Source organism: Bradyrhizobium sp. Ses1 (assembly GCF_059512365.1).
Map to the genome: position 1 here is coordinate 112971 of NZ_JCAMOQ010000009.1, position 57128 is coordinate 170098.

Below are 57128 nucleotides of genomic sequence, written 5' to 3' on the forward strand. Positions count from 1 at the left end.
GACCTTCTTGCCGCTGGCTGGATCCCAAGCCTGCAACTCGCCCATGTGAGTGGCGCCGGGGCGCACGGTCAGACCGATATCCTCCGGCTTGGTGCCGAGCCAGAGCTGGCCGGGAACCAGCGGCGTTTTCTCGCCGGAGAAGCCGCCGCAGAAGTTCTCGTTGGCGGGAACGTAGACGAGCTTGGTCTTCTGGCTATAGGCCGCCGACGGCCAATCCTTGCCGCCCCACAGCGACGGACAGAATTCGACCCGCTTGCCAAGCACCGGCTTGTGCTCGGGATCGACGATCGGCCTGCCGGTCTCCTTCTCGATGCCCTTCCAGACATTGGTGTACACGAACGGCCAGCCGGTCACATAGTTGATGCGATCGGGCTTTGCTTCGAGAACCCAGAAGATCGCATCGCGCCCGGGGTGAATGAGCGCCTTGAACGGACGGCCTTCCCGTTCCACGTTGACCAGGATCGGCGCTTCAACCTCGTCCCAATCCCAGGAATCGTTCTGGTGATACTGGAAGTGGGTCTTGATCTTGCCGGTGTCCGGATCGAGCGCGAGCACTGAGCTGGTGTAGAGGTTGTCGCCAGCATGCGCCGAGCCGGGCCATGGTGCGGCGTTGCCGACGCCCCAATAGATCGTCTTCGTGTCCTTGTCGTAATTGCCGGTCATCCAGGCCGATCCGCCGCCGGTCTTCCAGTCGTCGCCGCTCCACGTCTCGCTGCCGGGCTCGCCGGGGGCGGGAATAGTGAAGGTCCGCCACAGCTCCTTGCCGCTATTGGCGTCATATGCGACGACATAACCACGGACTCCGAATTCGCCGCCGGAGCCGCCGACGATGACCTTGCCGTCGACGATCAGCGGCATCAGGGTCATATACTGGCCCTTCTTGTAATCCTGCACCTTCGTATCCCAGACCACCTTGCCGGTCTTGGCATCGAGCGCAACCACATGGTCATCCGTCGTGGCGAGATAGAGCTTGTCCTGCCACAGGCCGACGCCGCGGCTGGTCGGATGCAGCTGGAACAGATCTTCCGGAAGCTGCCGCTTGTAGCGCCAATATTCGTCGCCGGTCTTGGCGTTGAGCGCGATCACCTGCCCCATCGGGGTTGCAACGAACATCACGCCGTTGTTGACGATCGGCGGCGCCTCGTGGCCTTCGATCACGCCGGTGGAGAAGGTCCATACCGGCGTCAGGCTCTTGACGTTCGAGGTGTTGATCTGCTCGAGCGGGCTATAGCCCTGCCCGTCATAGGTCCGCCGATACAGCATCCAGTTGCCCGGCTCGGGATTTTCGAGACGCGCCGAGGTCACCGGGCTGTAATTCTCGATCGGGCCAGCCACCGCGGCGGTTGAGACAAGGCACGCGAACGCCGCTGCACTCGTAAGAAGCCATTGTTTCCTGCTCATTAGATGCTACCTCCCTGCTCTGTTTTTCATTTACGACCTTTCGCAACTTTTAGTTGCATAACTCCAATTCGTTCGCGTTGCCTGATCCTTATCCTTTGCCTCAAACACCTACCTTTCCTACGAACGCCGCAGACACTGTGAGCGAACCGTCGGTAAGAGCCAACGGAAGCGCCGCCAGACGACGGGTTGCCGGCCCGAACACGACGTCCGCGTTGTGCCGCGGGTCATATTCGGAATTGTGGCAAAAACACTTGAGGACCTTCTGGTCGCTTTCGGCCGCCTTCACCCAACCGGTGATCGGACATCCGGCATGCGCGCAGATCACTGAATAGGCGACGATGCCGTCGGCCGAACGCGCGCGCGTGTCATCATCGAGTTCATCGGGATTTAGCCTGATGACGAGCACTTCATTCAAACGCGAACCTTTGCGGACCACCGACGTGGCGGGATCCTTCGGCCAGGCGCGTACCGGCGGGCCGCCTAGTTTGAGGTCGTCGGACTTGATGACTTGGCCGGCGCGGTCGCCTTCGGAGATAACGAGGAGATCGCCCTTCTTCGGCCGATCGTTGCTGCCGGGCTGATCCTCTTGCGCCGCAACAGGCGAGGCGGCCGCAACGCAGGCGCCGGTGGCAAGAACCTTCAGAAGCGAACGACGTGTCTGGTCTGGATGGTGCATCTCGAGTTCCATCTTGAGTTGAGGTGTAACACCGAGCTTGAATTCAGACCCGGTGCAAATGAGCGCCGGAACTCTGCCGAAAACAAGGCAATCAATGACTCCGTTGCAGCGGGTGGTTTTTTCTCTTGCCGTTCGTTGTCGACAGCAGCCGCGATGCTCAAGCCCTCATCACATCACGCGCGAGCAGCAATGCAATGATGATTTTTCGGATCAGGTTGGACGCTTCTGAATTTGTGCGGCGCGCCAAGGAACGTGTGCGATGCGGATGCAGGTGAGAGCGTCGAACGTATTAGCCCGCTAACACATCCGCGCTCACGCTTGCGAGAGACGCACGATCGTAGGGTGGGCAAAGCGCAGCGTGCCCACCATCAGCACTCCGCTCGCAATGGTAGGCATGCTGCGCTTAGCCCACCCTACGACGCTGCATTCACATCGTCATATGTGGACGGCCCCCATTGGCAAGCACTTTTTGAAGTATCGAACGAGCTGCTCTGCTTCGGTCATATGTCCGGCCTGTTGGTGCGGGCTTATGACCGCTGGCCCTGATGAAATCCGATTGCCGTGGCCCCTATCATTGCGACGAGCTTGGCGGCTCGTGACGTTGTCGGGGTGTCCATGGCTTTCGGTGGTGACCGTATCGCTCATCACTTCTTTCGTGCTTACCAAACGTAACCCGGCATACTCCGTTGGAGTGCTGTTTGCGATGGTGAGATGTAATTCTCGCCGCGCACGGTGACCCAGGCCTCGCGGCCATCGGGCGTAAAGAACGCTTCATGCGGCGATCGGCCGATATAGGTCACGTGCTTGGCGGCATTGGTCGCGGTGTCGATGAAGGTTACCGAGTTCGATCCGATCGAGACCCGCCAGGGTGCGATGATCGGGCGAATAGCCCATTCCGTGGACCAGAACCTGCCCCTTGTAGAGCGGGCTGAAGTTAACGGGTTGCGGATCGCCCAACCTGATCACGCCGAGGAGCTTGTTATCGACAGGGTCCGTCACCGAGACCGTATTCGAGAATTGCTCCGCTGCGTAAACGCGGTCGTGATGGCTGATCGGCACATCGGGCGCGGACAGCGCGCCGGGCGCTTGTCCTGCCCACGCGGCGGAACAGGTCGCAAGCATCGTGCCTGCAAGGAGAAGGCTTTTCCAGATCGTCATGGTTTGCTCCTACTTCTTCGTTCCCGATGACATGTCCATCGGCACGCCTGAGTGGTGATGTTCGACCGGTGTCGAAGCCGGTTGCTGTTGCGTGGGAGCAGGCGCGGCATCCGTCACCGGCTGGCCGATCGCAAGCTTCATAGCCGCGATTTCCTGCAGCTGATCGACGATGATCTCCTGCGCGATGCGCCGTAACTGTTCGTTCTTGCCGTAGCGCAATTCGCTGATCGCCATGTCGATCGCGCCTTGATGATGAGGGGACATCATCGCCACAAAATCGCGATCGACATCGCCGGTCGGCTTGATCTCCATGTCGTTCATCATCCTGGTCATCGCAGCCTCGTTCTCTTTCCAAAACGGAGCCTCGTCGGCGGCAACTGCCGGCTGCGCAGGCTGGTGGGCTTCGTGCGCAAGCACATGCGACGGAAGAGAAAGCGCGATGAGAAGGCGCGCGCCAAGAACCGCAGTGCCTAGACCTGGTCTCGGAAGCATGCCTGACAGTGCCGTCACGGCGCCGTGAAACGATGGCCTACGCATTCTGGCCTTCATATTGATTGGGTTGTGGGGGTATGACGCGTGCAGGCGCGTCTTATTCCGAAGGGCTGCCAAACGGGCCGATCACATAAACGTTGGCGCTCAGAACCGAATGGCAGTAGATGAACCAATATGGAGCGTCTTTTCCTCAACAGTGATGTGCCAGCCACGTCCAGCGGCAGATGGACCTATTGGCGCCCAATGGCGGAGCACGTTGTAGAGCTGGGCACCCTGCACGGTCGCGAGGTAGGTCTGCCGACGCATTTCCACGACGAGAACCAGATCACGTTCGTTCTTTCCGGCAGGCGAAGATTTGTCGTTGAAGGCAACGTCATCGATCTTGCTGCTGGCCAGGGCACGCTGATTCCTGCCGGCATTCCTCATCGTTCCATCGCAGAACCTGCCGGAGTGGTCTGCCTTAATGCCTATGTCCCCGCGGGGAGATATGCGGTCGGCCCGATGTTGAAGGAAATCGAACGCCAGTGGCGCAAATCCGATCAAGTGCGATGGAACGACCTCATTGCAGTGATCCGCGAACACCGCCAGGATGAGATGCTGGCCAGCCCTGCCGCGCCCGTTCGCATCATCTGCGATAAACCCGTCGGAGAGATCGCGGCGCGAATGGGAATGAGCCGTGAAGGCTTTTCCCGCATGTTCACCCGGCGCGCGGGTATGCCTCCTCACGCCTTCAGGCTCGCGAGCAGGCTCAATCAAGCGCGCAAATTGCTCCGTGCCGGTGAGACCATTGCCGCGGTCGCGGCGGAAACCGGATTTGCCGACCAGAGCCATCTCGGTCGATGGTTCCGGCGGGTCTATGGCGTTACGCCGGGCCAATACCGCTTGGGCTAAGCCTGTCACAAACATTCCAGACGCGCCCATCCGGCTCCCTTAATGGAGGCGCGATAGAGCGCGGGGAGCCAGTCACTCGACTGCGGCGATAGCCACTCATGGCACCGGCTCATATCCATTTGATGAGGTGGTGCGATGCCGGGAGGCTATGTCAACGTGTTGTTCTGTTTCGTGGTGGTGGGCGCGGGAGTCAGCGTCGCATTCCAGCAAGTTCTCAACACGAACCTCCGGACAGAGCTGGACTCCCCCTGGTGGGCAGGGTTCATCAGCTATCTCGTCGGCACGATAGTCATGCTGGCGGCTGCTACAACCTCCGATCAACCATGGCTGTCGGCGGCCATGGTCGCGCGCACCTCCTTCATTTCATGGGCTGGCGGCATCTTCGGTGCGATCTTCATCGGAACCGCAATTCTCATGGTGCCTCGCCTCGGTGCCGCGACAGTGCTTGCCTTGATTGTCGTCGGTCAAATGATCGGATCACTGGCTTTCGATCATTTCGGCGTTTTTGGTATTCCGCAACATTCAGCAAACCCGGTCCGGCTCGCCGGTGCAGCCCTTCTCGTTCTCGGCGTTACTTTGGTCCGTTTCTGATTGACGGAGCGAATGCTGACTTCGGCTGGGTTCGGAACAACGAGGCGCGGCTACACGAAATCGATGTGCTTGTTCAGCGGCAACTCGCGGACGCGCTTGCCGGTGGCGGCGAAGATGGCGTTGGCGAGTGCTGGCGCGGCGGGAGGAACCGGGGGCTCGCCGATGCCGCGGATCGGGCTGCCATTGTCGACGGCGCGCACTTCGATCGCCGGCGCCTGATTGAGGCGCAAGCCTTGGTAGGTGTCGAAGTTCGTCTGTTCGGCGACGCCGTCCTTGAAGGTCAGTTCGCAATTGACGGCGTGGCCCAATCCCCAGATCACGGCGCCCTGAACCTGGTTCTCGAAATTGGTCGGGTCCAGCACCTTGCCGACATCGGCGGCGACGAACACCTTGTCGATCCGGATGCCGCGCGGCGTGTTCGAGACTTCCACGACCTCGGCCACCGGCACGCCGAATGACAGCGTGAACGCGATGCCGCGGCCGCGATCCTTGCCTGTAGCGCTGCCCCATTTCGACATCTCGCCCACGGTGGCAAGCACTCTGCGCGACGGCTCGTGCCAGCATAGCCGGATCAGTTCCTGCAGCGGATCGGCGCCCGCCGCGTGGATCAACTCATCGAGGAAGCTGTTGTGCAGGAAACCGTTTGCCGACGCACCGACCGAACGCCAGGAGCTCACCGGCACCAGCTCCGGCACGCGATAGCCGGTGACGCGATAATGCGGAATCCGGAACGGTTGGTCCCACGCGCCCGCGACGATCGCGATATCAGGCCCGAAGGTCGGCATGTGCAGTCGGCCGATCTGAGAGGCTGTCACCGACGGACAGGCAACCTTGAGGTCATAGGCTTCGACCTTACCATCCCTGACCGCGCCGCGCATGCGCGCCATGCCGAGCGGACGCGGGAAGTCGTGGGTCATGTCCTCTTCGCGCCTCCAGGTCATCTTGATCGGCGACCCGGGATGCGCCTTTGCGAGCTCAACCGCCTGGCGGACATAGTCGTCCTCGAGGCGCCGGCCAAAGCTGCCGCCCGACATCAGCGAATGAAGGTGGACGTTCTCCGCCTTAAGCCCGCTGACTTCGGCCGCCGCCGCCACCAAGAACAACGGCATCTGCGTGGCCGTCCAGATATCGAGCCGACCGTCCTTGAGCTGGACCACGGCATTCATCGGCTCGAGCGGCGCATGCGCGAGATATGGCACCTTGTATTCGGCCTCGATCACGCCGCCGCCCTGCAGCGCCGCGTCGATATCGCCCTCATCCTTGAGCCGGCTATCCTGCCGCTCGCCGGTGAAGGACGCCGCGACCGTCTCGAACATCGCTGCGCTGGATGGAGGATAGGGCGGCGGGCCCCAATCGCATTTGATCAATTCCGCCGCCTGGAAGGCACGCCAGGTGTTGTCGGCGATCACGCCGACGCCGCCGCTGATCGGCACGACCGCAATGACACCCCTCGCCTTCTCCGCCGCGCTCGCGTCATATCCCTTGATGCCGCCGCCGATGGAAGGATTGGCGCGAACCGTCGCATAGACCATGCCGGGCATGCTGATATCGATGCCGAACGTGGCTGTGCCGGTCGACTTCGCGACGATGTCGATGCGCTGCATCGGCTTGCCGAGATAGCGCCACTCCGACTCCGGCTTCAGCCGGACCTTGCGCGGCGGTTCGATCTTAGCGGCTTCCGCTGCCAGCGACGCGTAGCTCAGCGCCTCGCCGCGCGGCGTGATCACGCTGCCGTCCCTGGTCTTCAACTGGTGCTTTGGAATTCCGGTCTGCATCGCTGCCGCCTGCAACAGGACTTCGCGAGCGGCCGCGCCGGCAATGCGCATCTTCTCATAGGCATCGGCAACCGACGACGATCCGCCGGTGATCTGCAGCCCCAGGAACTTGCTCACGGCATCGCCCACCACGCGCGCCGAACGCGCCTTGATGCTGTCGTCGGTTGCCGGAACGGGAAGGCCCTCGGCGGCGGCGATGCCGTTATAGTACGCGCTGCTTGGCGGTCCGAAATCGATCCTGATGTCGTTCCAGGCGATATCGAGCTCCTCGGCGACCAAAGCCGCAAGCACTGACGCGACACCCTGTCCGAGATCGGCGCGCGGCGTGATGATGGTGACGCCGGCCTGGTCGATGCGCACGTAAGGCGTCAGCGCCGCTTGTCCGTCGCCAAGCTCCTTCAGCAGCGGATTGATCGGCTCGCGCTTATAGGCATAGACGCCGAACGCGACGCCGCCTGCGATCACAGCAGTACCGATCAGGAAGGTGCGCCGCGCGATGGTGCCGGCCCTGCTCATGTCGGGCGGCCTTTGAGTTCACGCGCTGCGGTCTTGATCGCGGCGCGGATGCGCGGATAAGTACCGCAGCGGCACAGATTGCCGGACATCGCCTCATCGATATCGTCGTCGCTCGGATTGCCGTTCGCGCTGAGCAGCGCGGCGGCCGACATGATCTGGCCGGATTGGCAGTAGCCGCATTGCGCGACCTGATGCTCGACCCACGCCTTTTGGACCGCATGCAGCGCCGCCGGTGTGCCCAATCCTTCGATCGTGATGACGTCGGCTTTGACGTCGCCGACCGGCAGTGAGCAGGAACGCACCGGCTCACCACCGACATGCACTGTGCAGGCCCCGCACATCGCAATGCCGCAGCCATATTTGGGACCGGTGACGCCAAGCACGTCGCGCAAGACCCACAGCAGGGGCATCTCGTCTTCGACGTCAACCTCATGCGTCCTGCCGTTGACGATGAGCTGCATGCGACCTCCGGAACCCGTGCGATGACGATCCTCGATCGCATGCGCATTTTCTCTGCCGCTCTGGTCAGAGCAACAGCAGCCTATGCCAAAGCCCTGGCTCTGTCATAGCGGTTCGGGGGCAGTTCACACACGCGTGTGCGCGTTGCGCGGCATCAAGCCGCATGCAATCGTAGCCCGGGTGGAGCGAACGCGTAACCCGGGGACCGCCGGCAAACGAGGATACAGTCGTCCCGGGTTGCGCTTCGCTTCACCCGGGCTACGAAAGTATCAGGCTACGGAAGCGTCAGGCGCGGCGGCGCTGCGGCGTGGTGCCGTTGGCGTCCCAGTGGCTCCAGCTCACGCTGGCGAGGCTTCGCCCGTCGGTGGCCAGCGGCCGCTTGGTTCGCCGCTCGTAATCGCCGATGCAGCGCTCCGCTTCCATGATCTTCCGCTTCAGCTCGCTGATCGCTTGCTCGGTTTTTCGGTTGAAGGTCGGGATAGCGGCCCCCCCGAACCGGGCGATTTCCAATTCCTTGAGCGCAGCGCGGTGCTTCCTGACCTGCGCCCGTTGCCAGGCAATATGGCTATCGCTGTCCGCCGTCATGTTGCAGCCACCAGCTTGGATCGTTGCGCGGCATTGGGCACTTCGATGTCAACCTCGAGCATCGAGACAAATTTGCCCCGATCCAGCTTGACCACGACCTTCTCCGGATCGAGATCCACATGCTTGGAAACCACGGCGAGGATTTCGGAGCGCAGCAGCTCCAACAGTTCGGGCGCGCCGCTGCCACCCACCCCGCGTTCATGCGCAAGCAGGATCTGCAGCCGTTCCCGCGCGACTGGCGCGGAGCCGGAGCGGCCGCTCATAAGCCGCAGGAGATTCATCATGCCGCCCTCCGTCGTAATAGCCTGTTCATCAGTCCCTTGCGTTCAACCGGCACCGTCATGGGCACCGTCTCGCCCATCAGGCGGCGTACAGCGTCCATATAGGCGCGGGACGGCGCGCTGTTCGTGCTGTTCAGCGTGACCGGGCAACCGACATTGGATGCGCGCAGCACGTCCTGGCTTTCGGGGATGATGCCGAGCAGCGGCGTCGCAAGGATCTCCAGGATATCGTCGATCGAGAGCATCTCGCCGCGCGAGGCGCGCGAGGCGTCGTACCGGGTGACCAGGAGGTGCTTCTCGACCCGCTCGCCCCGCTCCGCTTTGGCGGTTTTCGAATCCAGCATGCCGATGATGCGGTCGGAGTCGCGCACCGAGGAGACTTCGGGATTGGTGACGATGACCGCCTCGTCCGCATAGCGCATCGCCAGCGTCGCGCCGCGCTCGATGCCGGCCGGGCTGTCGCACAGGATCCAGTCGAACTTGGTCCTGAGCTCGTTGATGACCCGCCGCACGCCCTCATCCGTGAGCGCGTCCTTGTCGCGGGTTTGCGACGCCGGAATCAGCCACAGATTCTCCAGGCGCTTGTCGCGGATCAGCGCCTGCGAGAGCTTGGCGACGCCCTGCACCACGTTGATGAGGTCGAACACGACCCGCCGTTCCGCGCCCATCACCAGGTCGAGGTTGCGCAAGCCGACATCGAAGTCGATCACGACAACGCTTTGTCCGGCTTGCGCAAGAGCCGCACCGAGCGCAGCCGTGGACGTCGTCTTGCCGACGCCTCCCTTCCCAGACGTCACGACCAAAACCTTGGCCATTTTCTCTCCTCCTTTGGTCGATCAATTCAGCGCTGTGATTTTGAGGGAATCGTCTTCGAGCCATGCCTGGGCCGGCCGGCTGCGCAGGCTTTCGCCGATGTCCTCTGCGGTCTGGTAGTAGCCATCGATGGCCAGTAGTTCGGCTTCGATCCTCTGGCAGAAGATCCGTGCCGATGAATTGCCGTTGATGCCGGCCATCGCCCGGCCGCGCAGCGTTCCATAGACATGAATGGAACCGCCGGCGACGATTTCGGCGCCCGAGCCGACCGAGCCCAGCACGGTGACATCGCCATCCGTGAACACGATCGACTGGCCGGAACGCACCGGCTGGTCGAGCAGCAGCGATGTCTGTTTCGGCTTCGCCGGCTTGGCTTGCGGCTTTGGCGGCTCAGACTGCGGGAGCCCGCAGGGCCGGCCGCCCGTGAGCAGCGGCGGCAGGCTGTTGGTGAGATGGTCGGGGCTGACGCCCTCGATGCCGAGCACGCGGATGTTGCGCTGCTCGAGGTTGGCGACGAGATGCTGGATCGCGCTCTGGCTGAGGTCCAGCGCCGAGAGGTCGAGCACCACCGGCTTGCCGACGAAGAATCCGGGTGAACGGGCGAGCGTCGCGTCGATTTCCCCGAGCCAGTTCATGATCGGGACCACGGGGGTAAACACGAACGCAACGTAGGATCGGCCCCGCATGCGGACCAGTTGACGGTTTGACTGCACAGGTGCGTCCATCGCGGCCGACTCAGCTCCTTTTCGAATGGTTAATGATCGGTAGCCATGGTTAATCATCCGTTAACGGCCCTGTCATTCCACGGAATAAAGGCATAAAAGGCCTGTCCCGACGGACCGGAGGGCAACAGCATGACGAGGCGGCCGGCGAATCAGTGCCCTAGCCCGCCTATAGAGATCTCAGGAGATCATGGCGATCCGGCGATGATGCCGAAGCGCAGGCCCTTTTCCTTGAGCCAGCGGCGATAGGCGACGGAGGAGCCGTCGGCCCGGGTCGGGATTTCCGCGCGCGGCTCGAGCGGCAGCCGCAGGGGACGCTGGTTCTCGACGATGATGCGGTCCTGCGAAAAGATCACCTGCTCGAACTTCAGCATGTCGTTGTAGGCCGACTGCGCATCGACCAGGAACATCACCGGCTGGGCGCGGCACAGTTCCTCCTCGATCGGCTGGATGAACAGCGCGATCGCATCGAGCCGCGAGGGGGCCGAGGGGCATACCCGGTAGAGCATCACCGTGAACGGCGACGGCACGCGGTAGGTGAGCTGCACGAAGTCGCCTGATGATTCCGTCACTGCGATTCGCGGCTGGAAGAAGCGGCAATTGCTCGCCCAGACCTCGTCGACGTCGCGGCGGATTTCGCTCTCATAGCTCGGCACCTCCGTGTGCGGCACGGCGCCGAGGATGTCGTGATGGACGTAAGGGAAATGCGCCATGTCGAGGAAATTCTCGATCACCCGCGGCGCGGAGGTGCGCAGCTTGACCCAGCCGCAAATCACGAAGCGGCGGTCCTCCTCCGCGGCCTCGGCGATGTCGAAGATCTCGCGCCGCGGCTGGCCGAGCGTGGTCCAGAGGCAGCCATAGCGCTCGCGCGTCGGCAGCGGCGCGGCCGCTGTCCCTGCAACGACCTCCCGCACGCGAGGCGCGCCATCGGCGTCGCGGTCGATGATCAGATCCTGGCCGAGCAGGCGCGTGAGGCGCGGCGTTGCCGTCACCTCGGACAATGTCTCGATCGCGTACCATTCGTTCAGCGCGACGGGATCAGTGGTCTTGGCCATCGCCTCCCCCAGCCGCGCCGGTCCACTGCACCGAGCCATGGACGTGCTCGGCAAGCCAGGCGGCGCGGCGCGCGAACAATCCCGGCGCCACCTCGTGAACGTGATCGATCAGCGCGCGCAGATCGGCCGTCTTCAACCGGCCGTCCTCGACGACGATCCGGCCGTCGACCATTGTCAGCGCGACATCGCCGCCGCGCACGGCGTGCACCAGATTGTGCTGCAGGTTGAAATAGGGTCCCTCGCCGAACAGCGGCGTCATCCGCGGCGTGTCGGTGCGCACCGCGATCAGGTCGGCCTTCTTGCCGATTTCGAGCGAGCCGATCTCGTGGTCGAGGCCGATGGCGCGCGCGCCCAGGATCGTGCCCATCCGCAGCGCGGTCCAGGAATCCAGCGCTGCGGCATTGAGCGACTTCAGCTTGCCGAGCAGCGAGGCCGCCTTCATCTCCTCGAACATGTCGAGATTGTTGTTCTCCTTCTCACCGTCGGTGCCGAGGCCGACGGCGAGGCCAGCCTGCAGCATCGCCTCGACCGGCGCGATGCCGCTGGCGAGCTTCATGTTGCTGACGGGATTGTGCGCGACCGAAACGCCGCGGCGGGCGAGCAGCGCGATCTCGGCATCGTCGAGCCAGACCGCATGCGCGATCATCGCCCGCGGCGTCTCGAACAAGCCGAGATCGTCGAGCACGAACATCGGCCGCTTGCCGTAGCGCTTCTCGAACTCGGCGACCTCGATCGAGGCCTCGCTGCAATGGGTGTGGAAACCAGTGCGTTGGCGTTTCGCCATCTCGACCGCGCGGCGTTGCGCGGCTTCGTCGGCATAGAAGAGATGCTCGAGCCCGACCCAGACGGAGATGCGACCGTCCTCCTTGCCGTGCCAGCTCTCGATCATCCGTTCGTTGTCGTCGAGCGTGTCGAAATAATTGTAGTCCGGATGCTCGCCGACATAGGGCACCGCGACGAGGCGGTTGCCGATGGCGCTGGCCGCGCGTGCGCTGCCATCCATGAAGCGCCACATGTCGACCGTCGTGGTGGTGCCGGAGAGCACGCTCTCGGCGTAGCAGAGATAGGACGCGGCCTCCGCCTCGTGCGGCCGGAGCACGCGATGCATCGGATTGATGTGCAGGCGCAACCAGTCCCACACCGGCAGGTGCTCGGCGGTGCCGCGCAGGAAGCCGGAATGCATGTGGCAGTTCACCAGCCCCGGCATCACCAGGCAGTTCTTGAGGTAAGTGACCTCGGCCGCCGGCTCGGCGGCGCAGAGCGCGTTGCTCTTGCCCACCGCAGCAATGCGGGCGCCGCGCACCAGCACCGCGCCGTCGGAGATAACACGGTTGGCTTCGTCCATGGTGAGAACGAAGTCGGCGGCGATGATCTGGTCCTTTGCGTTCATGCCGCCTGCTCTGCAGGTTTCATGCCGGTGATCAAATCGGCGGCGCGCTCGCCGATCATCACCACGGGCGCATGGGTATTGCAGGACGGGATGATCGGGATCACCGAGGCATCCGCGATGCGGATGCCCTCGACGCCGCGCACCCGCAACTCCGGGTCGACCACGGCGCGCTCGCCTACGCCCATCGCGCAAGTGCCGCAGGTGTGAAAGAAGGTCGAGCAGCTCATGCGGATGAACGCGATCTTCTCGCTGCGCGATAGCAGACGGGTGGGCGCGGCCGGCGCCGCGATGAGATCGGCGAAGGCCTTGGTAGCAGAGAGTTCCATGATGGTGTCGATGCCGGCGATCAGCGCCTCGAGGTCGGCGGGCTCGGCGAGGAAGTTCGGCTGCAGCTCGATCGCCGCACCCGGCTCGGCGCTGTTGAGCCGCATGCGGCCGATGCTGGCGGAGCCCATCACGCCCGGCGACATCGCGAAGATGTCGCCGGAGAGATCGTAAGCCGCGGCAACCTCATCGTTGGCGTGACGGCCCTGCACGACGAAAGCGTGGAGATCGGGCGCGGTGCACGCAGCGGCGCTCTTCCAGTTCATCATGCTGCCGCCGCCATTGTCGCGGACCGGCCCGAGCGGCGCCTTGGCGCGAAAATTCATGCCCATCAACAGCGGATGGTCCTGCAGATTCTCGCCGACGCCTGCGAGGTCGGCAATGACTGATACACCGAGCCGCGCCAGTTCCTCCGCCGGACCGATGCCGCTCATGAGGAGCAGCCGCGGCGTGTCGATCGCGCCGAGCGCCAGGATGATCTCGGAGTCCGCACGCGTCTCAACGACGGCGCCGTCGATGATCGAGCGCACCGCGCGGGCGCGGCGGCCCTCGAACGAAAGACCGATCGCGAGCGCGTTGGTGCGGATGGTGAGATTGTTCCGCTCCGCCATTGGGTGGAGATAACCGCGCGCCGCGCTCCAGCGCTTGCCGTAGCTAGCGTTGAGATTGGGAAGGCTGGCGCCCTCATTGCTCGCGCCGTTCGGATCGTCGATCACGGGGATGCCGAGTTCGGCGGCGCCCGCGAGCATGGCGAGTGCGATCGGATGCGGATCGCGCGGCCGCTCGATGCGCAAAGGACCGCCGGCCCCGCGATAGTCGGAGGCGCCGCCCTCCCAATCCTCGGCTCGCTGGAAGTAAGGCAGCACGGAACGGAAATTCCATCCCACAGCGCCCGCTGCCTCCCAGGCATCATAGTCGGACGGATGGCCGCGGTACCACAGCATCGCGTTGAGGCTCGACGATCCCCCGAGCACGCGGCCGCGCGGAATCGCGATGCTGCGATCGTTCAATTCGCGCTGTGGCGCGTAGCGGTAGCCCCAATCGTAGGGACCACCGAGCAGCGCAGTCCAGTTCGCGGCATCCGCGATCGCGGCGATGCCGATATCCGACGGGCCGGCTTCGAGCAGCAGCACACTCGCATCGCTGCGTTCGGCCAGCCGCCGCGCCACCACCGCGCCGCCGGACCCGCCACCGACCACGATGTAATCATAGGCGGGGAGGAGCGCGGTCATGGCTGTTGCATTCTTGGCTCAATGGGTCCGCTTGCGCGTGTCACCTCTTCCCATCGGGGAGAGGTCGCGCCCAACGGGTCGCGCCGAAGGCGCGCCCGATGACAGGCTCCGGCGCGGGTGAGGGGCCGCCGGTCCGACGAGAGAGCGAAATCCCTCACCCGGATCGCATCTTGCGATGCGATCCGACTTCTCCCACAAGGGGAGAGGTGAAGAGGCGACGCGGAAGCAGATCGAGCCAATAACATCATGCCTTAGTTATGCTCGCTCGGGCCCATGATGACGATGTTCTCGGTGCGCTCGACGTGGCGGACGAAGATGTATTTGTCCTCGCGCCCGTCGCTGTGCTTGCGCTTGATGTCGGACTGCACCGTGCCGGACACTTTTGCCACGACCAGATATGGCTCCTGCGCCGCCAGCCCGTCCGCGCAATGGCCGTCGAATTCCTCGATTGTGCGCGCGGTATAGGCCCGCGTCACGCCCGCGCCGCGCGCGATCGCGGCAATGTCGACGCGGCCACTTGCCGTATGCGTCGGCGGGCCGCCGATCGACTGGTAGCATTCATTGTCCCAGACCACGATGAACAGATTCTTCGGCTGCTCGTTGGCGATGGTGGCGAGGATGCCGAGGTTGAACATCATGCCGCCGTCAGTATCAAGCGAGACGATGCGCCGATGCGGCAGGCCTGCCGCAAGACCAAACGCCTGCGCGCTGACGCAACCGAGCTGCTGCTGGAACAGGCTGGCATCGCGCATATGCGGAGCGGCGTTGTACCATTCGTCCACACTCGCACCGAGCGAGAGGATCACGAGTTCGTCGGAGAGCCGGCGCGCCAGCGCCTTCATGCAGTCGAACCGCTTCATCGCACCACGCTCCCGCCCAGCGCGACCGCCGAGTGATAATAGGCCGAATAGGACCAACTGAACGCATCGGTGATGGCGCGCTCGATCCGCTCCTCTTCCGTCACGATGCGATAGGGAATGCGCAGCGCGTTCAGCACCGGCTCCATGGTGATGCCGTGCGGGATCGCCCACCAATTGTTCTCGCCGAGCTCGCCGCGATAGCTCATCAGCATCACCACCGGGATGCCGGCCCCGAGCCCCATCCGCGCCAGCGGCTCGACCGAGGCGCGCAGGCCCGAATTCTCCATCACCAGCGCCGCGCGCTTGCCCGACAGGAACACGCCACCGCAGATCGCGGCGCCCTCGCCTTCATTGGTGACGCGAATGGTGCGGATATCCGGATCGGCGTCGAGCGCCGGATAGAGCTCTTTGAATAGCGAGTCCGGCAGATAGCAAACGATGCTGACACCTGCTTTCTTCAAGCCGCGGATCACGGCGTCGACGGCGGATGGCTTCATGCAGATTCCCTTTTCGGGCAAAATCTCAGGCGCGAGATGTTCTGAATAGGCCCTGATTTCTCACCAGCCTGATGCACTATGCGCAACATGTCTCAGCCGCCGGACAGGCCCTCGATCGCCCGCGTCAGCATGGTGGCGAGGCTCGAGGCCGCTTCCGACATGCCGGACTTGGCGCGCGACAGCAGCACCAGCTTTCGTGGCCGCAATTTGGGATCGCGCAGCGGCACGAACACCAGCGCCCCGCTCCGGATCTCGCGCTGAACGCCGATCCGCGTCTGCAGCGCGACGCCGTTGCCGCGCATGGCAAGATCGGCCATGACCGTGATCGAGTTGGTCAGCGCGCGGCGCCCGAAATCGATCGATGAGCCGTTCAGCGCTTCCTCGATCGAGGCACCGAGCGAAAGGCTGGCATCCGACAGCACGACGCGCTCGCCGGCGAGATCGAACAGCCTGAGCTCGCTGCGGCCGGCGAGCCGGTGCCCGGGATGCATCAGCGCCCCCATATTCAGCACCGTGCCGGCGAGCCGCTGCGCGTTGCGCGGCGTCTTGATGTCGAAAGCGATGCCGATGTCGCATTCGCCGTCGGCCACCGCGTCGAACGCATGTTCCGATCCCATCACCTTGATGTCGACGGTGATCGCCGGATAGCTCTCCCAGAACGTCGACATCACGTCGAGCAACAACCCGCGCGCGATGCTCTCCACCACCGCCACCGTAACAGTGCCGCGACGAAGACCCTGGAGGTCGGTGATCTCGGTGTAGGCGCGCGTCATCTCGCCCTGGCTGGCGCGCGTGCGGTAGAGCAGGATTTCGCCGGCGCTGGTGAGTTTCAGCCGCTGGCGGATGCGCTCGAACAGCGGCGTCTGCAGTTCATCCTCGAGCTGACCGATCACGCGACTGATCGAGGACGGCGCGACATTGAGCACGCGCGCGGCCTGCCGGATCGAGCCGAGCTGGGCGACGAGCTGGAAATAATGCAGGCGCGTCGAGATCAGGCCGAGCCGGTGTGGATCCATCTGCTACTCGAACAGCGGCGCGAGCCGCATTTCCGGCACCAGCACCAGCCCCTTGTCGGTGATGCGGATTTCGGGGATCACCGACAGCGGGATCAGGTTGAAGCCCATATAGGGAATGGTGCAGCCGGCTTCCTGCCATGCCACCTTCAATTTCTGCACCTCTTCGGCGACCTCGGTCACGCGCTTGTCGGAGAGCAGGCCCGCGATCGGCAGCGGCACCATCGCCTTCACCTTGCCGTCGGCAACGACGCAGACGCCGCCTTGATGATCCCTGATCGCAGCAAGCGCGACCTGCATGTCATCTTCGTTGGTGCCGGCAATGATGATGTTGTGGCTGTCATGCCCTACGCTCGATGCCACCGCGCCGTGCTTGAGACCGAAATCCTTGAGGAGACCGTGGGCAACATTGCCGGCCGATTTGCCGTGGCGTTCCACCACAGTGACGAAACAGAGGCCGTAGCGCTCGAACAGCGGCTGCCAGTCATTGGCGGGCTCGATCGCGATGCGGTCGTGGATCAGGGTGATGCCGGGCAGCGCGGTTCGGATGGCATTGAGGGTGCAGGCCTCGGTCGGCAGCACCGGCGTCAGCTTCACCTCGTCAGGCAATTTCACCGTCGAATAAGCGGCTTGCGGATAGCGGTAGCGCTTCGACAAAGCGGCATCGAGCAGTGGCGTGATCTTGCCGTTCTCGACCACGCATTCGCCGCCATACCAGGTGGCGCGCGGCTTGAGCGAATCATCGAGCAGCACCAGGTCCGCGCGGCGCCCGCCGCCGAGGCCGCCGATCTCGCCCTCGGCACCGAAGCGCGTGGCGCCATGCAGCGACCCCATCGACCACGCCTGTTCCGGCGACATGCCGGCCTTGACAGCTTCGCGGACCACCCAGTCGAGACCGAATTGCAGGAGATCGTCGGCATCGCGGTCGTCGGTGCAGACGGCGACGCGCTTATGCGACGCGCCGAGTTCGGTGATTGTTCGAATCGCCTGCGGCAGCGAGTGCCATGGCGTGGTCGGCGGACCGCCGCGCAGGAAGATCCAGACGCCGGCTTCCAAGAGATCGTCGGCGATATCGCGGTCGATCGCCTCATGCGTGTCGGTGACACCGCTTGCCGCATAGGCCGCAACGAATTCGCGACCATAGACATGGCCCGACACCGGCCGTCCGCGCTTGAGCGCCGCGGCAAGGATCGCGTGGCTGCGCTCGTCGCCGAGCGTCACGGGGACGAAATCCATCTTCTCGCCGAGCGCCACCGCCTCCGGCCAGCGGTCGAACAGGCCGGCGATCTTCTCCGCGGTGAGATCGCCGCCGGCGGTCTCGAGTTCCGGCGAGGTGGCGGGCACCGTGCTCGGCACGGTCAGGAAGATCGAGAGCGGTGCCTCGCGCGCATCCTCCAGCATCGCCTCGACGCCGGCGACATCCATCACATTGCCGATCTCATGGCTGTCGCAGAAGATCGTCGTGGTGCCGTTGAGCAGGGCCGCTTCGGCATAGGCGCAAGCCGTCACCATCGAGGATTCGATATGGATGTGCGGATCGACCAGCCCTGGCGCGATGATGCCGCCAGCAACGTCCTTGATCGCGGCGTCGCCAGCGGCAGCCTTGTGCGCGCCGGCCGGCTTCACCGCGGCGATCCGCCCGCCTGCAATCCAGATCTCCCTGTTGTCGATGATCCGCTCCGAATAAGTCGAGAGCACGCGCGCGCCCGTGATGACGAGATCGGGCGCCGCCCGTCCCGACGCAACGTCGGCGAGACGGCGGGTCATGGTGTGGAGCGGCTGGACGGAGAAGCGGGTGAGCCTTGTCATGGCGGCCTCTTACGTTGCGGGTGCGTGATCGGCCTCAATAATAGTCGGGAATGCCCGGCATGGTCACGAACCCCGGGGTAGTCCGCACGCGGCGCATCCAGCGCCGCAGCGCCGGATAAGCCTCATGTTCGACGCCGAAATCGCGGCTCAGCGCGATTGCCGGGAACAGCGCGAGATCGGCGAGCGATGGATTGTCGCCGACGAACCAGGCGGCGCGATCGAATTCGCGTGCCGTCATGTGATCCTCCATCAGGCGGAAGGCGCTCCGCGCGGCAAAGCCCAAGGCCACCTCGTCACCGGGCTCGTCGAACATCGCCAGCCGTCGTGCGAGAAAGGCGGCATGGAGATCGCGGCTGGCAAATTGCAGCCACATCGCGACCAGGCCGCGCGCCTTCGGTTCGGCGGGCAGCCACGCGTTACCGTTGTCATGGGCGCGGGCGAGATAGGTCATGATCGCTTCCGCTTCGCTCAGCACGAAATCGCTGTTCGTGAGGATCGGCAGGCTGCCGCGCGGATTGAGTGCCATCAGCGCAGGCGCGAGATGTTCACGACCCGGCACCATGTTGACCGGGACCTTGCGGTAGGACAATCCGAGCACGGACAGGAATAGCCGCACCTTGTAGCAATTTTCGTCGAGCTCGAAGTCGTAGAGAGAAATCTCGCTCACGGCGCCACCCCGTGATGCACTTCGCCGGTGGGCCGCGCCGCTCCTTCGATCTCACGTCGCAAGGCTTCACCCCAGGCGGAGACGCGCTTCTGGCTATCGCCGGAATGGACGTCCGGCGGTCCGGCAATGACGATGTGAAGTGCGGCTTCCACATCGGATAGCGGCTGCACCGCGACCAGAATTTCGTCGCCGCCGCGCTTCAGCGAGACCAGCGCATCGGTGCGCGACCGCTGCGTCGCGCCGCCGGCATTCTTGAGCGATGGGCATTCGGCGAGAACGAGCGCGTCGAACACCTTGGCTGCCGAAGCATCGACATAGAGGCTGCGCACCGGTGTCACCGGCGCGCGCTCGGCAAACCCGATGTCCTGCGGCGCACCGCTGTCGAGCTCGTTATAGGCCCAGACAATGCCGAGCCGTTCGATCGACGGATAGGTTGCAACCCGGATCGTGCTGGGGACGGCAAGATCGGGATGCGCCGGAATATAGCGGCATTGCGCCGCCGTATCGTACTGCCAGCCGTGATAGAGGCAGGCAATATGATTGTCCCGCACAAAACCGAAACTCAAGCGCATGCCCCGATGCGGGCAGCGATCTTCCCAGACATGCGAAGCGCCCGCGCTGTCGCGCCAGACCACAAGCTCGCGGCCGAACAGCCGCGCGCCGGTGGACGTGCCACGCTCCAGCCCCTCCGCCAGCGCGACCGGATACCAGCCTGTTTCCATCAGCCCATCTCCATCACCAAGCTCCAAACGGGGTGCAAGACTTACGCCGAGGCATTCTTCCGCCAGACATCCCGCACCAGGCAGTCGATCGGCCCGAGGCTGCACGCCATCTCGAACGCATCGACCAGCGCCGGCTGTCCTGAAACCGCCACCTCGATGCAATCAGGCGTCGCCGTCTCCACCACCGCGTCGAGTTGCAACCGCCGCGCGCGGTGGTTGACGAACTCGACGAAGCTGTCGACGCGAAACTGCCCTGCGAAGACGATAACGGTTGCTCCCTGCATGCGCTCACATCCCTGTGGTTCGATTTATTCGAGCGTGCCGCGATCAGGGCAAGCGGAAAGATTGCCCATGCATATCCTTTGAGCAGAGAAGCAGCGATCTGCTTGTTTTTTAAGGCATCGTTGCCGAACGATGTTGCGCTAGCGCGATCACCGCAATCGAAAAAAAGCGCCTATGCGAAACAGCCAGCGACAGACACGCTGACTATGCGCAAGCGTGCGGGATGGGCCGGTGATGCCGCCGATGCGCGGACTGCGGCATGGACCTTGCTACGGAAATCTTTCGGTAACAGAGCGCCGACACGCTGTGTCGACGATCGGCATTGCCCGGAGTTTCCGGCTGGTTTGGCCACGGCAACGATCCGCAACAGAACACGGGCTCCAACACGAGGCTTAGCTCAACCATGTCAGACCTCCGCCATCTGTCCCGCCGGCGCTTCCTGAACCTCGGCGCCGCCGCCGGCTCCTCGCTCCTGCTGCCGCCGGGCCTGATCCGCTCCGCGCATGCCGCGGCACCGCTGCCGGCGATCGCCGAGAAGGATGCCGTGATCGCCTTCGGCCACACCGGGCCCGTCACCGATGAAGGCTGGACCTGGAGTCACGACCAGGGGATGAAGGCGGTGAAGGCTGCGTTCCCGCAAGTGAAGACCGTGTTCGTGGAGAGCATCCCCTACTCCGCCGATGCGACGCGCACGTACCGGCAGTTCGTCTCCGAGAATGCCTGCATGGTGTTCGCGACTTCGAACTATGGCGACTTCCTCTACGACGTGGCGAAGCGCTCGCCGAAGGTCGCGTTCTACGAATGCGACGGCCGCAACCCGCTCGACAATCTCAGCACCTATTATGTCGGGCACTGGTACCCGACCTATGTCACCGGCGTCGCCGCCGGCCTGATGAGCAAGAGCGGCAAGCTCGGCTATGTCGCATCCTTCCCGGTGCCGTCGGTGTTCTCCGGCACCAACGCGTTTCTGATGGGTGCGCGCTCGGTCAATCCGAACGCGACCATGCAGGTCATCACCATCAATTCCTGGTTCGATCCGCAGGCCGCCACCCAAGCCGGCACGGCGCTGCTCGACAATGGCTGCGACCTCCTGTTCGGCATCATGGACGAGGCCGGCTATCTGCAGGTCGCCGAGAAGCGCGGCGCCAAGGCGGTAATGTGGAACACGGATATCCGCCGCTACGGGCCGAAGGCCTACATCAGCTCGATCGTCATCGACTTCAAGCAATACTATGTCGGCGAGGTGAAGAAGCGGCTCGAAGGCACCTGGACGCCCTCCAGCACCATCCTGCCGATGGGCGCCGGCGTCGACCGCGACGCCTGGGGCGAGAGCGTGCCAGAGGATGTGCGCAAGCAGGCTGACGCCGTGCGCGAAAAGATCCTCGGCGGCTGGTCGCCTTTCGTCGGCGAGATCAAGGACGCCAAGGGCAATGTGAAGATCGCCAGCGGCCAACGCATGAGCGAGACCGAGCTCTACAACTGGGATTGGCCGATCGCCGGCATCTCCGGGCTCTGAAGCTGACCGTGATGGCGATGCCCGGTGTCACCGAACGTCCTCCCGGCACGCCCCCACTGGTGCAGCTCCGGGGCATCGCCAAGTATTTTCCCGGCGTCGTTGCCAATCAGGACGTGGACCTCGAAGTATGGCCCGGCGAGATCCACGCACTGCTGGGTGAGAACGGCGCCGGGAAATCCACCTTGATGAATATCCTGACCGGCATCTACCAGCCCGATGCCGGGGAGATCATCATCGACGGTTACTTGAAAAGCTTTGCCTCGCCGGTGGAAGCGATCGCGGCTGGCATCGGCATGGTGCACCAGCATTTCAAGCTGGTGCGCGCCTTCACCGTCGCCGAGAACATCCATCTCGGCTGGTCGGAAACGCCGCGCGCGATCAGTGCGCAGGAACTGGAAGCGCGCACCGCGCAGCTCTCGGCCTCGCTCAATCTCGCGGTCCGCCCGGGCGCGCGGATCGACGAACTCTCGACCGGCGAGCAGCAGCGGGTCGAGATCTTGCGCGTCCTGGCGCGAAGAGCGCGGGTATTGATCCTGGACGAGCCGACCGCTGTGCTGACGCCGTCGGAAGCGCGCGAATTGTTCAAGGCGCTGAAGGAATTCGTCGCACGCGGCAACGCCGTGATCTTCATCAGCCACAAGCTGGACGAGGTGCTGGAGATTTCCCACCGCGTCACCGTGCTGCGCGGCGGCCGCAAGGTGGCGACCGAACCAACCGGCGCCTGCAGCGAAAAGATGCTGGCGAAATTGATGGTTGGGCACGAGATCGTGCTCGACGATTTACGCGCACGGGGACCGAACGCAGTCGTCAAAGCCAACGAGCCGGTCGTCAGCTTGCGCGAGGTGACGGCGCGGGACAGCACCGGCCATACCGTACTGAACAGGGTCTCGCTCGATATCGCGGGCGGGGAGATCCTCGGCATCGCAGGGGTAGCCGGCAATGGGCAGAAAGAGTTGAGCGAGCTCCTGACCGGAATGCGCGCGGCCAGCTCCGGACAGATCACGCTCGGCGGACGCGATGTCTCCACCGCTGATGCTGCTGACTTCGCCGATTTCGGCGTCGGACATATCCCGGAAGACCGGCTGCGCAGCGGACTGGCACCCGCGCTCAGCGTCACCGACAACGCGGTGATCCGCGAATATGACCGCGCGCCGGTCTCGCTCGGACCGTGGTACCGGCCGCGCGCGGCAGCGGCGCTGGCGCGCAAGATAGCAGAAGCCGCCGCCGTGATGGTGCCGAACTATGCGATGCCGATCCGCAACCTCTCCGGCGGCAACCAGCAGCGCTTCGTGGCGCGGCGCGAGATGCGGATCGCCACGAAACTTCTGGTCGCCGCCTATCCGAGCCGCGGCCTCGACGTCGGCGCGATCAACACCATGATGCGCTATTTCGTCGAGCTGCGCGACGCCGGCGTCGGCATCGTCGTGATCTCCGAAGAGCTCGAGGAACTGCTCAACCTCTCCGACCGCATTGCGGTGATGTTCCACGGCGAGATCATGGGCATTGTCGATAGCACAGGCGCCGATATCGAACAGATCGGCCTGATGATGGGCGGCCAGCGCGCGGCCACACCGGCGCGCGCGGCTGCGATGGTGCATTGACGATGGCGATCCGTCTGCAACGCCTGCCATCGGCCTCGCCTGCCATCGCGCTTGCGGCGCGCGCGATTGCGATCCTGATGGCGCTCGTCATCGCCGGTCTCCTGCTCGCGGCCAGCGGCGCGCAACCGCTCAAGCTGGCGCAGCAGGTGTTGAAGTCGACCTTCGGCTCCGGTTTTGGCCTTGAGGACGTCGGCCTGCTGGTGACGCCGCTGATCCTCACCGGGCTTTCTGTCGCCGTCGCGCTTCGGATCGGCGCCTGGAATATCGGCGCGGAAGGACAGTTCTATGCCGGCGCCTTTGCCGCGACTGGCATGGCGCTGTTCGTCCCCGGTCCCACCGTCGTGATGCTGCCACTGATGTTCGTCGCCGGCGCGCTCGGCGGGCTGCTCTGGATTTTGATCCCGACGCTTGCGCGCGCCTATGCCGATGTCAGCGAGCTCATCACGACGCTGCTGCTCAACTTCGTCGCCACGCTGATGGTCTATTATGTCGCGACCGGCCCCTGGCTCGATCCCGGCGGGCATGCGCTGGGGACCACCGCGCGACTGAAGCACGACATCCCCGAATTCATCGGCATGGTGCATTGGGGCTTTCCGATCGCGATCCTGCTGGCCGTGATCACGGCCGCCACCTTCAGCTTCACGCGCTGGGGCTATGAGGTGCGGATCGCGGGCTCGAACCCGCAGGCCGCCAAATATGCCGGCATGCCGTTCCGCCGCCATTTGATCGTGGTGATGCTGCTGTCGGGCGCGATTGCAGGCATCGCCGGCATGCTCGAGGTCGCCGGCACCGTGCATCGCCTGCAGGGCGGCATATCAAACAATTTCGGCTATCTCGGCATCATGGTCGCGGTGCTGGCGCGCGGCTCCTGCATCGGCGTGATCGCCGGTGCGGCACTGATGGCGGTGATCCTCAATTCCGGCATCATCCTGCAGACCCAGGGCATTAACACCTCAACTGTACTCGCCATCACCGGGCTCATCCTGTTCTTCACCGCTGTCGGCGACGAACTCGCGCATTTCCGCATCGTCAGCAGCAAACCGGCGGAGGCCTGAAGATGGATCTGATCGCGGGCATCCTGCACACCTCTCTGCTCGCCGGCGGCGTGCTGGCGCTGGCCGCGCTCGGCGAGGTGCTGGCCGAGCGTGTCGGCGTGGTCAATCTCGGTGTCGAAGGATTGATGGCGCTCGGCGCGATATCAGGGATTGCCGCCGTCGTCACGACCAGGAGTCCGACCGCCGGTTTCGCGCTGGCGCTCGCGGTGGGGTTTGTGGTCGGCATGGTGTTTGCCGCGATCACGGTCTATCTGCGCGCCAACCAGGTGCTGTGCGGACTCGCATTGACCTTGATGGGCACGGGCTTTGCCGCGACCGTCGGCAAGGCCTATTCCGGAATCCCGGCGCCGGCGACGTTTACGAGCGTCGAGATCCCCTATCTCAGCTCGATCCCGCTGATCGGCCAGGTGCTGTTCACGCAGAATGTGCTGGTCTACCTGATCTACATCATCCTGCCGGTGATGCTGCACGTCCTGATGTTCCGCACTCGCCACGGCCTCAACCTGCGCGCCGTCGGCGAGAACCCGGCCGCGGCGGACGCCGCAGGGATCGCCGTGCAACGGATTCGCTTCTGGTATGTGACCGCGGGCGCGGCGCTTGCCGCCGGTGCCGGTGCCTATCTCACGCTCGCCTTCGTGCCGTCATGGTCGGAAGGCGTCGTCGCCGGCCGCGGCTGGATCGCGGTGGCGCTGGTGATCTTTGCCGGCTACCGACCGCTGAATGCGGTGCTGGCGGCGCTGCTGTTCGGTGTCATCACCTCGCTCGGCTTCGTCGGGCAGGCGCGCAACTGGCCGATCGCCGCGCCCGTTCTCTCGATGCTGCCCTATCTCGGCACCATCGCCTTCATCGTCGTTCCCGTTGTCGCCTGGCACCGCATGCGCCAGGTGATGGCCGCACCTGCCGCGCTCGGCATTCCCTATTATCGTGACCTGCGGTGAGCTTATGTCGACGCTGCTTGTAAAGAACATCGATCACCTCGCGACGTTCGACGACGCCAATCGCGAGATCAAGGGTGGCGCGCTGTTCGTCCGCGACAATGTGATCGAGGCGGTCGGCAGCAATGCGGAGCTGGCGCATCTTGCTGCCGACGAGGTGCTCGATCTTTCCGGACATCTGGTGATGCCGGGCATGGTCAACACGCATCATCACATGTACCAGAACCTGACGCGCGTGATGGTGCAGGACGATGAATTGTTCGTCTGGCTGACCACGCTCTATCCGATCTGGTCCGAGCTCGATGACGAGGCGATCTATGTCTCGGCCCGCGTCGCGATGGCCGAACTGATCGCCTCCGGCTGCACTACGAGCTCCGACCATCTCTACATCCAGCCCAACAATGTCCGGCTCGACAGCACGATCCAGGCGGCGCAGGAGCTGGGCCTGCGCTTCCACGCCGCGCGCGGCGCGATGTCCCGCGGCAAGAGCCAGGGCGGACTGCCGCCGGACAATTGCGTCGAGAAGGAAGAGGACATCCTCAAGGACGCCGAACGGCTGATCCAGACCTACCACGACCCGAGCCGGCACGCGATGAGCCGGATCGTGCTCGCGCCCTGCTCGCCCTTCTCGGTGACACCAGGCCTGATGAAGGAAGCCGCCCAGCTTGCGCGCAGCCACAAGGCCGTGCACCTGCACGCGCATCTCGCCGAAGACCTCGACGAAGAGGTTTATTGCCGCGATATCTACGGCATGCGGCCGGTGGAATTCGCCGGCTCGGTCAACTGGCTCGGGCCGGACGTGTGGTTCGCGCACGCCATCTTCCTCGACAGCAACGAGATCAAGACCTTCGCCGAGACCGGCACCGGCATGGTGCATTGCCCCTCCGCCAACATGCGGTGCGGCCAGGGCATCGCAAAGATCCGCGAGATGCGGGACGCCGGCGTCACGTGCGGGCTCGGCGTCGACGGCTCCGCCTCCAACGACACCTCGAACCTGTTCCTTGAAGCGCGGCTGGCGCAGATGCTGCAGCGCGTCGCGCCGCACCGCTATCTCTCCGAGGCGCCCGGCGGCCGCGGCGGATTTGGTGGCAGCCCGAAAGCGCTGTCCGCGCGCGAGGCGCTGGACATGGCGACGCGCGGCGGTGCCAAATTGCTCGGTCGCGACGACATCGGCTATCTCGCGCCCGGCATGAGCGCGGATTTCATCGCGATCAGATTGAACCAGCTCGGGCTCTCCGGGACCCAGCGCGATCCGCTGGCGGCGATGATCATGTGCGGCCCGTTCAAGGTGGACTATTCCTTCATCAACGGGCGCAACATCATCCGCCGCGGCGAATTTGTGCATCACGACGTCGAGGCCTCGCTTGCGGATCACGCGAAGATCATGCAACGAATCTACCGGCAATAGCCCCACCGCAACGAAGCGGAGCTTGCACCATGAATGGCAATATCGACCCCGGCACGCTGAACCAGTGGTATGTGCTGGATGCACTCAGCGACATCCCGGCATCACCGCGGCGCAATCGCCTGCTCGGCGTTGAGCTGACCACGTTCCGCGACGCGGATAGCGCAATCATCGTCTCGGCGGAAGATCGCGACGATCCGCTGCCGGTGCGCGAACGTTACGGCTACCTCTGGACCACGCTCGGAAACCCCGACCGCGACGTATTACCGATTCCCGAAGCCGACGAAGCGGACCGGCGGCATGTTATCTGCGGCGCGGTCTCGGTGCGTTCTTCGGGCCTGCGCATCGTCGAGAACTTCCTGGACATGGCGCATTTCCCGTTCGTCCACACCGACATCCTCGGCGCCGAGCCGCACACCGAGGTGCGCCACTACACGACCGAGATCCGCCGCGACGTCGACGAGGTCTGGGCCACCGACTGCGAATTCTTCCAGCCGCAGGCGGCGCTATCGGCAAGCGACGGCATTGTCACGCAATATATCTACCGGGTCGCCGCCCCCTTCGCGACGCTGCTCTACAAGACCTGCCCGAATGCCGCCGATCGCTTGGATGTGATCTGCCTGTTCGTACAGCCGCTCGACCCCGACCATTGCCGCGCCCACCCGGTGGGGTTCCTGATCGACGACACCTCAGAACTCGCCGATCTCATCCAGTTCCAGCAGATGATCTTCCTGCAGGACCGCATCATCCTGGAAAACCAGCGCCCTCGGCTGCTGCCGCTGGAACCGCGCGCGGAAATCCCGACCCGGGCGGATGCCTCCTCCGTGGTATACCGGCGCTGGCTGAAGGAAAAAGGCGTCGTCTACGGAACCACGCTCGCGGCGGCGTAGTGGCAGGGCTTCCTGCAGCGGCATTTTCGTAGGGGTACTGGAACATCTTGTGACTAGAGCGTTTTCGGTTCTGATTGCTTCAGAACCGAAGCTCTAGATTCTTGCTTTGACGCGTTTTCTTCACGCGAACCGGTGTCCACCCTCGGATCAAGTCCGAGGGCATGCTTCGCTCGAAAACGCTCTATGCATTGGCAGGCAGTGAGCCGCCTGTCACAGGCATGCCAAACTATGGCCGTACCCGCGTTAAATACACGCGATTCCCGCCACCCCTCATCATCGCAGCGTTTTCATGCCGAGCAACTGTCTCCGACTCATCACGATTGCGCTCACCTGTCTGCTGCTGATGTCGCCTGCGCGAGCGCAGATGATGATCCCGAACACGTCGCCACCGCCTCCACCGCCGCCGCCGACAGCGGCGGCGCAGGCGCAAGCGACCCTGGATATTCTGCAGGACGACGACAAGCGGGCGCAGCTCATCCAGACGCTGCAGACCATTGCGAAAGCGTCCTCCTCCGGCGCGCCAGCGCAGCCGCAAGGTTCGGCGTCGCCGCCGGTCTTCACCGATAATCTCGGCGTGCAGCTTCTGGCCGAAGTCTCGGACTGGTTCGGCGACGTCTCGGACCAGCTCGCCACCGCGGCCCGCGCGGTGTCCGATTTTCCGATGATCTGGGGCTGGCTGGTCAATCTCACCACCAATCCGTACATGCAGCAGATGCTGCTCGACACAGCGTGGCGGCTCGTGCTCGTCATCGCCTGCGCTTTCATGGCGGAATGGATCATTCGCCGCGCGATCCGGCGTCCGCTCAACGCCATCGACCGCTACATTCCATTACGCGCGCGGCATGTCGATACCGTACGGGATCCGAGTGCGGCCAACGAAACGCAGCCGGTCCGGCGCTGGCATGCAACGCTCACCTACGCCTGGCAACTCGCCATCCGGCTTCCCTTTGCATTGGCACGGCTGTTCCTGGACCTGCTGCCGGTGGTCTGCTTCGCGGCGATCGGCAATCTCCTGCTCGCAACCGACATCGGCCGGGCGCCGACGCCCCGCGTCGTCATCCTGGCGATGGTCAATGCTTACGTGATCTACCGCAGCATCCTCGCCGTCACCGCGGCGGTGATGTCGCCGGCCTCCAGCCAGCCCAGCCTGTTCATTATCCGCGACGAGGCTGCCGCCTATCTCGACATCTGGTGGCGGCGGATCGTCGCCTTCACGGTGTTCGGCATCGCCCTCGCCAACATCGCGCTGCTGCTCGGCCTGTACCGCCCGGCCTATCACGCGGTAGTTCGGCTGGTGATGCTGGTGGTGCACCTGTTCGTGGTCGTCATCATCCTGCAATGCCGCCGCAGCGTCGCCGACTGGATCCGGGCGCCGGAGGGCGCGCGCGGCCCGCTGGTGGTGATGCGCAACCGCTTCGCCGATGTCTGGCACATTCTCGCGATCGTCCTCGACCTCGCGCTATGGACCGTGTGGGCGCTGCGGGTGCAGAACGGCTATGCGCTGCTGTTCCGCTATTTCGTCGCCAGTGTCGCCGTGCTCCTGATCGCGCGGCTGGCACAGATTGCGATGATGGCGGCGCTGGACCGCGTGTTCCGCATCAGCCCGGAATTCACGCGCCAGTTTCCGGGCCTCGAAGCACGCGCCAACCGGTATTTCCCTGCATTGCGGAGCATCGTCTCGGGCGTGATCGCTGTCATCACCGTGATCGCGCTGCTCGAGGTCTGGGGCCTGGATGCGGCGGCATGGTTCACCAGCGATCACATCGGCGGACGCCTGCTATCGGCGCTGATCACGGTCGCGATCGCCGGCGTGGTCGCGCTTGCGATCTGGGAAGCGGTCAACGCCGCCGTCGAGCAGCATCTGCTGCAGCTCTCGCGCGAGGGACGCTACGCCCGCGCGGCGCGGATGCGTACCTTCCTGCCGATGCTGCGCACGACGCTGCTGTCGATCATCCTCACCGTCGTCGCGCTGACGGCGCTGAGCCAGCTCGGCGTCAACATCGCCCCGCTGCTCGCCGGCGCCGGCATCGTCGGCATCGCCATCGGCTTCGGCTCGCAGAAACTGGTGCAGGACGTCATCACCGGGCTGTTCCTTCTGCTCGAGAACGCGATGCAGGTCGGCGACTTCGTCACCGTGTCGGGCCTGTCCGGTGTTGTCGAGAATCTCTCGATCCGGACCATCCGGCTGCGCGCCGGCGACGGTTCCGTGCACATCATCCCGTTCAGCTCGGTGACATCAGTCACCAACACCAACCGCGGCATCGGCAATGCCTCAGTCAGTGTCAACGTGGATTACAAGGAAGATCCGGATCGCGTTGGCGCCGTGCTGAAGGAGATCGGCGCCGAGTTGCGCAAGGATCCTGCATTCCAGCACATGATCCGCGGCGATCTCGACCTCTGGGGTGTCGACAAGGTCGATGCCACCATGACGACCATCGTCGGCCAGATCCAATGCACGGACTCCGGCCGCTGGCCGGTGCAGCGCGAGTTCTACCGGCGCATGAAGAAGCGCTTCCACGAGCTCAACATCCAGATCGCCCGGCCACCGCAGACCATGCTCGTGTTGCAGTCGCCTTTCGAGCGGAAGGACGAGTCACGCGGTGCGGAAGCCGCGGAGTAGCCGTGGCGATATTCCGCGCAACAGCATGATCCGAGCCGATCGGATCGGTTGCGCATAGCAAGCCTCCCCCTCTCCGATCGGGAGAGCCCGCCAACCGGTCGCGCCAAGGGCGCGCCCGGTGGCGCGCGTGAGGAGTAACGCTCGCTCGTAGGACCTCTTCTTCACCCTTCCTGATCGAGTCACACTGCGGCCACGAGCCGCATCTGCATTTTCAAAAAACGAGTATGTTAGCTGCCAGCGAGCTTGGAAGCAGCCGCCGCTCGACGAAGGCTGTTGCAAGCGCGCCGGCCGGTGATACGATCCAATCAATAGTGAGGAAACGACAGAAATTGCCGCGTTGCAACGCAAGCTGAGCGGCAAATTTCTCCTCACGAAAAATCGGCAACAGACCGATTGCAAGAGGGAGGACTGCAAGGTGAAGCCAGCGAACACTCTTTTCGAACTTTCGGCATGCTTGATGGCTGCTACGATCAGCGGGTAGGCCCTTGTACGGCTACATTGTGCGCCGGCTGCTGGCGCTGATCCCCACGCTGCTGTTTGCGAGTCTGATCGTGTTCGCCACGGTACGGATGATTCCGGGCGACGTGATCGACATGATGCTGAGCCAGAACGATCTGGCGGCCGACAAGCTGAGCCGCGAGCAGCTCGTTCAAGCGCTCGGCCTCGACAAGCCCATGGCCGAACAATACCTGATCTGGATCGCCGGCATCTTGAAAGGCGATTTCGGCCGCTCGCTCTGGCAATCGACTCCTGTCCTGGAACTCGTGCTGCAGCGCCTGCCCGTCACCTTTGAGCTCGGCGTCATCGCGCTCGCGGTGGGTCTCGTGATCGCGCTGCCGATCGGCGTCTACTCCGCCGTCCGGCAGGACACGGTGGGAGATTTCGTCGCGCGCTCGTTTTCGATTCTTTTGCTGGCCGTGCCGAGCTTCTGGATGGGCACCATGGTGATGGTGTTCCCATCGATCTGGTGGGGCTGGTCGCCCGAAGTGAACTATGTGAAGTTCGCCGACGACCCGATCCAGAATCTCAAGCAGATCATCGTGCCGGCCATGGTTCTCGGCGCGAGCCTGTCGGCCGTCACGATGCGCATGACGCGCACCATGATGCTGGAGGTACTGCGCCAGGACTACATCCGCACCGCCCGCGCCAAGGGTCTCAACCAACGCCTCGTCATCATGCGCCACGCCTTGCGCAACGCGCTCATCCCGGTGATTACGCTGGTGGGTCTCCAGGCCCCCCTGCTGATCGGCGGCGCCATCATCATCGAGCAGATATTCGTCATCCCCGGCATGGGGCTTCTCCTGCTCGAGGCGGTGAATCAGCGAGACTACCCGATCGTCACCGGCGTGTTCCTGACGGTTGGACTCGCAGTGATGCTCATCAACCTCATGGTCGACCTTAGCTACGGACTGCTCGATCCGCGAGTGAGGACCAGATGACGGCGATCGAACAGGCCAATCCCTCCGTCGGTCAGGAGACGAGACGCAACCCGGCACTGCAGTTTCTGGGCCGCCTGTTCCGCGAGAAGCCGTTTGGTGCCGCGGCCGGGATCATCTTTCTGCTGTTCGTCTTTGCCGGCCTGTTCGCGGATGTGCTGGCGCCCTATGGCTTCAACGAGATCAATCCCATACAGCGGCTCAAGCCGCCGTCCTGGGCGCATCTCTTCGGCACCGACAATCTCGGCCGGGACCTGTTCTCGCGCTGCCTGTATGGCGCCCGCCTTTCGGTAATCATCGGTTTCTCGGCCGCGTTTCTTGCAACCGTGATCTCGGTGCTGATCGGCGCACTGACGGGCTATCTCGGCGGCCGCTTCGATCTGATCACGCAGCGATTCGTCGATGCCTACATGTCCTTTCCCGAACTGGTGATCCTGATCGCTGTCGTCTCCGTGGTCGGTCCGGGCATGCCGCAAATCATCGGCGTGTTGAGCCTTGCCTTCGGCATCGCCGGTTCGCGCATCATCCGTGGCGCCGTCGTCTCCGTGCGCGAGCACATGTATGTGCACGCCAGCCAGTCGATCGGCGCCTCCACCGGCCGCATCCTCTGGCGGCATATCCTGCCCAACATCATGCCGCCGATCATCGTGCTGTTCACCACCCGCGTCGGCGCCGTGATCCTCGTCGAGTCCGGACTGTCGTTCCTCGGGCTTGGCGTTCCGCCGCCGGCGCCGACCTGGGGCGGATTGCTGTCGGGCAGCGGCCGAACCTACATGTTCCAGGGTCCATGGCTGGCGCTGGCGCCGGGCCTCTGCCTGACCATCGTGGTCTATGCCACCAACGTCTTTGGCGATGCGTTGCGCGATCTGCTCGACCCGCGCATGCGCGGATCGCGATAGCCGGCGGGCATACAAAACAAACAAAGAGGAGGGAGAGAAGCATGGATCGGAAGACGACGTTCGGCAGTCTCGCGCGAGGTTTGGCCATCGCAGCTACGCTTGGCCTGTCGCAGTCGCCTGCCCTGGCGGACGAAAAGCCGCAAGTCGGCGGCACGCTCAACATCGGCATGGTCTACGTGACGCTGTCGCCGCTATCGTGGGATCCCGCCGACTGGACCTGGAAATTCCAGCAGGACACCGGGCTGATGTACGAGCAGCTCTTTGTCGGCGATCTTTCCAAGGCAAAGCGCAACGGCGGCAAATACAGCTTCGTGCCCGATGCCTGGCTGCCGAGTGACGCCGTCAAGGGTGAGCTCGCGGAAAGCTGGGAATGGAAGGAAAATCCGCTCCGCGTCGAGGTCAAGCTCCGCAAGGGCGTGATGTTTCCCGAAAAGCCCGGCGTGATGGCCTCGCGCGAACTCGTCGCCGACGACGTCGTGCAAAGCTACTACCGCCTCGACAAGAGCCCGAAGAAGGTCCCGACCTATTTCGATCATGTGCAGAAAGTCGAGGCGACGGACCCGCACACGGTTGTCTTTACCTTCAACAACTATCACGCCGAGTGGGATTACCGTTTCGGCTGGGGCTACTATTCCGGCATCGTGCCGAAGGAAGTGGTCGACGCCGGCGCCGGCAACTGGAAGAACGCCAACGGCACCGGCCCGTTCATGCTGACGGACTATATCCAGGGCAACGCCGTCACATTCTCGAAGAACCCGGTCTACTGGGACAAGGAAAAGATCGCCGGCCAGGAGTACAAGCTCCCGTTCGTCGACAAGATCGTCTATCGCACTATCAAGGATGAGGCCACGTTCCTCACCGCGCTGCGCACGGCCAAGCTCGACCTTCTCGAAGCGATCAGATGGACCGCCGTAGACGAATTGAAGAAGAGTGCGCCCCAATTGCAGTGGTCGCGTTCGCTCGGCACCGGCGGCACCTTCCTTGCCATGCGCGTCGACACCAAGCCGTTCGACGACATTCGCGTGCGGCGCGCGCTGAACATGGCGGTCAACAAGAAGGAGATCGTGGCTTCCTATTATAATGGCAATGCCGAACTGTTCGCCTATCCCATGCATCCGGATTACATCGGCTACTACGAGCCACTGGAAAGTATGCCCGACAGTGTGAAGGAGCTCTTCACCTACAATCCGGAGAAGGCGAAGGCCCTGCTGAAGGAAGCCGGCTATCCCAACGGCTTCTCCTTCAAGGTCCAGGTCTGCTCCTGCTCGCCGGATCACATGGATTTGCTGCCGCTGGTCGCGGCCTATCTGGAGAAAGTCGGCGTCAAGCTGGAGATCCAGCCGATGGAATATGGCGCCTTCCTCTCCGCCATGACGACGAAGACCAACGCCGCCGGCTATTTCATGCGCAACGGCCACACCAATCCCACGACCTCGATCCGCAAGAGCTTCGTCACCAAGCAGACCTGGAATCCGTCGCAATACTCCGATCCCGAATTCGACAAGAAGATGAACGACGTCTACCTGGAGCGGGACGAGTCCAAGCGCCAGGAAATGATCAAGGCGCTGACGCGCGAGATCGTGGACAAGGCCCCCTATATCTGGCTGCCCGTCGACTACTTTTATACGGCATGGTGGCCGTGGGTGAAGAACTATGGCGGCGAACTGCGTGTCGGCTCCGAACGACCCGGTCCGATCCATGCTCGACTCTGGATCGATCAGGATCTCAAGAAGAAGCTTGGTTACTAGAGGCCTCGCAAATGACGGCGGCAGCCAAACCTCTCCTCAGCGTACGCAACCTCGTGACCCGGTTCGGTCGCGGCCGGGGAGCGGTGACCGCCGTCGATGATGTCTCCTTCGATGTCGGCGTGGGAGAAACGGTGGCTGTTGTCGGCGAGTCGGGCTCAGGCAAAAGCGTGACGGCGCTGTCGATCCTGCGCCTGATTCCCTCGCCGCCCGGCCGGATCGAAAGCGGCGAGATCCTGTTCGAAGGCACCGATCTCACCAAGCTTTCCGAGCGCGAGATCATGGAGATTCGTGGCAACCGAATCGCCATGATCTTTCAGGAGCCGATGAGCTCGCTCAACCCGGTGCTCACGGTGGGATTGCAGGTTGCCGAACCGATCAATGTCCATCGACGCAAGCCCTGGGATGCAGCGCTTGGTACCGCGAAACAACTGCTCGGCCGGGTGCGGATGTCGGATACGGAATCGCGGCTCCGCGCCTATCCGCATCAGTTCTCGGGCGGCATGCGCCAGCGCGCCATGATCGCGATGGCACTGGCCTGCGAGCCGCGGCTGATCATCGCGGACGAGCCGACCACGGCGCTCGACGTCACGGTTCAGGCGCAGATCCTCGACCTGTTGAAGGATCTCGCGCAAGGTGCTCGCTGCTCGCTGATCCTGATCACGCACGACCTCGGAGTGGTCGCACGCTATGCCGACCGGGTCGTCGTGATGTATGCGGGGCGCGTGGTGGAACAGGCGCCCGCGCGCGAGCTTTACGCCAATCCCCGCCATCCCTACACGCGCGGCTTGATGGCGTCGGTGCCGCGGCTCGACGGCGACACCAAGAAGCGTCTGGTGCCGATCGACGGACAGCCGCCCAACCTCGCCCGGCTGCCGACAGGATGCGCGTTCGCGCCGCGCTGCAAGCAGGCCACCGACCTTTGCCACCGCGAACGGCCGGCGCTGGCCGAGATCAGACCGCAACACCAAACCGCCTGCTGGCTGGAGACACCTGCACATGTCTGAGGCCGATGTCCTCCTCCGCGTCGACGATCTGCGGGTGCACTTTCCCGTGCACAAGGGCGCGGTGTTCCGCAAGCAAGTGGCGACGGTAAAGGCCGTCGACGGCGTCTCGTTCCAGTTGAAGCGCGGCGAAACGCTTGGCCTTGTCGGCGAAAGCGGTTGCGGAAAGTCGACAACGGGCCTTGCAATCCTCCGGATGCTGGAGCCGTCTGGGGGGCGCATCGAGTTCGAGGGCAAGGACATCACCCATTTCGACAAGTCCAGCCTGCGTCCGCTGCGCCGGCGCATGCAGATGGTCTATCAGGACCCCTTCGGATCGCTCAATCCGCGCATGAAGGTCCGCGACATCATCGGCGAACCGCTCGAGGTTCATGGCCTCGCGAACGACAGAAAGGCCTTTGATCAACGGATCGCGCAGCTGATGCGGACGGTCGGGCTGCTGCCTGACATGGCCGACCGCTTTCCACACGAATTCTCCGGCGGCCAGCGACAGCGGATCGGCATCGCGCGCGCCCTGGCGCTCGAGCCCGCGCTGATTATCTGCGATGAGCCGGTCTCCGCGCTTGACGTGTCGATCCAGGCGCAGGTCGTGAACGTCTTCGTCGAGCTGCAGCAGCGGCTCGGAATGGCCTACCTCTTCATCGCCCACGACCTTGCCGTGGTCCGCCACGTCAGTGACCGCATCGCCGTGATGTATCTTGGCCGGATCGTCGAAATCGCGGCACGGGACGAGATCTATCGAAAGCCGCTCCATCCCTATACCCAGGCGCTGCTGGCGGCCGTGCCGGTCGCCGATCCCGTTGTCGAGGCCACCCGCAAGCGCGTTCCGGTCTCGGGCGAGGTGCCGAGCGCGATGAATCCGCCGTCCGGCTGCCGCTTCCACACGCGCTGTCCGCTTGCGATCGATCGCTGCCGACACGAGGACCCTGCACTGCGCGACCTCGGTGCCGGTCGGGCCGTGGCTTGCCACCTGCACGATATGGCCGCACAATAATGCCGTCCGAGAGGTCGACGCGGCGCGGCGATCCGGCTGCGTACACGCAAAAATACCTGAAGCGGCGCGAGGCGATCATCGGAACCTCGGCGCGCCTTTTCAACCGCGATGGCCTGAAGGGCGCGACTTTGGCCGAGATCGCTGGGGATGTCGGGCTGCTGACCCACAGCATCACCTATTACTATCGCCGCAAGGAGGATCTCGCGGCGGCCTGTCTGCTTGCGGCGATAGAGACAACCAAAACCGTGGTCCTCGACGCGGCACGGGAGAACCGGCCGGAAGACAGAATCCGCAGCTACGTATGCGGCTACGCCGATCTGTTGGCGGAGATCGCCACCGGCGCGCGGGACGAGCTGGTGTTCTTCAACGATATCCGCGCATTGACCGGATCTCATGCGCGTCGCGTATTCGACGCCTATAACGATCTGTTCCGCAACGTGCGCTCTCTCCTTCCCGCCGGCGAGTCGGCGGACGATCGCCTGTCGCGAAATGCCCGGACCCACCTCCTGCTGTCGCTCGTTAATATGATGCGGGCGTGGATCTCACGCTATGAGCCGTCCGACTATCGGCCAGCGGCTGAACGGATGTCTGCGATCCTGATCGATGGCCTTGCCCGATCGCCCACGTCCTGGCGGGAAGGCGCAGCGCCCGAGCTCGGTTGGCCGCGAGCCGCGACCGCACGGGATGTCGTTCCAGAGGCCTTCTTGCGCGCGGCCACCATGATGGTGAATGAACAGGGCTATCGCGGCGCATCGCTGGAGCGGATCGCGAGCAGCCTCAACCTGACTAAGGGATCGTTCTATCATCACTACGCGAGCAAGGACGAATTGATCATCGCCTGCTTCGAGCGGACCTTTGACGTGGTGCGGAGGATGCAGTCGCTCGCCATCGAGCGCAGCCCCTCCGGCTGGGCCCGCCTCTGCACGAGCGCGCGGGAGCTCGTCCGCTTTCAACTGTCCGATCAGGGACCCCTGCTGCGGATCACCGCCTGGGGTGCGCTCCCGCTCGGCCAGCGCAAGGATGCCCAGGCCGGGCTCAACCGCCTCACCGAACGCTTCGGCAGGTTCATCGTCGAAGGAATGGAACAGGGTCAGGTTCGCGTGCTCGACGCCTCCATTGCCGCGCAGCTCGTGTCGACGATGGTCAATGCTGCATCGGAGTTGGAGCGGTGGACACCAGCGATCACGGCGGAGAACGCAGTTCGGCTCTACGTTCGTCCCCTCTTCATCGGTCTGTTGTCGACAGAGAACTCGCTGCGCTAGAGCATGATGAGTATTGTTTGAATCGGCGTGATCGCGGTTGTTCACCTCTCCCATAGGGAGAGGTCGGCGCGTAGCGCCGGGTGAGGGGTTACGGTTCCTCGATGGAGCTCATCCCCCTCACCCGGATCGCATCTCACGATGCGATCCGACCTCTCCCCGATGGGGAGAGGTAAGGCACTTCCGACGTGGCGCCAACTCGACCTTAATCTCATCATGCTCTAATTCGCTGGCGCTGAGAACCAGAGCTTGAACTGAACACCCGGTGACTGATCGAGCAGCTCGATCCGGGCGCCATGGAGGTGGGCCACGGCGGCGACGAGGCTCAGTCCAAGGCCGTTTCCAGGCGTGTAGCGGCTCTGCTCGAGCCGGTAAAACCGCTTGAAGACGTGGTCGCGTTCGCCAGGAGGAATTCCGGGCCCGTCATCGGTGATCGCAATGACGGCCTCCTCATCGACGTTTTCGCAGGCAACGACGATCTTGCCTCCGGCGCGACCGTGCTTGATGGCATTGTCCACGAGGTTGGCGATGGCATCGAACAACAGATCGCGGTCGCCGGTCACCCGCACCTCGCGGTCGCCAGTGATGGAGAGATCGGTACCGTCGCGCTCCGCCGCGGCGTCATAGAGCTCGACGACCTCGCTTGCGATCTCGACCAGGTTCACGTTGCGAAACGCGCCTTTGCGCACCTGGGTCTCGATGTGCGCGATCCGCGTGATCGAGGAGAACATCCCCAGGACGGCATCGAGGTCCGCGATCGTGTCGCCGATCAGCGCTAGATCTTTCTCGCCGATACGTTCGCCGTGATAGGCCTTCTCCAGCCGTCCGCGCATCCGGGTCAGCGGCGTCCGCAGATCATGGGCGACATTGTCGCTCACCTGCTTGACGTCTCCCATCAAGGCCTCGATGCGGTCGAGCATCAGGTTCAGGTTCTCCGCCACACGATCCCATTCGTCATGGCTGCCGCGCAGCGGAATGCGCTTGTCGAGGCCGCTTTGCATGATAGCCCGGCTGGTGGCGTTGATCTCTTCTATTCGTCCCACTGTCCGCTGCGTGACCAGGATGCTCGCCACCACCGCAACCACGAACATCAGGAAAATGATTGCAATCACCGCCGCCCAGATCTTGGCGGCAAAGCTGTCGAGGTCGCTGATATCAGTTCCCACCAGCAGACGATCGCCGCCCGGTAGCGTTGCAGACATGGCACGAAACCGCGATTGGCTTGCGGCATCCGACGCACGAGGGGCATGAAACTCCGTCAATCCCTGTGCAGCCCTGGCCGCCGAAGGCCATTTGTCGAGATTCCCGGCGAGAACGGCGGACGCATGATCGACCAGAAGATACAGTTTTTCTGCGGAACTGCTGTCGGCCACCCGGTTTCGGATCAGCTCAATCAATTCCTTGCGTCCTGATCGCTCGTAAGCGCCGAGCAGGCCGGAATATTCGGCCATGATGGCCTGATCTGATCGGCTGCGCACGAAAGAGGCGGTCGACAGATAGACATAGGCGAAGATGGCGGCGGCGATTACGCCAAAGGTCACGATCGCGGCCAGCGCCAGCTTGAAGGTCGTCGACCTCAGGGTATCAGCCAGGAGCACGGAGACAGTACCCCATGCCGCGGACGGTATGGATCAACGGATAGGCCTGCTGGTCGTCGACCTTGCGACGCACGCGTCCGACATAGACGTCGATGATATTGGTTGAGGGATCGAAGTGGAGATCCCACACGTGCTGCAGCAGCATCGCGCGGGAGACAACGCGGCCTTCGTTGCGGACCAGATACTCCAGAAGCTGGAATTCCCGAGGAAGCAGCGGAATGGCCTTGCCGCCGCGGTTGGCGGTGCGCGAGATCAGGTCAATGGCGAGATCGCCGACCCGCAGGATGGTGTCCTTGGCGATGGTCTCGCTGCGCCGGCCAAGCGCTTCCAGCCGCGCTAGCAATTCGACAAAGGAGAAGGGCTTGACCAGATAATCATCGCCGCCGGCGCGCAGGCCACGGACCCGATCATCGACCTCGCCGAGCGCGCTGATGATTAGGAAGGGAGCAGCGACGCCACCGTCGCGCAATTGACGCATGACCGTGAGGCCATCGATGTCGGGAAGCATGCGGTCGATCGTGATCACGGCATGATCGCGAGACGTGCCGCACCGCAGGGCTTCGTTGCCGCTCGCGGCCAGATCCACCTCATAGCCGCTGCTCGTGAGTTGCTCGGCGAGTTGGCTGGCAGTTTCCGCGTCGTCCTCGACGACGAGAATGCGGCGATGACCTGCCGTCATGGTCTTCTTCCGAATGACTGGCCACAACGCGCGGCGTTCCTGCAGTCCAGGACGTCGCGCAGCTGGCTTTGTCGGAGATGCTCATCGTACTCCGATGGTTGCGCGGGACGGCTCACATGAATGTGACGGTCACCCCAGGCCCACCCGGCGAGGCTGCGCCGGAAGGTGCCGTGTCGCGCTCATCACACCGTGGGTCGGCAGTCAGTAGTAACCGTCGTACCCGCAGACGTTGACCCACTGCAGCCCATAGCCCGTCCACACTTGGGTCCAGCAGTCGTCGTAGTAGCCAGCGTAGGCGGCGTAGCCGAAGGGCACGCCGATGAACGCAAAGCGATTGAAGCGGTTGCGGAAGAAGCGGTTATGGAAGCCATGCCGGAAGGCTGCGCTTCGAAAAGCTGCGCCTCGAAAGCCGGGGCTCGCGAAGCGCGGCGCGAATGCAGCATTCGCATTCGCGAACCGCGCACCAGCAAACCGCCCACCCACAAAACGCGGTCCTCCGCCGATGGTAGCAAAACGCGGTCCTCCGCCAATGCTCGCGAAACGCGTCCCTCCACCCATGCCGCCGAAGCGCGTTCCTCCGCCTATGGCGTGCATCCCGCCTCCGAAGCCGCCGCCGCGGAAACCTCCGGCCATGCCACCGCCGCGGAAGCCTCCGCCCATGCCGCCGCCGTGAAAACCGCCGCCCATGCCGCCGCCATGGAAGCCACCGCCGCCGCCCCCGAAGCCACCGCGAGCGAAGGCCGGCGACGCGAACGCAAGCGCGGTCGTGAGCGCACCCGCGATAAGGGAATTGACGAGCTTGCTCTTCATCCCGATTCCTCCCTGGTTGAATTGCAGCGACGCATCGCGTCGCAACAGGAGAACGATCAGGAGAGCTAAAAGCTCCTTCGACTTCAACTGACAAAGGCGACAGATTCTGACACGGAAGTTAGCTTCCGTGCCAGACTAAGCAGTTCCGCTCAGCGTAACGGCTTGCCGTTCTTCTCGCTGGCGCGGCGGAAGGCGTCGGCGAAGGCGTTGCCGGGTTGTTCTTGCTTGCGCGGGGCGGAGGACGTCATCGGCCCGCGAACACGGTCGCTCGACGAGCCCTTCGAATCCTTCTTGCCGGTCTCATCATCGAGCCGCAGCGTCAGCGCGATGCGCTTGCGGGCGACTTCGACGTCGAGCACCTTCACCTTGACGATGTCGCCGGGTTTGACGACCTCGCGTGGATCCTTGATGAAGGTCCTGGACATCGCCGAGATGTGCACCAGACCGTCCTGATGCACGCCGATATCGACGAAGGCGCCGAAGGCGGCGACATTGGTGACGGTGCCCTCGAGGATCATGCCGACTCTGAGGTCCTTGATCTCCTCGACGCCTTCCTTGAACACCGCGGCCTTGAACGCCGGACGGGGATCGCGGCCGGGCTTTTCCAGTTCGCGCAGGATGTCGGTGACCGTCGGCAGACCAAAGGTCTCGTCCACGAACGACTGCGGCTTCAACTGGCGCATGATCTCGCTGTTGCCGATCAGCGCCTTGATATCGCTCTTGGTCGCCGTGAGAATCCGGCGCACCACCGGATAGGCCTCGGGGTGCACGCCCGAGGCATCGAGCGGATCCTCGCCGTCGTTGATGCGCAGGAAGCCCGCGCATTGCTCGAAGGCCTTCGGCCCCAGCCGCGGCACCTCCTTCAGCGCCTTGCGCGACTTGAACGGGCCGTTCGAGTCGCGGTGCTGCACGATGCTTTGCGCCAAGCCGGGCCCGATGCCCGACACCCGCGACAGCAGCGGCACGGAGGCGGTGTTGACGTCGACGCCGACGGCATTCACGCAGTCTTCCACGACGGCGTCGAGCGAGCGTGCGAGCTTGCTCTCGCCGAGATCGTGCTGATACTGGCCGACGCCGATCGCCTTGGGATCGATCTTCACGAGTTCGGCGAGCGGATCCTGCAGGCGCCGCGCGATCGACACCGCGCCGCGCAGGGTGACGTCGAGCCCGGGCAGTTCCTCGGACGCATAGGCCGAAGCCGAATAGACGGAAGCGCCGGCCTCGGAGACGACGATCTTCGTCATCTTCAAGTCCGGCAGCCGCTTCACCAGTTCGGTCGCGAGCTTGTCGGTCTCGCGCGAGGCCGTGCCGTTACCGATCGCAATCAGGTTGACGCGATGCTGAATCGCGAGCTTGCCCAGGGTCGCGAGCGCCTCGTCCCATTGCCGCTGCGGCTCATGCGGATAGACCGCTGTCGTCGCCAGCACCTTGCCGGTCGCATCGACGACGGCGACCTTGACGCCGGTGCGATAGCCGGGATCGAGCCCCATGGTCACGCGCGCACCGGCGGGCGCCGCCAGCAGGAGGTCGCGCAGGTTGGAGGCGAACACGCGCACGCCTTCGGTCTCCGCCGCGGTCCACAGCCGCATGCGCAGGTCGATGTTGAGATGCACCTGGATCTTGGTGCGCCAGGCCCAACGCACGGTTTCGATCAGCCATTTGTCGCCGGGACGGCCGAGATCGGAAATGGCGAAACGCTTCATGATCTTCAGTTCATAGGCGCTGGGCACGCCGGCCACCGGCGGCTCCGCCTCCGGCTGCATCTGCAGATCGAGAATCTCCTCCTTCTCGCCGCGGAACAGCGCCAGGATGCGGTGCGACGGCAGCTTGTGCAGCGGCTCGCTGAAGTCGAAATAGTCCTTGAACTTTTCGCCCTCGGTCTTCTTGCCCTTGCGCACGGTCGAGACCATGAGCGCGTTCGCCCACACCTCCTCGCGCAGCGCGCCGATCAGATCGGCATCCTCGTCGAAGCGCTCGACTAGGATCGCGCGCGCGCCTTCCAGCGCCGCGGCCACGTCGGCCACACCCTTGTCGGCATCGACAAAGGCTGCCGCCTGCGCTTTCGGATCATGCTGCGGCTGCGTCATCAACAGCTCGGACAACGGTTCGAGCCCGGCCTCCTTGGCGATCTCGGCCTTGGTGCGACGCTTCGGCTTGTAGGGAAGATAGATATCCTCGAGACGCGCCTTGTTGTCGGCAGCCATGATCCGCGCTTCGAGCGCGGCGTCGAGCTTGCCCTGCTCGCGGATCGAATTGAGGATCGCGGTGCGGCGCTCCTCGAGTTCGCGCAGATAGGTCAGCCGTTCTTCCAGCGTGCGCAATTGCGCGTCATCGAGCGCGCCGGTCAATTCCTTGCGATAGCGGGCAATGAACGGCACCGTGGCGCCGCCGTCGAGCAGCGTGACGGCCGCCTCGACCTGCTGCTCGCGCACGCCAAGCTCCTGCGCAATCTGCTGATGAATCTTTGCCACGCAATTCCCTCTGCACCACTTCGAAGCAACCGAACCGCCGGTCGCAAGGCGCCGCTTATGGACCATGCCCGCCGATTTGATCAAGCGGCAGAGAGAGGCAGTTCACAAGCGCGGCCGCGCGAAACGGCGAATCGGTATCGCGGTCTGTGCGCCGTCAATCTGCCGAAGATGTGTCGAATGGCTCTCCAGCGAAGCGCTCCCAACATTTTCCAGTTTGGCCTGCTTGACGAACGGCAGGTTTCATGATGTTCTTTTTTTGTTCTTTCGATCTTAAATTGTGCGCAAGAGGTATTTCATGGACGACGGGTATACCGGCGCCGAATCGTTTCAATTTGTCTTCCACAACGATAACGAGACGCCTCGAGAGTTCGTCAGAGAGCTTTTGCGCGCCGTGTTCGGCAAGTCGGAGCGGGAGGCCATCCTGTTCGCGGCCGAGATCGACCAGCAGGGCAACGCCACCTGTGGCCCCTATCCGTCCCGGGTCGCGGCAGCGCTATGGAAAACAGCGCAACAGCGCATCAACGCAGCCGGGCATGGTCTTCAGATTACCAGCGAAGCGGTAAGGACCAGCCGTCCCTGCGATCTGTGCGGCGCGCCGCCGCCGGTGCAGGAGGTGCAACTCGACGACAAGATTGCCTGCCTCTGCAGCGACTGCCTGCTCGCGGCAAGGGATGCATCCGAAAAATTGCAGGGCGAAGAATTCAGATACACATACGTCGCGATCGATTGGCATTTTGCGGGCATTCCACGCAACCAGCTCGTGACGCGGGCGCGCGGCTTTCCGGGTCACATGCGTGCGGACGTTCAGGTCGCGCTGGATCGACTGCTCTCCTCACCGATCCACTTCTTCGGCGTTCACGAAGAATATCGCTACGAGACGCTGACTTTTGCGGGATTGATGAACGACGGGCGCAATGCGCCGGTGATCGCTCCGCCGCAATATTATGAAGTCGATGTCGGTGAGCCGGCGGCGGTGAAATGTCTTAACAACGGATTGTGGCTGTGCCGCGCCGGCGAGCTTCGCTACGCGGTGCTGCTGTCCATTTATCGCGAATCCCGCAACGAGGACGCGATCCGAATCGAGATCGCAGTGCCGACCGGCGCGGCCGGCGACACCTTCGTTCAGCGCTGTTTTTCGGAACTCGAGCAAGCGGTGCAGACAGCACGCTCCTATCGCGGCAAGATTCTTTCGCTCGACAGCGGGGCCGAGTATCGCGGACGTTCAAGGGGCGTAACTGTGCACCGGTTGCCGCCGGTCGATCGCGAGGCCGTTATCCTGCACGAACCGACCCTGAGACTGCTTGAGCGCAACGTCCTGAACTTTGTCGGCAGCCGCGACGCGTTGCGCCGGCTTGGCCAGTCGACGCGCAAGGGCATCCTGCTTTATGGACCGCCGGGCACCGGGAAGACTCACACCATCCGCTACCTCGCCACCAACCTGCCGGGACATACGACACTGATCATCACCGCCGAACAGATCGGGCTGCTCGAAGCCTACATGAATCTGGCGCGGCTGCTGCAGCCGACGATGGTCGTGATCGAGGACGTCGACCTGATCGCCACCGACCGCGAGCTGATGGGCCCGTGCGAGGAATCGCTGCTCAACAAGCTGCTCAACGAGATGGATGGGTTGAAGGAGGATGCCGACATCCTGTTCGTGCTCACCACCAACCGACCCGAGGAGCTCGAAAGCGCGCTGGCCGGCCGGCCCGGCCGCATCGACCAGGCGATCGAGGTGCCGCTGCCGGATGCGATCGGGCGCGGCAAGCTCGTGCGGCTCTATGGCAAGAACCTGCCGCTTGAGGAGACCACCGTCGATGAAGCGGTGCGGCGCACGGACGGCGTCAGCGCCGCCTTCATCAAGGAGCTGATGCGGCGCCTCGCACAGGCCAGCATCGCCCGCGACGGCGGCAAGTCGGTGATGTCGGCCGACATCGACGAGGCGCTCGACGACATGCTGTTCGCCGGCGGCCGGCTCAATGTGAAACTGCTCGGCGGTGCGCAGGAGATGGCCGCGGAGTAACGCACGCCCGCGTGAAGGGCCATCGCGCCTGGTCCGGCGATGCTACCCGCGCCCCTTCATGTCGCGCTGCTCCGCCCTATATTTAGGTGGTGCCCCTGCAGGCCGAGATAAGGACCGCCGGCTTGACCGAGCAGCTCGCCCTCTTTGCCGACAATTCCTCCGCGTCATCAGCGCCGGAGGGATTGCGCTATGCCGCCGATTTCATTTCGCCTGACGTCGAGCGGGAATTGATCGCGCGCATCGCTGCGCTGCCGCTGCAACCGTTCCAGTTCGGCCAATATCAGGGCAAGCGGCGGGTGGCCTCGTTCGGCTTCCGCTACGACTATACGGAGCGCCGGATGCGCGAGGCCGATTTCATCCCGGACTGGCTCCGCCCCTTGATCGAACAGGTTGAGGCCTTCGGCGGGCCACGGACCGAGATCGCCCAGGCGCTCTGCACCGAATACGAGACCGGCGTCGGCATCGGCTGGCATCGCGACAAGCCGCATTACGAGCGGGTCTTCGGCCTGTCGCTGGGATCGCCGTGCAAGTTCCGCTTCCGCCGCCCGGCCGGCGACAAGTGGGAACGTTTCACCTTGGAGGCGCAGCCCCGATCGATCTACCTGCTCTCGGGCGAGGCGAGACAAATCTGGGAGCACAGCATCCCAGCGGTCGAAGCGCCGCGCTATTCCATTACGTTGCGCACGATGCGGGACTAGTCGCGAGGGACGCTTCGATCACCTCTCCCTATGGGAGAGGTGAAGCAAGAACTGCTATACTCCACCTGATTCAGCACCAGGAGCCTCATGGCACGACGAACCGGTAGCGCCGATCTTCCGCTCCATAACGGGCGCGTGCCCGCGTGGCTCGGCCAGCGCATGTCCACGCTCGGCGCGATCATCACGCAGGCGATCGTCCACCATTACGGGCGCGAGGAGTTCCTGCAGCGGCTCGCCCATCCGTTCTGGTTCCAATCCTTCGGCGCGGTCATGGGGATGGATTGGCATTCCTCTGGAATCACCACGTCGGTGATCGGCGCATTGAAGCGCGGGCTCGTGCCGCTGCAAGACGAGCTTGGCATCTATGTCTGCGGCGGCCGCGGCAGCAACTCGCGCCGCACGCCGGACGAGTTGACCGCGCTCGGCGAACGCACCGGCTTCGATGGCGTGGCGCTGACGCGTGCCAGCCGGCTGGTGGCCAAGGTCGATAGCGCCGCCGTCCAGGACGGCTTCGAGCTTTATCTGCACGGCTTCTTCGTCACCGAGGACGGCAAGTGGACCGTGGTGCAGCAGGGCATGAACGGCGACAAGCGGCAGGCGCGCCGCTATCACTGGCATTCCGAAACTCTGAAGAGCTTCGTCGACGAGCCGCACAGCGCCATCGATGGTCCCGCGCAGGGCGAGATCATCAACCTGACCGATCATCGCGCCGAACAATCGCGCGCGGCGCAGCTCGATCTGCTCGGCGCGCTTGGGCCCGACGGCATCGCGCGCGAATATGCCGCGCTGTCGAAACAGCCCGAGGCGCAGCCGGAGCTGCCGCATCTGATCATGCCCGCGCATCACGACGTCCGCGCCAGCGACGTGTTTACGCGCCGCCTGCACGGCACGCTGGCGGCGGCCGCCGAATGCGGCCCGCGCGATTTTCGGGAATTGCTGCTGACGCCGGGCGTCGGCGCGCGCACCGTGCAGTCGCTCGCGATGGTCGCCGAGGTCGTCCACGGCGCACCCTACCGGTTCAAGGATCCCGCGCGGTTTTCGCTCGCCCATGGCGGCAAGGACCGCCATCCCTATCCGGTGCCGATCAAGGTCTATGACGAGACCATCCGCGTGCTGAAATCCGCCGTGCAGCAGGCGAGCCTTGGCCGCGAGGAGGAGATGCAGGCATTGAAGCGCCTCGACAGTCAGGCGCGCCTCTTGGAGCGAACCGCAACCGGCCCATCCTTCGATGCGTTCGTCGCGCAAGAGCGCAACCGATCGCCCGCGCTCGGCGGCCGCTCGGTGTTCGGATGGGAAGCGGAGATCGCCGGCAGCAAACGCGCGACGCCGGGCAAATCGACATAGACGCCGTCGGCTTCACGCCACTTGCAGCCGTTGCGCCTCCTTGAGGGCGACCTTCATCAGCGGCCTGATCGCCTTGTCCTCCCGGCCAACCACCACGCCGGCCGCAAGTGCGCGGGCGCGCCTGTTCTCGCGCGGCGCCTGCAGCGCTGCTGCCATGGCCATCTTCCGATGCGCAACAAAGTCGTTCAGCGCGCCAAGCGCATCCTGGATCTTCTTGAGATGGCCGGACAGGCGTTTAAGTCTCTTCTGCTCGCGCTTGGCCGGAAAAAGCGACTTAAAGAAGTCCACCGCATACCTGATCTTCTTGATCCTGATCCGGAGCTTATGCCGCGCGCGCGGCGACAGGCGGTCAAGGTGCTGGCCTTGCTTGCGCGCCTTCCTGGTGCGACGGTGCAAGACGTCAGCCGCAAATTTTTCGATCGGAACGTCCATATGCTCGTTCGCCGAAGGCGGCTTCGACTCGACCCACTCCAGCGTGTCGACCAGCAGCCTGCGGAACCGTATCGAGCTCACCGCCCTCTTCGCCCGTGTAAGGGCATGGGCGCGCTTCTCGTCGAACTCGTCCTTGATGGCCTTGCCGCCGCGGCTCAGCGCGCGGTCGTGCGTGACCGGCTCGACCTGCTCGCTGATGAACACGTCGATTTCGCGCGCAGGCGCGAGCTCAGCCGTGAGCCACTTCAGCTCGCGCTTGGCGGCTCCCGTCCCGGCACCAGGCAGCACCTTCGAAAACAGCGAGATCGCCGCGCGGAGTCTGCGGAGACCCACCCGCATCTGATGAACACCTTCCGCGTCAAGATTGCGGACCGCATCCGCATTTCCAGAGAAATGACGAACCGTCGCGCGGGCGATGACCCGGAATGCCTCGCCCGCCGTCATGTCGGCGGGGAGCTCGATCGGCTCGGCGAAAACGACCTGTTCCTCCCTGCCCTCGGCGAGGCCATAGCCGCGGTCCGATTTTGATCGCAAGTCGAGTTCGGCTCCCAACCGTTGCTCGATCGCTCTGGCAATACGGAACAGGTCAGCGAGCCGGCCGCTTTTCAGCTCAAGTTCGAGTTCCTCGATAGGGCTCGCACGGTGACCCGCAACGATCTTTCCCCGATCGATGGCGAGTTCGATCTCACTCCTGCGGGTCCGGACCGGAACGATGGTGCGATGAACCGATGTCTTGAACACAGGCTTCAGCTTGCGGCGTAGCTTGCCGGTGGCGAGCGGCTCGAGCGGCGTGTCGTCGACCTCACGAAGGTCCGGCGCGTCGTCCTTGATCTCCGCTTCCCATTCGCCTCGGCCAAACTGCGCGCCGTTCGCCGACTTGATCGTCTGGATGTTCGTGCTGCCGTTTTGCCGCACGCGCAGTGTCAGACCGCGACTCTTCAGCTTGTGTTTCCCGGTATCGAAATAGGTCGAGACAAGATCGCTGTCCGATCGCTCACCCATTTTTCCACCGGGAATGCGCCAGCCGGCGAGAGATTTGAGGTCGCGCGCGGCGACCCGGAATTTCAGTTCCGTCTCGACAGCCATGCTTGCTCCGTATTGCTGTTGGATGCGGACTGCGCAAGTCCCAGCGCTACAACGCCGAGAACGGTGAAGAGTGCCGCGGCCCGGCAATCATCGTTCCAGCACAGCACCCCATCATCCAGGCAATCGGAACGCTCCGCTCTGCACCGCCCTGCTCACCTCGCGCGCTGTCAGTTCCGAGTCATATCCGTCGGTTTGGAGTACATGCCGTTCGAGATCTCCCAACGAGCAGAATTGCTGATGCATCACCGTGATCTGTTCCGCATCGGTCAGTGTATCGCCTCCGCGTGCGCGACAGCGTTGGATGGCAATCTCGAGCGGGGGCCTGAGAACGATGTAGTGCAGAGCGACCCTGAGTGAGTGGAAGTGCCCCAGGAACCACGGCCCGACAATGCCATCCAGGAGAACAAAATAGCCGCCTCTGGCGTATCCCTCCGCCACGTTTGCGAGGATACGAACCACACTCCGATTTTGCTCGTGCGCCTCCGGCAGATAGGGCGGAATCGCACCGTGCTTGATGAAATGCCAGAAATCGTCGGCGTGAAGATGCACCTTGGCCATCCCCGGCTCGTGGGCAAGGATTTTCGCCGTGGTTGTCTTTCCCGATCCTGGCGGACCGGTAAGGATAAGAACTTCGCCTGTACCATCGTTCATCGCGCTGCAGCATATAGCGCAACGTTCAGCGATTCCAGCGACTCGTCATTCCGGGGCGCGCAACGCGCGCGCCCGCAATCCATTATGCCGCGTGCGCAAGTGGTGAAATGGATTCCTGGTTCGAAGCTGCGCATCGCCCGGAATGACGGAGCCGGTTTGACGACGTCTAGCCCGCCTCCGTCGCCCCTACCTTCCGGATCACGACGTCGTCTTGATCTCGATCTGCTTGCTTTGCTTCGGCTCGGGCTTGCGCACGGTCACCTTGAGGACGCCCTTGGAGATCTCAGCGGAGATATCTTCCGCTTTCACACCCGGCGGCAATTCGACGGAGCGCGCGAACGAGCCGAAGCTTCGCTCGACCAGGTGGTAATCCTTGCTCTTCTCCTCGCGCTCGTTCTTCTTTTCGCCGCGAATGGTGAGAAGGTTGTCGGTGAGATTGAGCTCGACGTCCTTCTGCTCGAGACCGGGAAGTTCCGCCGTGATCTCGATCGCCTTGTCGGTCTCGCTGACATCCATGCTCGGCAGGCTTCTGCCGGCCGCGGCGAAGGCCGGGAAGTTGCGGGAAAGGCCTTCGAACAGGTGATCGATTTCCTGCTGCAGGTACGCGAATGGATTGGCTTCGCGACGGGCGACATTGCGATCAGTGGTCACGGGCACCATAGGCTTGATCATGATTGCCTCCTATGTAAGCCGAACTGGCGCTGGAACTTTACGGCCTGTCCGAAGGACGGGCGTTGAGCGAAATCAAGCGAGACCCGGAGTATGCGCGGCAGACTGGAACCAACGTTTCCCTTGAGGCCTCAGAGAGGTGTTGTTGATGTACGCCATGGTCCTTCAGGCCCCCAACACGCCGCTCGTGCGTGAGCAGCGGCCCGATCCGTCGCCCGGACCGGGCGAGGTGCGCGTCAAGATCTCCGCCTGCGGCGTCTGCCGCACCGACCTGCATGTCGTCGACGGCGAATTGCCTGACATCCGTTATCCCATCATTCCCGGTCACGAGGTCGTCGGCCGGGTCGATCTGCTCGGCGAAGGCGTTCACGGCCTCGCGCCAGGTGCGCGCGTCGGCGTGCCCTGGCTCGGCTTCACCTGTGGCACCTGCCCTTATTGCCGCGAGGGCAAGGAGAATCTCTGCGACCATCCGCGCTTCACCGGCTACACCCGCGATGGCGGATTTGCGAGCCACCTGATCGCCGATGCGCGCTATTGCTTTCCGCTCGGCGAGGACGGCGACGATGTCGCGCTGGCGCCGCTGCTCTGCGCCGGCCTGATCGGCTGGCGCTCGCTGATGATGGCCGGCGACGGCAAGCGCCTCGGCATCTACGGCTTCGGCGCGGCGGGCCACGTCATCGCTCAGGTCGCGCGCTGGCAAGGCCGCGAGATCTTCGCCTTCACGCGCGACGGCGATATGGAGGCGCAACAACTCGCTCTGTCGCTTGGCGCCGATTGGGCGGGCGCTTCCGGCGACAGGCCGCCGGCCGAACTCGACGCCGCCATCATCTATGCGCCAGTTGGCGCCTTGGTGCCGCAAGCCTTGCGTGCGTTACGCAAAGGCGGCCGCGTGGTCTGCGCCGGCATCCACATGTCGGACATTCCGTCCTTTCCCTATGATATTCTCTGGGAGGAGCGGCAGATCGTCTCGGTCGCCAATCTGACACGCCAGGACGGCAGGGATTTTCTGAAAGTGGCGCGCGAGGCGAACATCAAGACGACGACGACCACCTTTCCTCTGGATCAGGCCAATGAGGCGCTGGCGCACCTGCGCAGTGGCAATCTGGTCGGCGCGGCGGTGCTGCGGCCATGACGCCACCGTCCTCGCATCAAGGCACGACCGACCAGGACCGCGTGCTGGATTTTCTCGGCAAGCCGTCCGGCGGGCATGGTACCCGTCGCATCGACACGCACGGCTCGATCGTGTTCCTGAAGCCCGACCGCGTCTACAAGGTCAAGCGTGCGGTGCGGCTGCCCTATCTGGATTACTCCTCGCTCGACAAACGCAAGCACGCCTGCGAGGAGGAGATCGCCATCAATCGGCGTTTCGCGCCGGAAATCTATCGCGGCGTGGTACCGATCACGGAAGGCGAAGCTGGCCCCGAAATCGGCGGCAAGGGAGACGTCATCGAGTGGGCGGTCGAGATGGCGCGGTTCGACGAGAACCAGACGCTCGACCATCTGGCGGCACGAGGCGAGATCACGCCAGAACTCGCCGAACCGCTGGCCGAGGCGATCGCCGCGTCCCACGACAGCGCACCGGTTTCGGATGGCGAGACCTGGCTCGCCTCGCTCCCCGGCATCATCGAGCGCAACACGACAGCGTTTCGCAGCCATCCCGCACTTGCAAGCGCCGAGGTCGAGCGCCTGCATCTGCTGAGCTGCGATCTGCTCACCAAGAACAAGGTGCTTCTCAAGCAGCGCGCCGCCGCTCGTAGGGTGCGCCGATGCCATGGCGACGCGCATCTCGGCAACATCGTGATGATCGATGGCAAGCCGCGCCTGTTCGATGCGATCGAATTCGACCCCGTCATCGCCACCACGGATGTGCTCTATGACCTCGCCTTTCCGCTGATGGACCTCTTGCATTTCGGCAACCGTGCTGCCGCGAACCGGCTGTTGAACTCCTATCTGCAGGCCACGTGGCAGCAGAACGCCGGCGCGCTTGCCTTGCTGCCGCTGTTCCTGTCCATCCGCGCGGCAATCAGAGCCAACGTGCTCCTGACCAAGCATGCGCAAGGCGGCGGCGCCGCCGTGCTGTCGGATGCGCAGTCGTATTTCGAACTCGCACGCAAGCTGATCGCGCCGGGAAAGCCGTCGCTGATCGCGGTCGGCGGCCGCTCAGGCACCGGCAAGAGCGTGCTGGCACGCGCCATCGCCGGACTGGTCCAGCCTGCACCCGGCGCGGTGCTGCTGCGCTCGGACGTGATCCGCAAGGAGATCTTCGGAGTCGACCCCCTGGTCAAGCTCCCCGAGTCGGCGTACGCGCCCGGAACGTCCGAGCGCGTTTATGACGCAATGCTCGATCGCGCGCGAGCTATGCTGGCGCAGGGATTTTCCGCGCTGGTCGACGCAGCGTTCCTGAAGGAAGACGAGCGAAACCAGCTTCGCCCGCTTGCGGCCTCCTGCGGCGTCGATTTCTTCGGGATATTCCTTGTTGCCGAGACCGCCGTCCGCCTCGCACGCATCGGCGCACGCCGGAATGACGCCTCCGATGCAACCCAGGACGTGGCGCTGTTTCAGGACAGCATCGACACCGGCGTCGTCGATTGGGCGCTCGTGGATGCGTCGGGGACTCCGGAGGAAACGCTGGAGCGGAGCGTGCGATGTCTTCCGCGGCGGGCCGCGCCAGAGGATTAGATCGAAACGATGACGGTCCTTCTCCTCTCCCCGTTCTTACGGGGAGAGGGTCGGGGTGAGGGGCTTTCTCCAGGCGGACGGTGATAGACGGACTCGCGGAGACTCCCCCTCACCCGAAATTCAAGCTCAGCTTGAATTTCGACCTCTCCCCGCAAGCGGGGCGAGGTGACGCGGGGCCCGCATCGTGGACGAAAGCGCTAGTGCTGCAGCACGTATCGGCCGGGCGCATCCTCCAGCGCGTTGGCGTCCTTGCCGGCGCCGCCCATGGGTGGCGGCGCAACCGGTTCGCCGGAATGGGCATTCAGGAACGCGACCCATTCGTGCCACCAGGAGCCTTCGCGCTTTGGCGCGACCTTCAGCCATTCATCCGGCCCGACGTAGAGCCCGTCCTTCAGCTTGGTCAGGACCTGGTAGGAATGCCACGGCTCGTTGGGAGCTGCGACGACGCCGGCATTGTGTCCGCCGTTCGTGAGCACGAACGTCGTATCGGCATCGGCGAGGAAATGGATCTTGAAGGTCGATTTCCAGGGAGCGACGTGATCGCGAAGCGTACCGACGACGAACATCGGCGCATGCAGATCGGACAGCGAGATCGGCTTGCCGTCGACGCGATAACGCCCTTCGGCAAGTTCGTTGTCGAGGAAGAGCTGGCGGAGATATTCCGAATGCATCCGATAGGGCATGCGTGTTGCATCCGCATTCCATGCCATCAGGTCGCTGAGCGGCTGCCGCTCTCCGATCAGGTAGTCACGGATCATCCGCGACCAGATCAGGTCGTTGGAACGCAGCATCTGAAAGGCGCCGGCCATCTGCGTGGTCTCGAGCACGCCGCGCTGCCACATCATATCCTCGAGGAACGAGACCTGGCTTTCGTTGATGAAGAGCGTGAGTTCGCCGGCCTCGGTGAAGTCGGTCTGCGCGGCCAGCAGCGTCACGGTGCCCAGGCAGTCCGGCTTCTCCTTGCTCAGCCGCGCCGCCGCGATCGACAACAGCGTGCCGCCGAGGCAATAGCCGGTGGCGTGAATGGGCTGGCCGGGGACGATCCGGCCGATAGCCTCGAAAGCGGCATCGACGCCGAGCCGGCGATAGTCCTCGAGACTGATGTTGCGGTCCTCGGGCGTCGGGTTGCGCCAGGAGATCATGAACACGGTAAAGCCGCTCTCGACCAGGAAACGCACCAGCGAATTGTGCGGCGACAGATCGAGGATGTAATATTTCATGATCCAGGCCGGCACGATCAGGATCGGCTCAGGCCGGACTTGCGATGTGGTCGGCGAATACTGGATCAGCTCGATCAATTCGTTGCGGTAGACCACCTTGCCCTTGGTGACAGCGACGTTCTGTCCAACGACGAACCTATGTTCCGGCCCGTGACCGGTCACCAGCGCCTTCCAATCCTCCAGCCAATTGTGCAGGCCGCCGACGAAATTGCCGCCGCCGGTCTCCATGATCTTGCGCAGCACTTCGGGATTGGTCAGCGCGAAATTCGTCGGCGCCAGCACGTCCAGCCACTGCCGGATCGCGAAATCCGCAATCGCCGCATCCTGCCGCGCCACGCCATGGACATCGGTGGTGGCCGATTGCCACCACTGCTCGGTCAGCAGGAACGCCTGCGCCAGCATGTTGAAGGCCGGCAATTCCCAGTCCGGCTCGGAAAACCGCCGGTCGGCCGGCGCCGGCGCGATCAGGGCCCCAGGTGCGATAGACCGGATGCGGGTTCGCGAGTGTCTCGAAAAACTGCATCGCGTCGCGGATAGCATCCCGTGCAAGCGTCAACTGCTTGCCCGGCGAGATCCCCAAATGGAGCTGCCAGTCGAGCAACGCCAGCGTAAGCGCGGCGGGAGACAGGCCACCAGTCCAGCGGGCGATCATGGCATGGGCGAGGTGATCGATCACGTCGAACGCCGATACCGGCTCGGACGGTGCTGGTACCGCGGGGACCGTCGCGCCGACTTGCAATGGCGGCTTGACCGGGTCGAATGGAACGACTTTGGAATCCATGGCCTGGCAACCTCCATTGACTCCATTTACGCTAGTGCCGCCAGCGACGGTTTGAGCTGCGTCAAACTGGTTTGCCACGGCCTCCCGTATGGATCGGGCGGTCCGAACCGCATGCAGCGAGCGCCCATGGGTATCCTGTCTCGCTCCGAACCGAAACCAGAGGCGTTCTGGCGCACGCCGACCGAGACGCTCCTGCTGTCTCTGTCTTCGCAGCGAAGCGGGCTTGCGCAGGCCGACGCAAAGGACAGGCTGGCGCGGCTCGGCCCGAACTTGATGCAGCTGTCACAGAGCCAATCGATCCTTAAGAAGATCGTTCAGCGCATTCTCAATCCACTGGTCGCAATCCTGATTGCGGCTGCGGCCATTTCAGGCATGAGCGGCGACATCGGCAGTTTCGTCATCATCGTGCTCGTGATCGGCATGTCCTTAACGCTCGACATCGTCCAGGAGCACCGCGCCGAACTGACCGCCGAAGCGTTGCGGCAGTCGGTGGCGATCCAGGCCGACGTCGTGCGCGACGGGGCTATCGTCTCCCTTCCCGTCAGCGAGCTGGTGCCGGGCGACGTCGTTCACCTCCGCACCGGAGACCTCGTGCCCGCGGACGGAATCGTGCTGGACGTGCACGAACTGCAGGTCAACGAGGCCTTGATGACGGGCGACCCGTTTCCGGCGAGCAAGACCACCGCGCCATGCGCGGCACCCTGCCCGCTGAAGCAAGCAACGCGCTCTTTGCCGGGAGCAGCGTGGTCAGCGGCAACGCAGTGATGCTGATCGTCGAAACCGGCCATCGAACGCGCTTCGGCATGATTGCTGCCGAGCTCGCCACCAACGCGCCGCCGACGGCGCTCGACGGGAGCGTGATGAATTGCATCCGCAACGGATGCTGCACTCCCTCTCCCGCTTGCGGGAGAGGGCTGGGGTGAGGGTGTCTCCGCATTGGGATGCCCTGAGTGGAGAGAGCCCTCACCCGCTACGCCAAGGCGCAGCGACCTCTCCCTCAAGCGGGAGAAGTGAGGTCCGCAGCGCGCTCCAAATTCACGCGAAGCCGAAAAATTCCTTCCCGCGGGCGATGATCTCCTTGTCGGTCGGGTGATCACTCGCCTCGACGCGAAGGATGATGTTCGGGTAGGTGTCCTGCAGATGATGCAGCAGCTCGGTCTTCTCGTTCCCCGGCCCCATGATCAGGACGTCGGTGCAATTCTGCAGCACCTGCCCCACGCTGACCAGGAAAGCGGGATCACTCTCGACCTTGCCTGAGCCGATGCTGTTGGCCTTGTGGTGAAGATGGGTCGAGGACAGATGCGCCGGCACCACGATGGAATCCACGCCCGTGAGGCCCATCGAGAAGATCTTTGCGGTGAGATGATCGATCCAAACGACCGCATGCGCATGCGTCGCGGTCGTAGTTCGTGTCGCAGAGCTGGACATTGCTTCTCCTTGCGTCAGTGATGGTGTTCGATGGCTCAGCTCATATATTGGCCGCCATTAATCGACAGCGTCGAGCCGGTGATGAAGCCGGCCTCGTCGGCGGCGAGAAAGACGACCGCGCGCGATCTCCTCGGGCCGACCGAGCCTGCCGACCGGAATCTGCGGCAGGATCACATCCTTCATGACCTCCGGCGAGACCGCACCCAGCATCTCGGTGTGGGTATAGCCGGGACAGATCGCGTTGACGGTGATGCCGACCTTCGCGCTCTCGAGCGCAAGCGCCCGCGTGAAGCCAAGCTCGCCGGCCTTCGCGGCCGAATAATTGGTCTGTCCGAACTGGCCCTTCTGGCCGTTGATCGAGGCGATGTTGACGATGCGGCCGAACTTGCGCGACCGCATGCCCTCGATCACGGATCGGCACATGTTGAACAAGGCGTTGAGGTCGGTATTGATCACCGCGTCCCATTGCGCCTTCGTCATCTTGTGCAGGCTGCTGTCGCGCACGATGCCGGCATTGTTGATGAGAATGTCGATCGGACCGAGCGCGGCTTCCACCCGCTTCACGCCGGCGCCGCAGGCGGTGAAATCGCCGACGTCCCATTGAAACACCGGTATAGCTGTTTCAGCGTGAAACGCCTCGGCCGCCTTGGTATTGCCGGCATAGGTCGCCGCCACGCGGTAACCTTCCGATTGAAGCGCCCGGGCGATCGCGGCGCCAATGCCCCGAACGCGGCCCGTAACCAACGCAACGCGTCCCATGTCGATCCACCCTTGCCTCTGCAACCTGGCCGTGAACCAATAAAGAAGGGAGACCGAACGCCCTTTGATGTGGGTCAACAAGGGGAGGAAACTGCGCTGACATAGTGAGTTCGCCAACGACGGGAAGCGCCCGCAGGCGGCTTTCGTCCGTCATCAGGGAGAGATTCATGTACAAGAACATTCTGGTGCTGGTGCCCACGGAATTGTCGACGCGTCCGGTCGCCGATGGC

49 protein-coding genes and 4 pseudogenes (2 of these 53 cut by a window edge) are annotated in these 57128 nt (G+C 63.8%); 24 read left to right on the forward strand and 29 right to left on the reverse strand.

Translation table 11 applies throughout. The annotated features are described in order from the left end of the window. From AC5ZG5_RS13730 to AC5ZG5_RS13745, 4 genes and pseudogenes are all read right to left on the reverse strand, one after another. On the reverse strand, positions 1–1401 hold the 5' portion of the coding sequence (locus tag AC5ZG5_RS13730; protein ID WP_456642587.1) for a methanol/ethanol family PQQ-dependent dehydrogenase. 327 nt of this gene lie to the left of the window's left edge; 1401 of the gene's 1728 nt are visible here — the first part of the coding sequence; its start codon is at positions 1399–1401; its stop codon lies beyond the left edge, outside the window. A 100-nt stretch (positions 1402–1501) separates the two neighbouring features. Beyond that, positions 1502–2077, reverse strand: coding sequence for a QcrA and Rieske domain-containing protein (locus AC5ZG5_RS13735; RefSeq protein ID WP_456642586.1), 576 nt, complete (start codon positions 2075–2077; stop codon positions 1502–1504). A gap of 707 nt (positions 2078–2784) precedes the next feature. Beyond that, positions 2785–3235 (reverse strand): annotated as a pseudogene (locus AC5ZG5_RS13740) (YncE family protein); the annotation flags it as partial. 9 nt (positions 3236–3244) lie between these two features. Continuing rightward, entirely contained in the window at positions 3245–3727 is a 483-nt protein-coding gene (locus tag AC5ZG5_RS13745) for a DUF305 domain-containing protein (RefSeq protein ID WP_456642653.1), read from the reverse strand. 243 nt (positions 3728–3970) lie between these two features. On the opposite strand from AC5ZG5_RS13745, the gene AC5ZG5_RS13750 reads away from it, so the two are divergent. Both AC5ZG5_RS13750 and AC5ZG5_RS13755 read left to right on the forward strand, forming a co-directional pair. Next, the gene (locus AC5ZG5_RS13750; RefSeq protein ID WP_496138688.1) at positions 3971–4618 is read left to right on the forward strand and encodes an AraC family transcriptional regulator; all 648 of its coding nucleotides are present in this window, start codon (positions 3971–3973) and stop codon (positions 4616–4618) included. A gap of 135 nt (positions 4619–4753) precedes the next feature. Next, a complete protein-coding gene (locus tag AC5ZG5_RS13755) occupies positions 4754–5209 on the forward strand; it encodes a DMT family transporter (protein ID WP_456642584.1) in 456 nt (151 codons plus the stop codon). Positions 5210–5259: 50 nt separating this feature from the next. Here AC5ZG5_RS13755 and AC5ZG5_RS13760 read toward each other — a convergent pair whose 3' ends face one another. The 16 genes from AC5ZG5_RS13760 to AC5ZG5_RS13835 all read right to left on the reverse strand — a co-directional run bounded on the left by AC5ZG5_RS13760 (position 5260) and on the right by AC5ZG5_RS13835 (position 20213). After that, a complete protein-coding gene (locus AC5ZG5_RS13760) occupies positions 5260–7500 on the reverse strand; it encodes a xanthine dehydrogenase family protein molybdopterin-binding subunit (RefSeq protein ID WP_456642583.1) in 2241 nt (746 codons plus the stop codon). Further along, a complete protein-coding gene (locus tag AC5ZG5_RS13765) occupies positions 7497–7961 on the reverse strand; it encodes a (2Fe-2S)-binding protein (RefSeq protein ID WP_028162657.1) in 465 nt (154 codons plus the stop codon). Before AC5ZG5_RS13765 ends, AC5ZG5_RS13760 begins: the two co-directional genes overlap by 4 nt. Positions 7962–8244: 283 nt before the next feature. Next, entirely contained in the window at positions 8245–8544 is a 300-nt protein-coding gene (locus AC5ZG5_RS13770) for a hypothetical protein (protein WP_130225894.1), read from the reverse strand. After that, on the reverse strand, positions 8541–8825 hold the full coding sequence (gene minE, locus AC5ZG5_RS13775) for a cell division topological specificity factor MinE (protein ID WP_028162659.1): 285 nt from the start codon (positions 8823–8825) through the stop codon (positions 8541–8543). The genes AC5ZG5_RS13770 and minE overlap by 4 nt, the downstream gene beginning before the upstream one ends. Further along, positions 8825–9640, reverse strand: a complete 816-nt coding sequence (gene minD / locus AC5ZG5_RS13780) for a septum site-determining protein MinD (RefSeq protein ID WP_130225893.1) — start codon at positions 9638–9640, stop codon at positions 8825–8827. Before minD ends, minE begins: the two co-directional genes overlap by 1 nt. Before the next feature lie 21 nt (positions 9641–9661). Then, on the reverse strand, positions 9662–10363 hold the full coding sequence (gene minC / locus AC5ZG5_RS13785; protein ID WP_456642582.1) for a septum site-determining protein MinC: 702 nt from the start codon (positions 10361–10363) through the stop codon (positions 9662–9664). A gap of 185 nt (positions 10364–10548) precedes the next feature. Next, a complete protein-coding gene (locus AC5ZG5_RS13790; RefSeq protein ID WP_456642581.1) occupies positions 10549–11415 on the reverse strand; it encodes an aromatic ring-hydroxylating dioxygenase subunit alpha in 867 nt (288 codons plus the stop codon). Next, positions 11399–12805 (reverse strand): amidohydrolase family protein, encoded by a 1407-nt coding sequence (locus tag AC5ZG5_RS13795; RefSeq protein WP_456642580.1) that lies wholly within the window; start codon positions 12803–12805, stop codon positions 11399–11401. Before AC5ZG5_RS13795 ends, AC5ZG5_RS13790 begins: the two co-directional genes overlap by 17 nt. Then, the gene (locus tag AC5ZG5_RS13800) at positions 12802–14361 is read right to left on the reverse strand and encodes a GMC family oxidoreductase (protein ID WP_456642579.1); all 1560 of its coding nucleotides are present in this window, start codon (positions 14359–14361) and stop codon (positions 12802–12804) included. The genes AC5ZG5_RS13795 and AC5ZG5_RS13800 overlap by 4 nt, the downstream gene beginning before the upstream one ends. 251 nt (positions 14362–14612) lie before the next feature. Beyond that, positions 14613–15221: a thiamine pyrophosphate-dependent enzyme gene (locus AC5ZG5_RS13805; RefSeq protein WP_456642578.1), complete on the reverse strand. Its 609-nt coding sequence runs from the start codon at positions 15219–15221 to the stop codon at positions 14613–14615. Further along, positions 15218–15718, reverse strand: coding sequence for a thiamine pyrophosphate-binding protein (locus tag AC5ZG5_RS13810; protein ID WP_028162666.1), 501 nt, complete (start codon positions 15716–15718; stop codon positions 15218–15220). The genes AC5ZG5_RS13805 and AC5ZG5_RS13810 overlap by 4 nt, the downstream gene beginning before the upstream one ends. A 92-nt stretch (positions 15719–15810) precedes the next feature. Then, positions 15811–16734 carry a LysR family transcriptional regulator gene (locus AC5ZG5_RS13815; protein WP_130225886.1) on the reverse strand — a complete coding sequence of 308 codons (924 nt, stop codon included), beginning with the start codon at positions 16732–16734 and terminating at the stop codon, positions 15811–15813. A 3-nt stretch (positions 16735–16737) separates the two neighbouring features. After that, positions 16738–18540 carry an adenine deaminase gene (locus tag AC5ZG5_RS13820; RefSeq protein ID WP_456642577.1) on the reverse strand — a complete coding sequence of 601 codons (1803 nt, stop codon included), beginning with the start codon at positions 18538–18540 and terminating at the stop codon, positions 16738–16740. 34 nt (positions 18541–18574) lie between these two features. Beyond that, positions 18575–19207, reverse strand: a complete 633-nt coding sequence (locus AC5ZG5_RS13825) for a glutathione S-transferase family protein (RefSeq protein WP_028162669.1) — start codon at positions 19205–19207, stop codon at positions 18575–18577. Continuing rightward, the gene (locus tag AC5ZG5_RS13830; protein WP_456642576.1) at positions 19204–19929 is read right to left on the reverse strand and encodes a Rieske 2Fe-2S domain-containing protein; all 726 of its coding nucleotides are present in this window, start codon (positions 19927–19929) and stop codon (positions 19204–19206) included. Before AC5ZG5_RS13830 ends, AC5ZG5_RS13825 begins: the two co-directional genes overlap by 4 nt. A gap of 41 nt (positions 19930–19970) precedes the next feature. Continuing rightward, positions 19971–20213: a hypothetical protein gene (locus AC5ZG5_RS13835; protein ID WP_456642575.1), complete on the reverse strand. Its 243-nt coding sequence runs from the start codon at positions 20211–20213 to the stop codon at positions 19971–19973. 401 nt (positions 20214–20614) lie between these two features. Here AC5ZG5_RS13835 and AC5ZG5_RS13840 point away from each other — a divergent pair, with 401 nt between their 5' ends. The 13 genes from AC5ZG5_RS13840 (at position 20615) to AC5ZG5_RS13900 (ending at position 37573) form a co-directional block, all read left to right on the forward strand. After that, positions 20615–21727: a BMP family ABC transporter substrate-binding protein gene (locus AC5ZG5_RS13840; RefSeq protein ID WP_456642574.1), complete on the forward strand. Its 1113-nt coding sequence runs from the start codon at positions 20615–20617 to the stop codon at positions 21725–21727. Between the two features lie 11 nt (positions 21728–21738). Beyond that, positions 21739–23328 carry an ABC transporter ATP-binding protein gene (locus AC5ZG5_RS13845; protein ID WP_456642573.1) on the forward strand — a complete coding sequence of 530 codons (1590 nt, stop codon included), beginning with the start codon at positions 21739–21741 and terminating at the stop codon, positions 23326–23328. Between the two features lie 2 nt (positions 23329–23330). After that, the gene (locus tag AC5ZG5_RS13850; RefSeq protein WP_456642572.1) at positions 23331–24383 is read left to right on the forward strand and encodes an ABC transporter permease; all 1053 of its coding nucleotides are present in this window, start codon (positions 23331–23333) and stop codon (positions 24381–24383) included. A 2-nt stretch (positions 24384–24385) separates the two neighbouring features. Beyond that, positions 24386–25321 (forward strand): ABC transporter permease, encoded by a 936-nt coding sequence (locus AC5ZG5_RS13855; RefSeq protein ID WP_456642571.1) that lies wholly within the window; start codon positions 24386–24388, stop codon positions 25319–25321. A 4-nt stretch (positions 25322–25325) separates the two neighbouring features. Then, the gene (locus tag AC5ZG5_RS13860) at positions 25326–26726 is read left to right on the forward strand and encodes an 8-oxoguanine deaminase (RefSeq protein ID WP_456642570.1); all 1401 of its coding nucleotides are present in this window, start codon (positions 25326–25328) and stop codon (positions 26724–26726) included. A gap of 29 nt (positions 26727–26755) precedes the next feature. Then, positions 26756–27613 carry an aromatic ring-hydroxylating dioxygenase subunit alpha gene (locus AC5ZG5_RS13865; protein WP_456642569.1) on the forward strand — a complete coding sequence of 286 codons (858 nt, stop codon included), beginning with the start codon at positions 26756–26758 and terminating at the stop codon, positions 27611–27613. A gap of 289 nt (positions 27614–27902) precedes the next feature. Then, positions 27903–30233, forward strand: a complete 2331-nt coding sequence (locus AC5ZG5_RS13870) for a mechanosensitive ion channel domain-containing protein (protein WP_456642568.1) — start codon at positions 27903–27905, stop codon at positions 30231–30233. A 485-nt stretch (positions 30234–30718) separates the two neighbouring features. Beyond that, positions 30719–31672 (forward strand): ABC transporter permease, encoded by a 954-nt coding sequence (locus AC5ZG5_RS13875; protein WP_028162678.1) that lies wholly within the window; start codon positions 30719–30721, stop codon positions 31670–31672. Then, complete coding sequence (locus AC5ZG5_RS13880; RefSeq protein WP_208821175.1) at positions 31669–32568, forward strand: ABC transporter permease; 900 nt, start codon at positions 31669–31671, stop codon at positions 32566–32568. The genes AC5ZG5_RS13875 and AC5ZG5_RS13880 overlap by 4 nt, the downstream gene beginning before the upstream one ends. A 41-nt stretch (positions 32569–32609) precedes the next feature. After that, entirely contained in the window at positions 32610–34316 is a 1707-nt protein-coding gene (locus AC5ZG5_RS13885) for an ABC transporter substrate-binding protein (protein WP_456642567.1), read from the forward strand. 11 nt (positions 34317–34327) lie between these two features. Beyond that, positions 34328–35320 (forward strand): ABC transporter ATP-binding protein, encoded by a 993-nt coding sequence (locus AC5ZG5_RS13890; protein WP_456642566.1) that lies wholly within the window; start codon positions 34328–34330, stop codon positions 35318–35320. Further along, on the forward strand, positions 35313–36311 hold the full coding sequence (locus tag AC5ZG5_RS13895) for an ABC transporter ATP-binding protein (RefSeq protein ID WP_130225872.1): 999 nt from the start codon (positions 35313–35315) through the stop codon (positions 36309–36311). Before AC5ZG5_RS13890 ends, AC5ZG5_RS13895 begins: the two co-directional genes overlap by 8 nt. After that, a complete protein-coding gene (locus AC5ZG5_RS13900) occupies positions 36311–37573 on the forward strand; it encodes a TetR/AcrR family transcriptional regulator (protein WP_456642565.1) in 1263 nt (420 codons plus the stop codon). Before AC5ZG5_RS13895 ends, AC5ZG5_RS13900 begins: the two co-directional genes overlap by 1 nt. Before the next feature lie 218 nt (positions 37574–37791). On the opposite strand, the pseudogene AC5ZG5_RS13905 reads toward AC5ZG5_RS13900, so the two are convergent. Both AC5ZG5_RS13905 and AC5ZG5_RS13910 read right to left on the reverse strand, forming a co-directional pair. After that, a pseudogene (locus AC5ZG5_RS13905) lies at positions 37792–38727 on the reverse strand (sensor histidine kinase); the annotation flags it as partial. Between the two features lie 427 nt (positions 38728–39154). After that, positions 39155–39847: a response regulator transcription factor gene (locus AC5ZG5_RS13910; protein ID WP_456642564.1), complete on the reverse strand. Its 693-nt coding sequence runs from the start codon at positions 39845–39847 to the stop codon at positions 39155–39157. 360 nt (positions 39848–40207) lie between these two features. Between AC5ZG5_RS13910 and AC5ZG5_RS13915 the strand changes: the two genes are divergently transcribed. Next, positions 40208–40726, forward strand: coding sequence for a hypothetical protein (locus tag AC5ZG5_RS13915; protein WP_456642563.1), 519 nt, complete (start codon positions 40208–40210; stop codon positions 40724–40726). A gap of 80 nt (positions 40727–40806) precedes the next feature. On the opposite strand, the gene AC5ZG5_RS13920 is transcribed toward AC5ZG5_RS13915, so the two are convergent. Then, on the reverse strand, positions 40807–43128 hold the full coding sequence (locus AC5ZG5_RS13920) for a Tex family protein (protein ID WP_456642562.1): 2322 nt from the start codon (positions 43126–43128) through the stop codon (positions 40807–40809). A 295-nt stretch (positions 43129–43423) separates the two neighbouring features. Between AC5ZG5_RS13920 and AC5ZG5_RS13925 the strand changes: the two genes are divergently transcribed. The 3 genes from AC5ZG5_RS13925 to AC5ZG5_RS13935 all read left to right on the forward strand — a co-directional run bounded on the left by AC5ZG5_RS13925 (position 43424) and on the right by AC5ZG5_RS13935 (position 47193). Further along, positions 43424–45151, forward strand: coding sequence for an ATP-dependent Clp protease adaptor ClpS (locus AC5ZG5_RS13925; RefSeq protein ID WP_456642561.1), 1728 nt, complete (start codon positions 43424–43426; stop codon positions 45149–45151). A 122-nt stretch (positions 45152–45273) separates the two neighbouring features. Next, on the forward strand, positions 45274–45849 hold the full coding sequence (locus AC5ZG5_RS13930; protein ID WP_130228151.1) for an alpha-ketoglutarate-dependent dioxygenase AlkB: 576 nt from the start codon (positions 45274–45276) through the stop codon (positions 45847–45849). Positions 45850–45936: 87 nt separating this feature from the next. Further along, complete coding sequence (locus tag AC5ZG5_RS13935; protein ID WP_456642560.1) at positions 45937–47193, forward strand: DUF763 domain-containing protein; 1257 nt, start codon at positions 45937–45939, stop codon at positions 47191–47193. 12 nt (positions 47194–47205) lie between these two features. Here AC5ZG5_RS13935 and AC5ZG5_RS13940 read toward each other — a convergent pair whose 3' ends face one another. The 3 genes from AC5ZG5_RS13940 to AC5ZG5_RS13950 form a co-directional block, all read right to left on the reverse strand. After that, entirely contained in the window at positions 47206–48711 is a 1506-nt protein-coding gene (locus AC5ZG5_RS13940; protein ID WP_456642559.1) for a CYTH and CHAD domain-containing protein, read from the reverse strand. Positions 48712–48822: 111 nt separating this feature from the next. Then, positions 48823–49362: an AAA family ATPase gene (locus AC5ZG5_RS13945; RefSeq protein ID WP_456642558.1), complete on the reverse strand. Its 540-nt coding sequence runs from the start codon at positions 49360–49362 to the stop codon at positions 48823–48825. Between the two features lie 198 nt (positions 49363–49560). After that, on the reverse strand, positions 49561–50034 hold the full coding sequence (locus tag AC5ZG5_RS13950; protein ID WP_456642557.1) for an Hsp20/alpha crystallin family protein: 474 nt from the start codon (positions 50032–50034) through the stop codon (positions 49561–49563). A 145-nt stretch (positions 50035–50179) separates the two neighbouring features. On the opposite strand from AC5ZG5_RS13950, the gene AC5ZG5_RS13955 reads away from it, so the two are divergent. After that, the gene (locus AC5ZG5_RS13955) at positions 50180–51163 is read left to right on the forward strand and encodes a zinc-dependent alcohol dehydrogenase family protein (protein ID WP_456642556.1); all 984 of its coding nucleotides are present in this window, start codon (positions 50180–50182) and stop codon (positions 51161–51163) included. After that, a complete protein-coding gene (locus AC5ZG5_RS13960) occupies positions 51160–52710 on the forward strand; it encodes a bifunctional aminoglycoside phosphotransferase/ATP-binding protein (protein WP_456642555.1) in 1551 nt (516 codons plus the stop codon). The genes AC5ZG5_RS13955 and AC5ZG5_RS13960 overlap by 4 nt, the downstream gene beginning before the upstream one ends. A gap of 197 nt (positions 52711–52907) precedes the next feature. Here the strand turns inward: AC5ZG5_RS13960 and AC5ZG5_RS13965 are convergent. Further along, a pseudogene (locus tag AC5ZG5_RS13965) lies at positions 52908–54711 on the reverse strand (PHA/PHB synthase family protein). Between the two features lie 126 nt (positions 54712–54837). Here AC5ZG5_RS13965 and AC5ZG5_RS13970 point away from each other — a divergent pair. Continuing rightward, positions 54838–55476 (forward strand): P-type ATPase actuator domain-containing protein, encoded by a 639-nt coding sequence (locus AC5ZG5_RS13970; protein WP_496138689.1) that lies wholly within the window; start codon positions 54838–54840, stop codon positions 55474–55476. Continuing rightward, a complete protein-coding gene (locus tag AC5ZG5_RS13975) occupies positions 55476–55634 on the forward strand; it encodes a hypothetical protein (protein WP_456642553.1) in 159 nt (52 codons plus the stop codon). Before AC5ZG5_RS13970 ends, AC5ZG5_RS13975 begins: the two co-directional genes overlap by 1 nt. A 112-nt stretch (positions 55635–55746) precedes the next feature. Here the strand turns inward: AC5ZG5_RS13975 and AC5ZG5_RS13980 are convergent, their stop codons facing one another. Both AC5ZG5_RS13980 and phbB read right to left on the reverse strand, forming a co-directional pair. After that, positions 55747–56139 carry a hypothetical protein gene (locus AC5ZG5_RS13980; RefSeq protein WP_130228145.1) on the reverse strand — a complete coding sequence of 131 codons (393 nt, stop codon included), beginning with the start codon at positions 56137–56139 and terminating at the stop codon, positions 55747–55749. A gap of 35 nt (positions 56140–56174) precedes the next feature. Then, positions 56175–56898 (reverse strand): annotated as a pseudogene (gene phbB, locus AC5ZG5_RS13985) (acetoacetyl-CoA reductase). 167 nt (positions 56899–57065) lie between these two features. On the opposite strand from phbB, the gene AC5ZG5_RS13990 reads away from it, so the two are divergent. Then, a protein-coding gene (locus AC5ZG5_RS13990) for a universal stress protein (protein ID WP_456642552.1) crosses the window boundary here: on the forward strand, positions 57066–57128 show its beginning. It continues 774 nt past the right edge of the window; the window shows 63 of its 837 coding nt (coding positions 1–63); it begins with the start codon at positions 57066–57068; its stop codon lies off the right edge, out of view.

Excerpts from the sequence above, each read along its gene's own strand:
- AC5ZG5_RS13840 (WP_456642574.1), top strand. The coding sequence starts at position 20,615 with ATGTCAGACCTCCGCCATCTGTCCCGCCGGCGCTTCCTGAACCTCGGC.
- AC5ZG5_RS13845 (WP_456642573.1), top strand. The coding sequence starts at position 21,739 with ATGGCGATGCCCGGTGTCACCGAACGTCCTCCCGGCACGCCCCCACTG.
- AC5ZG5_RS13910 (WP_456642564.1), bottom strand. The coding sequence starts at position 39,847 with ATGACGGCAGGTCATCGCCGCATTCTCGTCGTCGAGGACGACGCGGAA.
- AC5ZG5_RS13765 (WP_028162657.1), bottom strand. The coding sequence starts at position 7,961 with ATGCAGCTCATCGTCAACGGCAGGACGCATGAGGTTGACGTCGAAGAC.
- AC5ZG5_RS13755 (WP_456642584.1), top strand. The coding sequence starts at position 4,754 with ATGCCGGGAGGCTATGTCAACGTGTTGTTCTGTTTCGTGGTGGTGGGC.
- AC5ZG5_RS13980 (WP_130228145.1), bottom strand. The coding sequence starts at position 56,139 with ATGTCCAGCTCTGCGACACGAACTACGACCGCGACGCATGCGCATGCG.
- AC5ZG5_RS13900 (WP_456642565.1), top strand. The coding sequence starts at position 36,311 with ATGCCGTCCGAGAGGTCGACGCGGCGCGGCGATCCGGCTGCGTACACG.
- AC5ZG5_RS13855 (WP_456642571.1), top strand. The coding sequence starts at position 24,386 with ATGGATCTGATCGCGGGCATCCTGCACACCTCTCTGCTCGCCGGCGGC.
- AC5ZG5_RS13770 (WP_130225894.1), bottom strand. The coding sequence starts at position 8,544 with ATGACGGCGGACAGCGATAGCCATATTGCCTGGCAACGGGCGCAGGTC.
- AC5ZG5_RS13870 (WP_456642568.1), top strand. The coding sequence starts at position 27,903 with ATGCCGAGCAACTGTCTCCGACTCATCACGATTGCGCTCACCTGTCTG.
- AC5ZG5_RS13835 (WP_456642575.1), bottom strand. The coding sequence starts at position 20,213 with ATGCAGGGAGCAACCGTTATCGTCTTCGCAGGGCAGTTTCGCGTCGAC.
- AC5ZG5_RS13860 (WP_456642570.1), top strand. The coding sequence starts at position 25,326 with ATGTCGACGCTGCTTGTAAAGAACATCGATCACCTCGCGACGTTCGAC.
- AC5ZG5_RS13925 (WP_456642561.1), top strand. The coding sequence starts at position 43,424 with ATGGACGACGGGTATACCGGCGCCGAATCGTTTCAATTTGTCTTCCAC.
- AC5ZG5_RS13830 (WP_456642576.1), bottom strand. The coding sequence starts at position 19,929 with ATGGAAACAGGCTGGTATCCGGTCGCGCTGGCGGAGGGGCTGGAGCGT.
- AC5ZG5_RS13820 (WP_456642577.1), bottom strand. The coding sequence starts at position 18,540 with ATGACAAGGCTCACCCGCTTCTCCGTCCAGCCGCTCCACACCATGACC.
- minC (WP_456642582.1), bottom strand. The coding sequence starts at position 10,363 with ATGGACGCACCTGTGCAGTCAAACCGTCAACTGGTCCGCATGCGGGGC.
- AC5ZG5_RS13895 (WP_130225872.1), top strand. The coding sequence starts at position 35,313 with ATGTCTGAGGCCGATGTCCTCCTCCGCGTCGACGATCTGCGGGTGCAC.
- AC5ZG5_RS13815 (WP_130225886.1), bottom strand. The coding sequence starts at position 16,734 with ATGGATCCACACCGGCTCGGCCTGATCTCGACGCGCCTGCATTATTTC.
- AC5ZG5_RS13795 (WP_456642580.1), bottom strand. The coding sequence starts at position 12,805 with ATGAACGCAAAGGACCAGATCATCGCCGCCGACTTCGTTCTCACCATG.
- AC5ZG5_RS13800 (WP_456642579.1), bottom strand. The coding sequence starts at position 14,361 with ATGACCGCGCTCCTCCCCGCCTATGATTACATCGTGGTCGGTGGCGGG.
- AC5ZG5_RS13890 (WP_456642566.1), top strand. The coding sequence starts at position 34,328 with ATGACGGCGGCAGCCAAACCTCTCCTCAGCGTACGCAACCTCGTGACC.
- minD (WP_130225893.1), bottom strand. The coding sequence starts at position 9,640 with ATGGCCAAGGTTTTGGTCGTGACGTCTGGGAAGGGAGGCGTCGGCAAG.
- AC5ZG5_RS13805 (WP_456642578.1), bottom strand. The coding sequence starts at position 15,221 with ATGAAGCGGTTCGACTGCATGAAGGCGCTGGCGCGCCGGCTCTCCGAC.
- AC5ZG5_RS13950 (WP_456642557.1), bottom strand. The coding sequence starts at position 50,034 with ATGATCAAGCCTATGGTGCCCGTGACCACTGATCGCAATGTCGCCCGT.
- AC5ZG5_RS13865 (WP_456642569.1), top strand. The coding sequence starts at position 26,756 with ATGAATGGCAATATCGACCCCGGCACGCTGAACCAGTGGTATGTGCTG.
- AC5ZG5_RS13970 (WP_496138689.1), top strand. The coding sequence starts at position 54,838 with ATGGGTATCCTGTCTCGCTCCGAACCGAAACCAGAGGCGTTCTGGCGC.
- AC5ZG5_RS13975 (WP_456642553.1), top strand. The coding sequence starts at position 55,476 with ATGCTGATCGTCGAAACCGGCCATCGAACGCGCTTCGGCATGATTGCT.
- AC5ZG5_RS13955 (WP_456642556.1), top strand. The coding sequence starts at position 50,180 with ATGTACGCCATGGTCCTTCAGGCCCCCAACACGCCGCTCGTGCGTGAG.
- AC5ZG5_RS13885 (WP_456642567.1), top strand. The coding sequence starts at position 32,610 with ATGGATCGGAAGACGACGTTCGGCAGTCTCGCGCGAGGTTTGGCCATC.
- AC5ZG5_RS13745 (WP_456642653.1), bottom strand. The coding sequence starts at position 3,727 with ATGCTTCCGAGACCAGGTCTAGGCACTGCGGTTCTTGGCGCGCGCCTT.
- AC5ZG5_RS13935 (WP_456642560.1), top strand. The coding sequence starts at position 45,937 with ATGGCACGACGAACCGGTAGCGCCGATCTTCCGCTCCATAACGGGCGC.
- AC5ZG5_RS13850 (WP_456642572.1), top strand. The coding sequence starts at position 23,331 with ATGGCGATCCGTCTGCAACGCCTGCCATCGGCCTCGCCTGCCATCGCG.
- AC5ZG5_RS13880 (WP_208821175.1), top strand. The coding sequence starts at position 31,669 with ATGACGGCGATCGAACAGGCCAATCCCTCCGTCGGTCAGGAGACGAGA.
- AC5ZG5_RS13790 (WP_456642581.1), bottom strand. The coding sequence starts at position 11,415 with ATGGCCAAGACCACTGATCCCGTCGCGCTGAACGAATGGTACGCGATC.
- AC5ZG5_RS13810 (WP_028162666.1), bottom strand. The coding sequence starts at position 15,718 with ATGAAGCCATCCGCCGTCGACGCCGTGATCCGCGGCTTGAAGAAAGCA.
- AC5ZG5_RS13945 (WP_456642558.1), bottom strand. The coding sequence starts at position 49,362 with ATGAACGATGGTACAGGCGAAGTTCTTATCCTTACCGGTCCGCCAGGA.
- AC5ZG5_RS13760 (WP_456642583.1), bottom strand. The coding sequence starts at position 7,500 with ATGAGCAGGGCCGGCACCATCGCGCGGCGCACCTTCCTGATCGGTACT.
- minE (WP_028162659.1), bottom strand. The coding sequence starts at position 8,825 with ATGAATCTCCTGCGGCTTATGAGCGGCCGCTCCGGCTCCGCGCCAGTC.
- AC5ZG5_RS13960 (WP_456642555.1), top strand. The coding sequence starts at position 51,160 with ATGACGCCACCGTCCTCGCATCAAGGCACGACCGACCAGGACCGCGTG.
- AC5ZG5_RS13735 (WP_456642586.1), bottom strand. The coding sequence starts at position 2,077 with ATGCACCATCCAGACCAGACACGTCGTTCGCTTCTGAAGGTTCTTGCC.
- AC5ZG5_RS13915 (WP_456642563.1), top strand. The coding sequence starts at position 40,208 with ATGGAAGCCATGCCGGAAGGCTGCGCTTCGAAAAGCTGCGCCTCGAAA.
- AC5ZG5_RS13940 (WP_456642559.1), bottom strand. The coding sequence starts at position 48,711 with ATGGCTGTCGAGACGGAACTGAAATTCCGGGTCGCCGCGCGCGACCTC.
- AC5ZG5_RS13750 (WP_496138688.1), top strand. The coding sequence starts at position 3,971 with ATGGCGGAGCACGTTGTAGAGCTGGGCACCCTGCACGGTCGCGAGGTA.